General features: G+C 42.2%; 63 protein-coding genes, 2 tRNA genes, 1 pseudogene and 1 other annotated feature (1 of these 67 running past the window's edge). Of the genes and pseudogenes, 50 read left to right on the top strand and 16 right to left on the bottom strand.

Annotated features, from left to right (window positions below; translation table 11 throughout):
* Window positions 1-104 precede the first annotated feature (104 nt).
* A complete protein-coding gene (locus tag ABF487_RS02365; RefSeq protein WP_415634375.1) occupies window positions 105-1,418 on the top strand; it encodes a D-serine ammonia-lyase in 1,314 nt (437 codons plus the stop codon).
* Here ABF487_RS02365 and ABF487_RS02370 read toward each other — a convergent pair.
* Window positions 1,390-2,256 carry an NAD(P)H-hydrate dehydratase gene (locus ABF487_RS02370; RefSeq protein ID WP_415634376.1) on the bottom strand — a complete coding sequence of 289 codons (867 nt, stop codon included), beginning with the start codon at window positions 2,254-2,256 and terminating at the stop codon, window positions 1,390-1,392. The genes ABF487_RS02365 and ABF487_RS02370 overlap by 29 nt on opposite strands.
* Window positions 2,257-2,385: 129 nt before the next feature.
* Here ABF487_RS02370 and atpB point away from each other — a divergent pair, with 129 nt between their 5' ends.
* The 20 genes from atpB to zapE all read left to right on the top strand — a co-directional run bounded on the left by atpB (window position 2,386) and on the right by zapE (window position 20,786).
* Window positions 2,386-3,111: a F0F1 ATP synthase subunit A gene (gene atpB, locus ABF487_RS02375; RefSeq protein ID WP_415624979.1), complete on the top strand. Its 726-nt coding sequence runs from the start codon at window positions 2,386-2,388 to the stop codon at window positions 3,109-3,111.
* 30 nt (window positions 3,112-3,141) lie between these two features.
* Entirely contained in the window at window positions 3,142-3,354 is a 213-nt protein-coding gene (gene atpE / locus ABF487_RS02380) for a F0F1 ATP synthase subunit C (RefSeq protein ID WP_007747092.1), read from the top strand.
* Window positions 3,355-3,377: 23 nt separating this feature from the next.
* Window positions 3,378-3,908, top strand: coding sequence for a F0F1 ATP synthase subunit B (atpF, locus tag ABF487_RS02385; RefSeq protein WP_263780100.1), 531 nt, complete (start codon window positions 3,378-3,380; stop codon window positions 3,906-3,908).
* Window positions 3,908-4,462 (top strand): ATP synthase F1 subunit delta, encoded by a 555-nt coding sequence (gene atpH, locus ABF487_RS02390; RefSeq protein ID WP_263780101.1) that lies wholly within the window; start codon window positions 3,908-3,910, stop codon window positions 4,460-4,462. The genes atpF and atpH overlap by 1 nt, the downstream gene beginning before the upstream one ends.
* The gene (gene atpA / locus ABF487_RS02395; protein ID WP_263780102.1) at window positions 4,463-6,025 is read left to right on the top strand and encodes a F0F1 ATP synthase subunit alpha; all 1,563 of its coding nucleotides are present in this window, start codon (window positions 4,463-4,465) and stop codon (window positions 6,023-6,025) included. It abuts the gene before it with no gap.
* Window positions 6,025-6,936, top strand: coding sequence for an ATP synthase F1 subunit gamma (gene atpG, locus ABF487_RS02400; RefSeq protein WP_415624981.1), 912 nt, complete (start codon window positions 6,025-6,027; stop codon window positions 6,934-6,936). The genes atpA and atpG overlap by 1 nt, the downstream gene beginning before the upstream one ends.
* 18 nt (window positions 6,937-6,954) lie before the next feature.
* Window positions 6,955-8,487 (top strand): F0F1 ATP synthase subunit beta, encoded by a 1,533-nt coding sequence (atpD, locus tag ABF487_RS02405; RefSeq protein WP_412178731.1) that lies wholly within the window; start codon window positions 6,955-6,957, stop codon window positions 8,485-8,487.
* Window positions 8,488-8,491: 4 nt separating this feature from the next.
* On the top strand, window positions 8,492-8,920 hold the full coding sequence (locus tag ABF487_RS02410; RefSeq protein ID WP_263780104.1) for a F0F1 ATP synthase subunit epsilon: 429 nt from the start codon (window positions 8,492-8,494) through the stop codon (window positions 8,918-8,920).
* A gap of 73 nt (window positions 8,921-8,993) precedes the next feature.
* Window positions 8,994-9,194 (top strand): DUF1146 domain-containing protein, encoded by a 201-nt coding sequence (locus ABF487_RS02415; protein ID WP_263780131.1) that lies wholly within the window; start codon window positions 8,994-8,996, stop codon window positions 9,192-9,194.
* 36 nt (window positions 9,195-9,230) lie between these two features.
* Window positions 9,231-10,355 carry a rod shape-determining protein gene (locus ABF487_RS02420; RefSeq protein WP_007747077.1) on the top strand — a complete coding sequence of 375 codons (1,125 nt, stop codon included), beginning with the start codon at window positions 9,231-9,233 and terminating at the stop codon, window positions 10,353-10,355.
* Window positions 10,352-10,576 carry a DUF2969 domain-containing protein gene (locus tag ABF487_RS02425; RefSeq protein ID WP_263780105.1) on the top strand — a complete coding sequence of 75 codons (225 nt, stop codon included), beginning with the start codon at window positions 10,352-10,354 and terminating at the stop codon, window positions 10,574-10,576. Before ABF487_RS02420 ends, ABF487_RS02425 begins: the two co-directional genes overlap by 4 nt.
* 7 nt (window positions 10,577-10,583) lie before the next feature.
* Complete coding sequence (locus tag ABF487_RS02430; protein WP_263780106.1) at window positions 10,584-11,807, top strand: FtsW/RodA/SpoVE family cell cycle protein; 1,224 nt, start codon at window positions 10,584-10,586, stop codon at window positions 11,805-11,807.
* The gene (locus ABF487_RS02435) at window positions 11,804-12,781 is read left to right on the top strand and encodes a DUF2785 domain-containing protein (protein ID WP_415634377.1); all 978 of its coding nucleotides are present in this window, start codon (window positions 11,804-11,806) and stop codon (window positions 12,779-12,781) included. The genes ABF487_RS02430 and ABF487_RS02435 overlap by 4 nt, the downstream gene beginning before the upstream one ends.
* Before the next feature lie 81 nt (window positions 12,782-12,862).
* Window positions 12,863-13,996, top strand: a complete 1,134-nt coding sequence (locus ABF487_RS02440; RefSeq protein ID WP_415634378.1) for a D-alanine--D-alanine ligase family protein — start codon at window positions 12,863-12,865, stop codon at window positions 13,994-13,996.
* Between the two features lie 107 nt (window positions 13,997-14,103).
* On the top strand, window positions 14,104-16,785 hold the full coding sequence (gene polA, locus ABF487_RS02445) for a DNA polymerase I (protein ID WP_415634379.1): 2,682 nt from the start codon (window positions 14,104-14,106) through the stop codon (window positions 16,783-16,785).
* Window positions 16,772-17,305 carry an NUDIX hydrolase gene (locus tag ABF487_RS02450; RefSeq protein WP_415634380.1) on the top strand — a complete coding sequence of 178 codons (534 nt, stop codon included), beginning with the start codon at window positions 16,772-16,774 and terminating at the stop codon, window positions 17,303-17,305. The genes polA and ABF487_RS02450 overlap by 14 nt, the downstream gene beginning before the upstream one ends.
* Window positions 17,298-18,122, top strand: a complete 825-nt coding sequence (gene mutM, locus ABF487_RS02455; protein ID WP_415634381.1) for a bifunctional DNA-formamidopyrimidine glycosylase/DNA-(apurinic or apyrimidinic site) lyase — start codon at window positions 17,298-17,300, stop codon at window positions 18,120-18,122. Before ABF487_RS02450 ends, mutM begins: the two co-directional genes overlap by 8 nt.
* Complete coding sequence (gene coaE, locus ABF487_RS02460; RefSeq protein WP_415634382.1) at window positions 18,119-18,724, top strand: dephospho-CoA kinase; 606 nt, start codon at window positions 18,119-18,121, stop codon at window positions 18,722-18,724. The genes mutM and coaE overlap by 4 nt, the downstream gene beginning before the upstream one ends.
* The gene (locus ABF487_RS02465; RefSeq protein ID WP_415634383.1) at window positions 18,721-19,986 is read left to right on the top strand and encodes a DnaD domain protein; all 1,266 of its coding nucleotides are present in this window, start codon (window positions 18,721-18,723) and stop codon (window positions 19,984-19,986) included. Before coaE ends, ABF487_RS02465 begins: the two co-directional genes overlap by 4 nt.
* The gene (gene zapE / locus ABF487_RS02470; protein WP_415634384.1) at window positions 19,983-20,786 is read left to right on the top strand and encodes an AFG1/ZapE family ATPase; all 804 of its coding nucleotides are present in this window, start codon (window positions 19,983-19,985) and stop codon (window positions 20,784-20,786) included. Before ABF487_RS02465 ends, zapE begins: the two co-directional genes overlap by 4 nt.
* 9 nt (window positions 20,787-20,795) lie before the next feature.
* Here the strand turns inward: zapE and ABF487_RS02475 are convergent, their stop codons facing one another.
* Window positions 20,796-21,221: a YslB family protein gene (locus tag ABF487_RS02475; RefSeq protein ID WP_263780115.1), complete on the bottom strand. Its 426-nt coding sequence runs from the start codon at window positions 21,219-21,221 to the stop codon at window positions 20,796-20,798.
* 63 nt (window positions 21,222-21,284) lie between these two features.
* Here ABF487_RS02475 and murI point away from each other — a divergent pair, with 63 nt between their 5' ends.
* The 12 genes from murI (at window position 21,285) to ABF487_RS02535 (ending at window position 29,713) form a co-directional block, all read left to right on the top strand.
* Entirely contained in the window at window positions 21,285-22,130 is an 846-nt protein-coding gene (gene murI, locus ABF487_RS02480) for a glutamate racemase (RefSeq protein WP_415624989.1), read from the top strand.
* Window positions 22,127-22,657 (top strand): YfcE family phosphodiesterase, encoded by a 531-nt coding sequence (locus ABF487_RS02485; protein ID WP_415634385.1) that lies wholly within the window; start codon window positions 22,127-22,129, stop codon window positions 22,655-22,657. The genes murI and ABF487_RS02485 overlap by 4 nt, the downstream gene beginning before the upstream one ends.
* 45 nt (window positions 22,658-22,702) lie before the next feature.
* Window positions 22,703-23,122, top strand: coding sequence for a DUF948 domain-containing protein (locus ABF487_RS02490; RefSeq protein ID WP_263780118.1), 420 nt, complete (start codon window positions 22,703-22,705; stop codon window positions 23,120-23,122).
* Window positions 23,123-23,125: 3 nt separating this feature from the next.
* On the top strand, window positions 23,126-23,662 hold the full coding sequence (locus ABF487_RS02495) for a YtxH domain-containing protein (RefSeq protein ID WP_263780119.1): 537 nt from the start codon (window positions 23,126-23,128) through the stop codon (window positions 23,660-23,662).
* A gap of 117 nt (window positions 23,663-23,779) precedes the next feature.
* On the top strand, window positions 23,780-24,763 hold the full coding sequence (locus tag ABF487_RS02500) for a LacI family DNA-binding transcriptional regulator (RefSeq protein WP_263780120.1): 984 nt from the start codon (window positions 23,780-23,782) through the stop codon (window positions 24,761-24,763).
* A gap of 59 nt (window positions 24,764-24,822) precedes the next feature.
* Window positions 24,823-24,896: transfer RNA gene (locus tag ABF487_RS02505), tRNA-Lys, on the top strand.
* Window positions 24,897-25,129: 233 nt separating this feature from the next.
* Entirely contained in the window at window positions 25,130-26,176 is a 1,047-nt protein-coding gene (locus ABF487_RS02510; RefSeq protein WP_415634386.1) for an Atu2307/SP_0267 family LLM class monooxygenase, read from the top strand.
* The gene (locus tag ABF487_RS02515) at window positions 26,176-26,856 is read left to right on the top strand and encodes an NADPH-dependent F420 reductase (protein WP_415634387.1); all 681 of its coding nucleotides are present in this window, start codon (window positions 26,176-26,178) and stop codon (window positions 26,854-26,856) included. Before ABF487_RS02510 ends, ABF487_RS02515 begins: the two co-directional genes overlap by 1 nt.
* 199 nt (window positions 26,857-27,055) lie before the next feature.
* Window positions 27,056-27,949 carry an ABC transporter ATP-binding protein gene (locus ABF487_RS02520; RefSeq protein WP_415634388.1) on the top strand — a complete coding sequence of 298 codons (894 nt, stop codon included), beginning with the start codon at window positions 27,056-27,058 and terminating at the stop codon, window positions 27,947-27,949.
* Window positions 27,949-28,809 carry an ABC transporter permease gene (locus tag ABF487_RS02525; protein ID WP_415634389.1) on the top strand — a complete coding sequence of 287 codons (861 nt, stop codon included), beginning with the start codon at window positions 27,949-27,951 and terminating at the stop codon, window positions 28,807-28,809. The genes ABF487_RS02520 and ABF487_RS02525 overlap by 1 nt, the downstream gene beginning before the upstream one ends.
* Window positions 28,810-28,856: 47 nt before the next feature.
* A complete protein-coding gene (locus ABF487_RS02530) occupies window positions 28,857-29,306 on the top strand; it encodes a LytTR family DNA-binding domain-containing protein (protein WP_415634390.1) in 450 nt (149 codons plus the stop codon).
* 11 nt (window positions 29,307-29,317) lie between these two features.
* A complete protein-coding gene (locus ABF487_RS02535; protein ID WP_263778584.1) occupies window positions 29,318-29,713 on the top strand; it encodes a DUF3021 domain-containing protein in 396 nt (131 codons plus the stop codon).
* Between the two features lie 179 nt (window positions 29,714-29,892).
* Here the strand turns inward: ABF487_RS02535 and ABF487_RS02540 are convergent, their stop codons facing one another.
* The 5 genes from ABF487_RS02540 to ABF487_RS02560 form a co-directional block, all read right to left on the bottom strand.
* Window positions 29,893-30,207, bottom strand: a complete 315-nt coding sequence (locus ABF487_RS02540; protein ID WP_263778585.1) for a hypothetical protein — start codon at window positions 30,205-30,207, stop codon at window positions 29,893-29,895.
* 127 nt (window positions 30,208-30,334) lie between these two features.
* A complete protein-coding gene (locus ABF487_RS02545) occupies window positions 30,335-30,556 on the bottom strand; it encodes a hypothetical protein (RefSeq protein WP_263778586.1) in 222 nt (73 codons plus the stop codon).
* A gap of 361 nt (window positions 30,557-30,917) precedes the next feature.
* On the bottom strand, window positions 30,918-31,409 hold the full coding sequence (locus ABF487_RS02550; protein ID WP_415634391.1) for a GNAT family N-acetyltransferase: 492 nt from the start codon (window positions 31,407-31,409) through the stop codon (window positions 30,918-30,920).
* Window positions 31,410-31,509: 100 nt separating this feature from the next.
* Window positions 31,510-32,289: a (S)-acetoin forming diacetyl reductase gene (locus tag ABF487_RS02555; RefSeq protein WP_415634392.1), complete on the bottom strand. Its 780-nt coding sequence runs from the start codon at window positions 32,287-32,289 to the stop codon at window positions 31,510-31,512.
* A 108-nt stretch (window positions 32,290-32,397) separates the two neighbouring features.
* Window positions 32,398-32,838 carry an Rrf2 family transcriptional regulator gene (locus ABF487_RS02560; RefSeq protein ID WP_415627902.1) on the bottom strand — a complete coding sequence of 147 codons (441 nt, stop codon included), beginning with the start codon at window positions 32,836-32,838 and terminating at the stop codon, window positions 32,398-32,400.
* 162 nt (window positions 32,839-33,000) lie between these two features.
* Between ABF487_RS02560 and ABF487_RS02565 the strand changes: the two genes are divergently transcribed.
* On the top strand, window positions 33,001-33,609 hold the full coding sequence (locus ABF487_RS02565; RefSeq protein ID WP_415634393.1) for a nitroreductase family protein: 609 nt from the start codon (window positions 33,001-33,003) through the stop codon (window positions 33,607-33,609).
* Window positions 33,610-33,689: 80 nt separating this feature from the next.
* A pseudogene (locus ABF487_RS02570) lies at window positions 33,690-34,519 on the top strand (aldo/keto reductase).
* A 30-nt stretch (window positions 34,520-34,549) separates the two neighbouring features.
* Here the strand turns inward: ABF487_RS02570 and ABF487_RS02575 are convergent.
* Window positions 34,550-35,530, bottom strand: coding sequence for a diacylglycerol/lipid kinase family protein (locus tag ABF487_RS02575; protein ID WP_263778592.1), 981 nt, complete (start codon window positions 35,528-35,530; stop codon window positions 34,550-34,552).
* Window positions 35,531-35,882: 352 nt separating this feature from the next.
* Here ABF487_RS02575 and ABF487_RS02580 point away from each other — a divergent pair, with 352 nt between their 5' ends.
* The 4 genes from ABF487_RS02580 (at window position 35,883) to ABF487_RS02595 (ending at window position 39,264) form a co-directional block, all read left to right on the top strand.
* Complete coding sequence (locus ABF487_RS02580) at window positions 35,883-36,506, top strand: cell surface protein (RefSeq protein WP_263778593.1); 624 nt, start codon at window positions 35,883-35,885, stop codon at window positions 36,504-36,506.
* Between the two features lie 59 nt (window positions 36,507-36,565).
* Window positions 36,566-37,870 carry an alkaline phosphatase family protein gene (locus tag ABF487_RS02585; RefSeq protein WP_415634394.1) on the top strand — a complete coding sequence of 435 codons (1,305 nt, stop codon included), beginning with the start codon at window positions 36,566-36,568 and terminating at the stop codon, window positions 37,868-37,870.
* Entirely contained in the window at window positions 37,839-39,134 is a 1,296-nt protein-coding gene (locus ABF487_RS02590) for an MFS transporter (RefSeq protein WP_415634395.1), read from the top strand. The genes ABF487_RS02585 and ABF487_RS02590 overlap by 32 nt, the downstream gene beginning before the upstream one ends.
* Window positions 39,135-39,192: 58 nt before the next feature.
* Window positions 39,193-39,264 (top strand) — tRNA-Glu (locus ABF487_RS02595).
* Between the two features lie 42 nt (window positions 39,265-39,306).
* On the opposite strand, the gene ABF487_RS02600 is transcribed toward ABF487_RS02595, so the two are convergent.
* Window positions 39,307-39,633, bottom strand: coding sequence for a nuclear transport factor 2 family protein (locus ABF487_RS02600; protein ID WP_415634396.1), 327 nt, complete (start codon window positions 39,631-39,633; stop codon window positions 39,307-39,309).
* Window positions 39,630-40,415 (bottom strand): SDR family oxidoreductase, encoded by a 786-nt coding sequence (locus ABF487_RS02605; RefSeq protein WP_415634397.1) that lies wholly within the window; start codon window positions 40,413-40,415, stop codon window positions 39,630-39,632. Before ABF487_RS02605 ends, ABF487_RS02600 begins: the two co-directional genes overlap by 4 nt.
* Window positions 40,416-40,543: 128 nt before the next feature.
* Here ABF487_RS02605 and ABF487_RS02610 point away from each other — a divergent pair, with 128 nt between their 5' ends.
* The 7 genes from ABF487_RS02610 to ABF487_RS02640 all read left to right on the top strand — a co-directional run bounded on the left by ABF487_RS02610 (window position 40,544) and on the right by ABF487_RS02640 (window position 47,918).
* Window positions 40,544-41,095, top strand: coding sequence for a TetR family transcriptional regulator (locus tag ABF487_RS02610; protein WP_415634398.1), 552 nt, complete (start codon window positions 40,544-40,546; stop codon window positions 41,093-41,095).
* Window positions 41,096-41,131: 36 nt separating this feature from the next.
* Window positions 41,132-42,793, top strand: coding sequence for a hypothetical protein (locus tag ABF487_RS02615; protein WP_415634399.1), 1,662 nt, complete (start codon window positions 41,132-41,134; stop codon window positions 42,791-42,793).
* A gap of 115 nt (window positions 42,794-42,908) precedes the next feature.
* Window positions 42,909-43,667 (top strand): ABC transporter ATP-binding protein, encoded by a 759-nt coding sequence (locus ABF487_RS02620; protein ID WP_415634400.1) that lies wholly within the window; start codon window positions 42,909-42,911, stop codon window positions 43,665-43,667.
* Window positions 43,668-45,671 (top strand): FtsX-like permease family protein, encoded by a 2,004-nt coding sequence (locus ABF487_RS02625; protein WP_415634401.1) that lies wholly within the window; start codon window positions 43,668-43,670, stop codon window positions 45,669-45,671. It begins immediately after the preceding gene.
* Between the two features lie 98 nt (window positions 45,672-45,769).
* Window positions 45,770-46,420 (top strand): response regulator transcription factor, encoded by a 651-nt coding sequence (locus ABF487_RS02630; protein ID WP_263778602.1) that lies wholly within the window; start codon window positions 45,770-45,772, stop codon window positions 46,418-46,420.
* Window positions 46,407-47,345 carry a sensor histidine kinase gene (locus ABF487_RS02635; protein WP_415634402.1) on the top strand — a complete coding sequence of 313 codons (939 nt, stop codon included), beginning with the start codon at window positions 46,407-46,409 and terminating at the stop codon, window positions 47,343-47,345. Before ABF487_RS02630 ends, ABF487_RS02635 begins: the two co-directional genes overlap by 14 nt.
* A 69-nt stretch (window positions 47,346-47,414) precedes the next feature.
* A complete protein-coding gene (locus ABF487_RS02640; protein ID WP_007746949.1) occupies window positions 47,415-47,918 on the top strand; it encodes a GNAT family N-acetyltransferase in 504 nt (167 codons plus the stop codon).
* 53 nt (window positions 47,919-47,971) lie between these two features.
* On the opposite strand, the gene ABF487_RS02645 is transcribed toward ABF487_RS02640, so the two are convergent.
* Complete coding sequence (locus ABF487_RS02645) at window positions 47,972-48,370, bottom strand: pyridoxamine 5'-phosphate oxidase family protein (protein ID WP_415633161.1); 399 nt, start codon at window positions 48,368-48,370, stop codon at window positions 47,972-47,974.
* A gap of 97 nt (window positions 48,371-48,467) precedes the next feature.
* Window positions 48,468-49,028, bottom strand: coding sequence for a hypothetical protein (locus tag ABF487_RS02650; RefSeq protein WP_263778606.1), 561 nt, complete (start codon window positions 49,026-49,028; stop codon window positions 48,468-48,470).
* A gap of 116 nt (window positions 49,029-49,144) precedes the next feature.
* Between ABF487_RS02650 and ABF487_RS02655 the strand changes: the two genes are divergently transcribed.
* A complete protein-coding gene (locus tag ABF487_RS02655) occupies window positions 49,145-49,594 on the top strand; it encodes a GNAT family N-acetyltransferase (RefSeq protein WP_415633160.1) in 450 nt (149 codons plus the stop codon).
* Window positions 49,595-49,630: 36 nt separating this feature from the next.
* Window positions 49,631-50,128, top strand: a complete 498-nt coding sequence (locus tag ABF487_RS02660) for a GNAT family N-acetyltransferase (protein ID WP_415634403.1) — start codon at window positions 49,631-49,633, stop codon at window positions 50,126-50,128.
* 18 nt (window positions 50,129-50,146) lie between these two features.
* On the opposite strand, the gene ABF487_RS02665 is transcribed toward ABF487_RS02660, so the two are convergent.
* Together ABF487_RS02665 and ABF487_RS02670 are read right to left on the bottom strand one after the other, a co-directional pair.
* The gene (locus ABF487_RS02665) at window positions 50,147-50,995 is read right to left on the bottom strand and encodes a glycosyltransferase family 8 protein (protein ID WP_415633158.1); all 849 of its coding nucleotides are present in this window, start codon (window positions 50,993-50,995) and stop codon (window positions 50,147-50,149) included.
* A 114-nt stretch (window positions 50,996-51,109) separates the two neighbouring features.
* A complete protein-coding gene (locus tag ABF487_RS02670; RefSeq protein WP_415633157.1) occupies window positions 51,110-51,376 on the bottom strand; it encodes a CsbD family protein in 267 nt (88 codons plus the stop codon).
* A 183-nt stretch (window positions 51,377-51,559) separates the two neighbouring features.
* On the opposite strand from ABF487_RS02670, the gene ABF487_RS02675 reads away from it, so the two are divergent.
* A complete protein-coding gene (locus ABF487_RS02675; RefSeq protein ID WP_415634404.1) occupies window positions 51,560-52,327 on the top strand; it encodes an NrtR DNA-binding winged helix domain-containing protein in 768 nt (255 codons plus the stop codon).
* A 4-nt stretch (window positions 52,328-52,331) separates the two neighbouring features.
* On the opposite strand, the gene ABF487_RS02680 is transcribed toward ABF487_RS02675, so the two are convergent.
* Window positions 52,332-52,742, bottom strand: a complete 411-nt coding sequence (locus ABF487_RS02680) for a hypothetical protein (RefSeq protein ID WP_263778612.1) — start codon at window positions 52,740-52,742, stop codon at window positions 52,332-52,334.
* A gap of 274 nt (window positions 52,743-53,016) precedes the next feature.
* On the opposite strand from ABF487_RS02680, the gene ABF487_RS02685 reads away from it, so the two are divergent.
* Entirely contained in the window at window positions 53,017-54,312 is a 1,296-nt protein-coding gene (locus tag ABF487_RS02685; protein WP_415634605.1) for a threonine/serine ThrE exporter family protein, read from the top strand.
* On the opposite strand, the gene ABF487_RS02690 is transcribed toward ABF487_RS02685, so the two are convergent.
* Window positions 54,309-55,049, bottom strand: coding sequence for a M15 family metallopeptidase (locus ABF487_RS02690; RefSeq protein WP_415634405.1), 741 nt, complete (start codon window positions 55,047-55,049; stop codon window positions 54,309-54,311). The two genes, ABF487_RS02685 and ABF487_RS02690, sit on opposite strands and share 4 nt — an antisense overlap.
* Window positions 55,050-55,355: 306 nt before the next feature.
* Window positions 55,356-55,583, top strand: a binding site (T-box leader) (it continues 17 nt past the right edge of the window).

The raw sequence follows: 55,583 nt of genomic DNA on the forward strand, positions 1-55,583 counted from the left end.
CTGCTTTTATTTTTCCGCGGCTCCTTGTCAGCAAGGCTGACAAAAGAGGGGAAATAAACATGCGAAATGGGTATACTTTCTGGGAGTGAACAAGGAGTGACAGGATGGCTGAAATATTATCGCATATTAAATTAAACATGGATGAGAGTTTACTGAAGAGATTGTGTGATTATCAGGAAACTCTTTGGCTCAATCCGGATTATGGTACAAGTTTAGCATCTGCGAGTGACGTCAGCAGTGGCGTCAGCCAGGAAACAGTTTTTCGTGCCAACCGCTTGTTAGAACGCTTTGCCCCTTATTTGGAGACTGTGTTTCCTGAGACACAAGTTAGCAATGGCATTATTGAGTCCCCTATACAAGAAATGCCAAATATTAAAGAGTATTTGTCCATTCCTGGGCACGTTCTGATTAAGAGAGACGATTTAATGCCTGTTAGCGGATCTATTAAGAGCCGTGGGGGCATCTACGAAGTACTGGTATTCGCGGAAAAATTAGCTGCAAAAAATGGCTTTAATCCTAACACAGATGATTACCGGGATTTAGCCCAGGAGCGGTTTAAAAAAATTTTTGGACAATGGAAAATTGAGGTAGCAAGTACTGGCAACCTAGGTCTTAGCGTAGGTTTGATGGCGAGCACGCTCGGATTTCAGGCACGCGTACATATGTCGCATGATGCCACTGAATGGAAGATCAATAAGCTTCGGCAAAACGGTGTTCAAGTTGTTATTTATAACGACAATTTTTCAAACGCAGTGACCATGGCTAGAGCTGCTTCTAAAAAAGATGATCATAGTTATTTTGTCGACGATGAAGCATCTAAAATCCTATTTGCCGGTTATGCAACAGCAGGAGAGCGCGTTAAACAGCAAATCGCTGATTTAGGTATCGAAGTATCCAAAGAGAAACCCTTGGTTGTATACTTGCCTGCTGGTGTTGGTGGATCACCAAGCGGCGTTGCTTTCGGGCTCAAGATACAATTTGGCGATAGTGTTATGCCTATCTTCGTAGAACCAACACATATGCCTTCGGTACTTTTGGGCATGGCTAGTGGCCTTAATCATGATATTTCTGTCTACGATATAGGTATTGATGGTAAAACTGCGGCTGATGGATTGGCGGTTGGCCGTCCATCTCTGATTGCTGGTAAGTATATGCAGAATAAACTGTTTTGTATTGCAACTGTCTCTGATGAGCACATGTTTGCCTTTCAAGGAATGCTGAAAAAACTAGAAAATATTGAAGCCGAGCCTTCTGCGGTTGTCGGTATCCAAGGTTTGCTAGCGTCCCAAAAGATTAAAGCTATTCCATCGGAGGCAACACATATGATCTGGTCTACCGGCGGTTCAATGGTTCCGCGAGAAACGATGGATCAATATGAAAAAAATGCACTCAAATATTTTGCTCATTGGCGAGTATGACTTGCTTCATAGCGGATGGAATCTGATCAGAAATGCGTGTGGGCAGAGCAATATAGTTTTGTTTGCTTAATTGCCTTGCGATCCAACTATGTAAATAGACAGCTGCTTGAATGGCTAAAAAGGGGTCATGCGGGAACTGCCCAAGAAATCCGGCAACAATACCAGCTAATGTATCTCCCATTCCTCCAACGGCTTGAAAAGGGCCACCAATTGTTAATTGACTGTATTCGCCAGGATTTTTTTGAGCATAAATCTCACTTGCATTGCTCTTTAAAATAAGATAGTCCGCTCCGATTTTTTGCAGTTTTGAAAAATTGGCATCGGCAGTCTGTTTTGAAACCTCTAATCCCGATATACGCTCCCATTCGCCTTGATGCGGTGTGAGAACGCTTGTCGGCTCTTGTGGCATGCGAAGATGCCGTTTGCCAATCATTGAAAGGGCAGTTCCATCTATAACTAGAAACTGATTCATCGTTAAAATACTGAAAGTTTCTTTGATTAGCTTCTCTGAAAAATCTGAATCTTCTAGGCCTGAGCCAATCAAAATAACATCGGCTTGTTTGATAACATTTGATAATTTTTTTGTATCATAATAATCAACGAACATGGCCTCCGGAATAGTTGATAACATGGCAGTACGGTTAAGCGGGTCAGAAGCCAAAGTGACCAAGCCGGCACCGGTGTTCACCGTCGATTTAGTGGCCATAATCGCGGCACCACCGAATGATTTGCTTCCGCAGATCAGAATGATACGACCATAATTAGTTTTATTGGACTGAGAAGGACGGCTTTTGATAACTTCTTGCAGTATGTGATTTTCTAGGATTTTTTTTAGCATTTCGATCAAAGAGTAACATAAAGAGAAAAACATAACAATTTTGGCGTTAAGCGTTTACATATATCAATTTGTATCGTTTTTAAAATCAAAAGCGTTACAATGTGATTTATGGAAAAGAGGTGATGGGGTATGCCCAGTGGTACACTGAAGACCTTCCAATTCCTAGGCTTGACATTTGATTGGACGACGATTATTTCAACTTCGACAGCTTTTGTCATAGTTCTGGCACTTGGAATTTTTCTTTCTAGAAGGTTGAGTATTCGGCCTGGTAAAAGGCAAAATTTACTGGAATGGATCATTGATTTCACTAACGGCATCGTTAAAAATCAACTACCGGATCGAAGCGGATCAACATATAGGCTCTACATTTTTGCATTGTTTCTATTTGTATTTGTATCAAATCAATTAGGCCTATTTCTTGAATTTGGCAATGATTCAATGCAGGTCAGGAGCCCGACTTCGATTCCTTTGATCACGTTGACGTTGGCTTTAATGAGTTTAATGGTCGCTCATTTTGCTGGAGTTGCAAAGTTTGGTTTTGTCGGATATCTGAAAAATACTTTTTTAGCACCGACTGCAGCTTTGTTTCCGGTTAAAATTATTGATCAGATTACGAATTTATTGACGTTAGGTTTGCGAATTTACGGTAATATATTTGCTGGGGAAATTCTGCTCAATTTAATTGCAGGCTTCGCCTTACCAAATAACACTTTGAGTTCGCCGGTTGACTTTATTTTGTCCATTCCACTCGAGTTGGTTTGGCAGGCATTCAGTCTTTTGATTGGTGCAATTCAGGCCTTTGTTTTCGCGACTTTGACAAGTGTTTATATCTCGCAGATGATTACAAAAGAATGATAGTTTAATTTAAGAAAGAGGAGAAAATTAATGAATTATATTGCTGCAGGTATTGCATTATTGGGATCAGCCATTGGTGGTGGTATTGGAAACGGCCTATTAATGGCTAAACTGATTGAATCTATCGCACGCCAGCCTGAACTAGAAGGTACTTTACGTACGAACATGTTTATTTCAATGGCTTTGGTTGAAGCCATGCCAATCATCGTTATTGCGATGTCATTCCTATTGATTAATGCATAAAAAAGTAAGAAAGGATGGGTAGTATGCTCACAACGATTGCAATTCAAATACCAGGTGGTTCAGCAGTTTATGTGTTGCTCACATTCATCTTGCTCTTGTATGGTTTGAAGAAGCTGGCCTGGGGACCGGTGACAAAGATTATGGACGAAAGAGCGAATCGGATCAGTGATGACTTGGATTCCGCTGCCAAGTCTAGAAGCGAAGCGGAGAAACTTCAAAAGATTGCAGACCAAAATTTGAAGGAAAGTCAAGCACAGGCAACCGAATTGATGGAGAGCACCCGCAAATCTGCTGAAACGCAAGGAAAGAAAGTTGCTGATCTGGCACAAGCACATGCTGATTCAATTAATCGCCAAGCACAAGTCGATGCTCGGCAGATTAAGACAGCCGCTCTAGAGTCAGCTAAGGATCAGATTGCTGATTTGTCTGTTTCAATTGCTTCTAAGATTATTGGTAAAGAAATTTCAGCTAAGGATCATAAAGCGCTTATCGATGATTTTATTTCAGATTTGGAGAAGCAAGATAATCCGACATCAGTCAAGGAGAAGGTCTAATGGCTTTCAACGAAAACAGGATTGTCAGTAATTATGCACAAGCTTTGTACGAGGTTTCCAAAGATCAGACAGCGAAGGTTCTTTCTGAATTACAGACAATTGAATTAGTGTTTGAACAGAATAAGAAGTTAGCACCAACTCTCGATGATGTTTCTGTTCCCAGTGTTCAGCAGGAAGTCTTTATCCAAACCCTTAGCAAGGGTACTTCCCATGTCACTCAGAATTTATTGGAAACACTGGCCGATAATCGTCACTTTTCGTTGTTAGAAGAAATTGTTAATCAGCTCGAAAGGCTGGTCAACGTTTCTGAAAATCAATCTTTGGTCTTGGCTACGACAGCCGTTGCTCTGACGAAGTCTCAGGTCGACAAACTGAGCAGGATCGCACAAGCTAAGTTTAATTATGAACACGTCGAAATTAAGAATATCATCGATCCTGCTATTATTGGTGGCGTTATCCTAACGGCTGGATCAAAAACAATTGATGGATCAATAAAAAATAAGTTAACGCAGTTAAATAATCAAATTAAAGCAGCTGCTGGAAAGGAGCAATAAATGGCAATTAAATCAGATCAAATTAGTTCTTTAATTAAGCAGCAGTTGGAAAAATACGATGCTACTTTAAAAATTGATGAAGTCGGAACCGTTACCTACGTTGGTGATGGTGTTGCGCGTGCTAGTGGTTTAGCTAACGCAATGTCCGGCGAGTTGGTTCAATTTGAAAACGGTGTCTATGGCATGGCTCAAAACCTTGAAGAATCTGAAGTTGGTATTATTGTGCTTGGAGATTTTGATGGTATTAGCCAAGGAGACACGGTTAAACGTACCGGCAGAGTTATGGAAGTGCCTGTCGGCGATGAACTAATTGGCCGAGTTGTTAATGCCCTGGGAGAGTCAATTGATGGCAATGGTGCGATTAAGACAACACATACACGCCCGGTTGAGTTTAAAGCACCAGGAGTTATGCAAAGAAAGTCCGTTTCTGAACCTCTCCAGACCGGTATTAAAGTTATCGATGCCTTGGTACCGATTGGCCGTGGTCAACGAGAATTGATTATCGGGGATCGTAAAACTGGTAAGACATCCCTTGCTATTGATACGATTTTAAATCAAAAGGGTCAGGACATGATTGTTGTCTATGTCGCGATTGGACAAAAAGACTCCACTGTTCGAACCCAGGTTGAAACATTACGTGCCATGGGCGCGTTAGATTATACAATTGTTGTCTCGGCTGGCCCTTCGGAGCCTGCACCTATGCTTTATCTGGCACCTTATGTTGGTGCGGCTATCGGCGAATACTTCATGTATAACGGTAAGAATGTTTTGATTGTATATGATGACTTATCTAAACAAGCGACAGCCTATCGTGAGCTTTCTCTGATCTTGAGAAGGCCGCCAGGACGTGAAGCTTATCCTGGAGATGTGTTCTATCTTCACAGTCGTCTGCTGGAACGTGCGGCCAAATTGAGTGATGAATTAGGTGGCGGATCGATGACTGCTTTACCAATTATTGAAACGCAAGCTGGGGATGTCTCGGCTTATATCCCGACGAATGTTATTTCAATTACCGATGGCCAGATTTTCTTGGATGCGGATCAGTTTTATGCGGGCAATCGTCCAGCGATTGATGCTGGAACCTCAGTATCTCGTGTTGGTGGTGATGCTCAGATTAAGGCGATGAAAAAAGTTTCTGGTACTTTGCGTTTGGACTTAGCATCGTACCACGAACTAGAGGCCTTCGCGCAATTCGGTTCTGATCTTGATGCACCAACGCAGGCCAAACTTGCCCGTGGCCGTCGTACAGTGGAGGTACTGAATCAGCCTTTGCACCAGCCAATGCCGGTTGAACAACAGGTCTTGGTATTGTATGCGCTGACTCATGGGTATTTGGACGATATTGATGTTACTGATATTCAAAGATTTCAAAAAGAATTCGTGGAATTCGTCGGTAACAATAAAACTTACTCTAAATTATTCGAAGCCATTAAAAAAACCGGTAATCTACCAGATGAAAAGGATATTAATGCTGCTATCGAAGATTTTAAGAAGCATTTTGCTAAATCTGTGGAACCAAATGACTACAATGCTCCCGCTGCAAAACAAGGAGCTGCTGAATAATGGCCGGCCTTCAAGATATCCGCAGACGTATTGACTCGACTAAAAAAACCAGCCAAATTACGAGCGCGATGCAAATGGTCAGTTCAAGTAAGCTGAGCCAAATCCAAAAGCACACTTCTGGCTATCTTGATTATGCGAACCATGTTGAGGCAATTGTTGCACATTTAGCCGCAACTCATTTGCTGGATTCGCAGGCTGAAGGCACGATTCCGTTTATTACACAACGACCCGTTAAGAATACAGCTTTGCTAGTCATCACGTCAGATCGTGGATTAGTTGGTGGCTATAATAATCAGGTCTTAAAGCAGGCAGATCAAATTATGGCTGATCAGAAATTGACTACACAGAATACAGTTATCTTTGCCGTCGGTGGTAAGGGGTCTGATTATTATGCCAAAAAAGGTTTCACCATTGCTTTTGAGGATCGTGAAATTACCGATGTTCCAAAGTTCTGGGAAGTCTCACCTTTGGTAAAAGAGATTACAAAGCAATATTCAGCTCATAAGTTTGATGCGCTCGAGATTGTGTATAATCACTTTATAAACCGGCTTCGGAATCAAGTTGTAGACCAATTCGTGCTGCCAATCAGAGCGGAAAATTTTAAACGGGACTCCGAAGGCAATTTATCGGCAGATAAATATAAAAGCAGGGCTCGTGATTATGATTTTGAACCAGCACCGGAGACATTATTGAAAGCAGTGCTGCCTCAATTTGCCCAGTCATTATTATATGGTGCCGTACTTGACTCTAAAACAGCTGAGCATGCTGCATCAGCTAATGCGATGCAAACCGCAACCGATAATGCAAAAGATTTGATTTCTACCCTTGGATTGAAATATAATCGAGCACGACAAGCGGCGATTACCACTGAGATCACTGAGATCACTGGTGGCATGGCTGCTCTACAATAGTACAGAAAGGAGAAATAGATGGCAGAAAAGAAAACAACCGCGAAAGCTAAAACTGACAAAACTGCTAGTACTGTTAAGAAAACTGTGTCTGTGAGTGATCCAGTTTCCAAAGCAACTAACAGTACCGCGTCTGTTTCGAATGAGAAAAATTTGGCTGTGGGTACGATTATTCAGATTATCGGTCCGATTGTTGATGTGCAGTTTCCAGATGATGCGAAACTGCCTGATATCAATAACGCCTTAAAAGTACAAAAAGCTGATGGCACAGAGCTGACCATTGAAGTATCTATCGATCTTGGCGATAATGTTGTTCGGACGATTGCCATGGATTCGACCGACGGGTTAACACGTGGTATGAAAGTATTAGATACCGGTGCGCCTATTGAAGTACCTGTTGGCGACAAAACTTTGGGACGTGTTTTTAACGTTCTTGGCGAGCCAGTTGATGAGGGTGATCCAATTGATGCTAGCGTACCGCGCCATCCGATTCATCGTTCAGCGCCAAAATTTGATGAGTTGACAACTTCAGCAGAAGTTCTTGAAACAGGAATTAAGGTTATTGATTTATTGGAGCCTTATCTTCGTGGAGGGAAGACTGGCCTCTTTGGCGGCGCTGGTGTTGGTAAAACAGTGCTGATTCAGGAATTGATTCACAATATCGCTCAAGGCCATAATGGTATTTCTGTTTTCACAGGTGTCGGTGAACGTACACGTGAAGGAAATGACATGTATTACGAAATGAAGGCAAGCGGTGTTTTGAAAAATACCGCCATGGTCTATGGACAAATGAATGAGCCGCCTGGAGCACGTATGCGTGTGGCTTTGACTGGTTTGACTATGGCTGAAGATTTCCGTGACCAAGAGGGTAAGGATGTTTTATTGTTTATTGATAACATCTTCCGCTTTACTCAAGCGGGTTCTGAAGTTTCAGCTTTACTGGGACGTATCCCTTCAGCTGTTGGTTATCAACCAACCTTAGCAACGGAAATGGGTCAGTTGCAAGAAAGAATCACTTCTACTAAGAAGGGTTCCGTTACTTCCATCCAGGCTGTTTATGTGCCGGCGGATGATTATACTGATCCTGCACCGGCTACGACTTTCGCTCATTTGGATGCAACGACTAACCTAGAGAGATCTTTGACGCAGCAGGGCATTTATCCAGCTGTTGATCCCTTGGAATCGACTTCAAGTGCCTTGACTCCTGAAATTGTCGGAGACGAACATTATGAAGTTGCCATGCAGGTGCAGCATGTCTTGCAGCGATACAAGGAGTTGCAGGATATCATTTCTATTTTAGGAATGGATGAGTTATCAGATGAAGAAAAGACGATCGTTAATCGTGCTCGTCGTATCCAATTCTTTTTGAGCCAACCTTTCTCAGTTGCTGAACAATTTACTGGTGTTCCTGGCCAATATGTGCCTGTAGCTGAGACAGTTCGCGGCTTTAAGGAGATTCTGGAAGGCAAACATGATGATTTGCCAGAAGAAGCCTTCAGAAATGTGGGCACAATTGATCAAGCGATTGAAAAAGCAAAGTCGATGAAGAGCTAAAACTATGGCAGAGAATCTTTCTACAAATGACAATCAACTGACGGCGAATATCGTAACTCCTGATGGAACAGTTTATAATCAATCCGATGTGAGTTTAGCGGTACTCGATACACTTGAGGGCGAGATAGGAATCATGGCAAACCATATTCCAATTGTTGTTGCACTTAAGATTTCGCAGATGCGCATTCATCGTGGGAAAGACGAAGATCTATATACCGTTAATGGTGGTTTTGCCGAATTTTCTAATAATACGTTAACCGTGGTGGCGGATTCAGCGGAAAATGCAAAAGATATTGATGTCAGTCGAGCTCAAGCAGCTGAGGAACGAGCTAAAATTCGTGCCAGAAATGCGCAGACAACGGATGAAAGTGCGCGTGCGCGTGTTGCACTGGCAAGAGCAATTAATCGTATCAATGCTTCTAAAGTTCGATAATAATTTCTTAAAAGACACAGTTTATGTGTCTTTTTTGTATACAATCAAAAGCATGCAGAGTTTATTCCAATTTATGTTTACCTTGGTTTGCGTCTATGTTGCTTTTTGGAGCTTACAAAATATTGAATTCGAAAAAATTGTGTTAAGTAGTGCTAAGAGACAAATACTTATTTTGAGGGCTTTTTTGGCAATTGTGATTGGCTATTTTGTTGCCAATTTTTTCTTAACGATGGGAAATTTAATAATTAGTTTTAGCCAAAGTTTTCAACGGTAGAAAAAATTGCCGTGTTATAATTGACTGCGAGGTTTTATGGCAAAAGATATTGGTATTGATTTAGGAACAGCGAATGTCCTGATCTACGTTGAAGGTCAAGGGATTGCGCTAAATGAACCATCAGTTGTCGCAATCGACGCAAAGACTGATCAGGTTTTGGCGATTGGCTCAGATGCTTATAAGTGGATTGATCGAGGCAATCAGGATATTCGTGTTGTTCGTCCGTTAAAAGATGGCGTGATTTCTGATTTTGATGCAACTGAGGCAATGCTGACTACTTTTGTCAATCAATTGCGTGTCAAAGGCTGGATGAGTCGGCCGAATATTATGATCTGTGCGCCGACAAATATTACTGAGATTGAGCGTAAAGCGATTATTCAGGCGGCTCAATCCGCTGGTGGTGCAAACGTCTATCTTGAGTATGAGCCGAAAGTTGCTGCTGTTGGTGCTGGACTTGATATTTTTGACTTTGTCGGAAGCATGGTGATTGATATCGGCGGTGGTACTTCGGATATTGCCGTCTTGTCGGGTGGGGATATCGTGGCTAGCCAGTCTTTACGGATGGCTGGCGATCAATTAACGCAGGACATTATTCGTTATTTACGTCAGCAGTTTGGTATTTTGATCGGAACACCTATGGCCGAACGCATTAAGCAGGATGTCGGATCTGCCTTGCAAGTAACCAACCCGATTGAGATGACTATTCGTGGACAGGATCTCAATGATGCTAATTCTGTGAAGGGTTTGCCTAAGCAGGTAACCATTGATTCAAACGACATTGAAGAAGCGATGCATGCTACTTTGACGACGATTGTTCGCTCAGCCAAGGAAATTTTGGGACAAATTCAGCCTGGTTTGGCAGGAGACATTATCGATCGCGGCATTATGCTGACTGGTGGTGGTGCTTTATTGGGTTCTAAAGTCAAGGGCGGCGGTATTGACACGCTGCTGCAGCAGGAATTGCATGTTCCGGTTAATATTTCGGACGCGCCTTTGGATAATGTTGCTAAGGGAGCCGGTACCCTACTTGAATACGCAAAACGCGAGCGGCACAATGCACATCAAATCCTGGGCATCGGGAATCCAGCTTACAAGAAAAAACTCGATAAAGAGACACAGATCGAGTCCAATAATATTCACATTAATAAAATAGAAAAGTGATTGATCAAATGTCTAATCGAGAGAAAAATTATCAGGTGGAATTAGTTGAAGAAGGTACTATCTTGCATGTACAAATTGCCGGTGAGACCATTGGTGATGTGACTCAAAAAGATGGTCTGTATTTGGCAAAGAATGTTTGGGATAATTTTTTGGGAGATTTTAAAAAACAAGATCAGGCAGTAATGGCTGTTATTTCCAACTTTAATTTACGTCAAGCTTAACTTAAAAATGCAAAATCCGAATTTAAAAAATAGAGCCGCGACTTTTCGTCGTAAAGATGATTCGCAAATTGATTGGCGAATCATTTTTGTTGTACTCGCGTTGATGGCAGTTGGCTTTGGTGCGTTATTTTTAGCATTGAGAGCTGATTCATCGGTCTCAATTACTCATTCAATGCTGATTCAGTGCTTATGGTGGCTGTTTGGCTGGGGGATAGCTATTTTGCTGATGCACTTGGATGCTGATCAGCTTTTTCGTTTTGCCCCTCTAGCCTACGCCTTAGGTATTGCTTTATTAGTTTTTGTTCTTTTTGCCTATAGCCGGTCCTTAGCGGCATCAACAAATGCAAAGTCTTGGTTAGCTATCGGCAGTTTGACTTTTCAGCCGTCCGAGGTAATGAAACCAGCTTTGATCCTGATGTTATCACGGATTGTATATACCCATAACCAGAGTTATGCCGTTCATACGGTATCTTCGGACTTCCTGTTGATAGCAAAAATGATTGCTTTAACTCTGCCGGTTATCATTTTGATGCAGCTGCAGCATGATTTTGGTTCCACGTTGGTATTTGTTGCCATTTTCGGTGGTATTTTCTTAGTTTCCGGTATCTTAAATCGTATCTTGGTACCCATTACTGCAACTGTTAGTACCATTGCCGCTTTAGCTATATTTGCCGTTACTACGACAACCGGTCGAACTATTCTGACTAATTTAGGATTTCAGGCTTATCAATTTGCTCGTGTTGATGATTGGCTGAATCCCGGAGGTGCGGCAAGTTCTCAAAGCGGTTTCCAGTTGTTTCAATCAATTAAAGCGATTGGATCCGGTCGTATCTTTGGCAACGGTGTCAATAACATTTCTGTCTATGTACCGGTTCGTGAATCTGATATGATTTTTTCCGTTATCGGTGAAGGTTTGGGTTTTGTTGGTGGCTTCGTCGTTATTCTGCTTTATTTTCTGCTCATTTACAGTCTGATCCGCCGTGTTTTTGATACGAAAAATTCTTTCTATGCATATGTTGTCTCCGGCGTTGTCTTAATGGTGCTCTTTCATGTGTTCGAAAATATTGGTATGAGCATCGGCTTGGTTCCGTTAACGGGTATTCCACTACCTTTTATCAGTCAGGGCGGGTCGGCGTTATTGGCTAACATGATTGGAATTGGTTTGACTTTGAGTATGCAGTATCATAACTTTACCAGCGAGTTTGCCAAAAAGGAGACTAGTTTTAAATGATTGATGACCAGATTGCATTAATTAAAGATACGGTTATTCAAGCTCGGAAGAAATTGGCGAACGGCCAGATTTATCAGTCTCTAAATGGCCAGCTGGAAAATCTGGTTGGCAGTCTGTCCAAAAGATCGAAGACGATTGTTAAACCCGTCGATGGCGGTGATTCTGCTTTGGCTTTAATGCAGAAAACGTCAGAGAAGTTTATTCAGGTTAAAAAAGTATTGCTGACCGATGACCAGTTGTTTGAAATTTTGAGGCAATTGGCTTCGACCAATCCTGCTTATCGTGACCGCGGTGCTTTTTATTTTCTTTCTGATCTTATTTCCAACAAAGCGTTGAGTCCCGAACAGATGCGTTGGATTGCAAATTATCTAGTAGCCGATGAGCGTTTGTTCGGGCATATTTTAGAGCCATTGAATGATGGGGTTTTTCAGAGGTCTTTCTCACTGCTCATCTTGGGCCAGCTATTAAGTGCGGATATTCAGCAGAATTTCATTGATACGCAATTGCGCGACCGGATCATTAATCAAGTTGCTGCCTATGCTTTGTTGGAACAGGATGGCCGTGGTTTTGTTGGTGAAAAAGGATGGGCTCATGCCTTCACTCATTTGGGAAATGTTTGCAGCAACCTTTGCAGCAGTCCGAAAGTTCGCCGCACCGACAAAATTTTGCTGCTGGCAACACTGTTGGTGGGCTATCATAATGCACCGGTACCATTCGTGGCCGGCGAAGATGCGCGTATCGCAGCTTATTTGGCAGAGATCACAAATCTCAATGAAATATACGAAGATTATTTTCTGCGAGTCTTAAAATTCTGGCATCAAGGATTAACTGCCCAGATGGCTGTTACGACTGAAGCCGGATGGAATAAAATTTATAATCGTAACCGTTTGCTGCAGCAGCTTTTACTGCAAAAAGACGCTTTTCCAGGTTCAATTGTTGATTATATTGAAAGCACCCGCGACTATTTAAACTAATTGACAAGTGAATCAAGATGTGAGATTCTTAAGATTCTAGGAATTCGTTTTTTAATTTTTAAATAATCATTAGGAGCAGTTATGACTGAAAAGGTACGAGTTGGTCTTTTTTTTGGCGGGAATTCTTCGGAACACGATGTCAGCAAGAGGTCAGCGAAAAATTATTACGATGCGCTGGATCCTGAAAAATATCAGGTTTTTCCTGTCCTAATTTCTAAAGACGGCGACATGGTTGATACCGAAACTTCCAAAAGAGTATTGTTTGGCGAAGATGAGGACCAGCTGCTTAAAACAAAGCCGCAAATGGATTCAGGTATTCTATCCTCAATCAATGCGATTAAAGATTTAAAACTGGATGTGTTATTTCCCTCGGTACACGGCAATTTAGGTGAAGATGGCACTTTGGCTGGGCTTTTTCGATTACTGAAAATACCCTATGTGGGTGCAAATTTAAAGGCACATGCAATCAGTTTTGACAAGGTTATTACAAAAGAGCTGATGACGGTTAATCACGTCCGAAACACGGCTTATGTTGTTCTATTTAAGTCAGATAGTGATCATCCAAGCTGGGAAGAATTGGCTGCAAAATTAGGTGAAACGGTTTTTGTTAAAGCTGCCAACCAAGGCTCTTCTGTGGGCATTTCGCGTGTGACCAATGCTGCAGAGTATCGGCGTGCTTTGGCAGATTCATTCCAATATGATGAAAAGGTAATTGTTGAGGCAGCGGTTAAGAATCCAACTGAGCTGGAAATTGGTTTAATTGGCAATGATAAAGTGGTGGCTAGTCCCATTGGTGCACATTGGGCACCGGGACAGAATGATGGTAATGGCTGGTTTGATTATGATAATAAGTTTATCGATAACTCAAAGATGAAGTATCAGATCCCAGCTCAGATCGGGGATGAAAAGAGCCGAGAATTAACAGATATGGCCATTAAAGCCTATCGGATTTTAGGTATTAAAGGCTTTGCCCGCATTGATTTTTTGATGAGTGAGGATGGAGAAATCTTCCTTGGCGAGCCCAATACTCTCCCTGGTAACACAAACATGAGTCTTTTCCCGATTTTGTTTGAATCAGCTGGTATGAGCAGAAAAGCGCAAGCTGAAAAACTGATTGAGCTGGCTTTTGAAGAATTCGACCGTCAAAAACAGATTAGTTATTCATTTACAGAGCTAGGTTCGGAGAAACTCGGCGAATTCGATATTAAGAAGTAAACATATTAGTCTCTTTAGACTCTGAAAACACAGGTTTTGCCGCGGCTTCAGAGTTTTTTATTAGACCGATGATTCTTAGCAGGAACACGACTGTTAGAATGAAATTAATGGCAAAAACACTTTTATTAATCGATGGTAATTCACTAGCTTTTCGCGCTTTCTATGCAATGTACAATCAAGTGGATCGCATGATTGCCCACGGCGGGCTTCATACGAATGCGCTGGTAGCTTTTAACAATTTTTTTGATCAGATTGTCGAAAAAATGGAACCTGATTATGCACTAGTTGCTTGGGATGCCGGTAAAGGTTCCACGACTTTTCGCGGGAAAATTTTTCAGGATTATAAAGGCGACCGGCAGACAACACCGCCGGAGTTGTCGGAGCAGTTTCCCTATCTCAGAAAAATGGTTGATTTGCATGGTATTCATTCTTATGAATTGCCAGGATATGAAGCTGATGATATTATCGGTACTTATGCTAAATTAGCTGAGCAGGCAGGCCTGAAAACAACGATTATAACGGGTGATCGTGACTTGACGCAATTGACAACGGATAATGTTTCTGTCAATGTCACTAAAAAAGGTGTCACGGATTTAGATGTTTACACACCGAAATTTTTAGCAGAAAAATGGGGCGGGATCACACCGGCCCAAGTTATCGAAATGAAAGCTCTGACTGGCGATACGTCCGACCATTATCCTGGTGTCACGAAAGTGGGAGAAAAAACCGCTATCAAGCTGATTAACGAATATGGCAGTCTTGACGGTATTTATGCCAATATTGACAGCATGAAGGCTTCCAAGTTAAAAGAAAATCTTCTGAACGATAAAGCGACTGCTTATCAGGCACACGAGTTAGCGACGATTAAAACAGATGTACCGGTCGAATTCGATTTAACTGATTTGAAGAATCAGGAAATTAATTACAAGGAATTGGTCCCTTTTTATGAAGAACTGGATTTTAAAGTTCAACTAGCCAAAATTCATTCTATGCAAAAGGCCGGCATGATTGAAGAAAAACAGCAGTCAGACGAATCACCGGACAAGATGGTTGAACTCACTGCAGCTAATCTTGATCATTTGGCTTCAATCAAGGATTATTTGACGATTTATTTTGAAACTGATTCGGATAATTATCATGTAGCCAATATCGTTGGCTTTGTGATTGGCAATCAGCAGGAAGGCTATTTCGCCTCCCGAGATTTGACCTTGCTCCAAGAGCCAGCGGTCAAAGACTTGTTCAATAGCAAACTGCCGAAATATGTTTTTAATGCAAAAGAGCTGACGATATTATTGGAACGTCTTGGCTTAACTGCTAACAATATCGATTTTGACTTTCTCTTAGTTGCTTATTTATTGGATACGACTGATAACGATAATCAGCTATCCACTCTGGCCAGCCGCTTTAATTTATTTCTTGAATCGGATGACGATGTTTATGGCACTGGTGCTAAATTTCAGATTCCAGCTGATGATGAGACTTTGTTTAATCATTTAGCTGAGAAGGCAGCTACGATCAGCAAGTTGCATGAACCGGCAATGAAAAAGTTGACTGAAAATCAGCAAGTAGATCTCTATCGGCAAATCGAGCTGCCGCTTTCAGATGTGCTCGCGAAAATGGAGTTTACTGGTATCAAGCTGGACCAACCAGAGCTGGCAGCACTGGGCCGAGAATTCAAACAGCGTATTGCTGAGCTGGAAAAACAGATTTATGAGGAAGCTGATGAAGAGTTTAATATTAATTCTCCTAAACAGCTAGCTGATCTGCTATTTGTGAAAATGGGCGTGCCGCCGATCAAAAAAACGAAGACGGGTTATTCAACGGCAGCCGGTGTTTTGGATGAATTAGCTGAACACTATCCTTTTGTACAATTAATCTTGCAATACCGCCAATTAGCTAAATTGAATTCGACTTATGTCAAAGGGCTCTTAGAAGTTGTTAATCCAAAAGACAGCAAAATTCACACACGATATCTCCAAACGCTGACTCAGACAGGACGGCTTTCATCGGTTGACCCGAATATGCAGAATATTCCTGATCGTGACGAAGAAGGTAAACGGATTCGCAAGGCTTTTGTACCAAGCCAGCCTGGTTGGAAAATTTTTGGTGCTGATTATTCCCAGATCGAGTTGCGTGTTTTGGCACATGTGACAGGGGATGCTAATTTAAAAAAAGCTTTTGAGACAGGTGAGGATATTCACGCGGCTACTGCTAGATCAATTTTTGGCCTTGACTCGAAGACTGAAATTAGTTTTGATCAGAGGCGGATGGCCAAAGCGGTTAATTTCGGAATTGTCTATGGCATATCGGATTTTGGCCTTGCTCAGCGCTTGGGTATCTCGCGGCAAGCCGGAAAAGAAATTATTGAAACCTATTTTCGCGAATTTCCCAGTGTGAAAATCTGGATTGACGCCATCATCGCGCTGGCGCATAAGCAGGGGTTTGTTGAGACGATCGCACATCGCCGCCGTTACCTGCCGGATATCCACAGTAAAAATTTCAATTTGCGTTCTTTTGCCGAAAGAACCGCGACAAATACGCCGATTCAGGGTTCAGCAGCCGACATTATTAAAATTGCCATGATCAAGATGCAAGAGGCGTTGACCTCAAAAGATCTGCAGGCTCGCATGCTGCTGCAAGTTCACGATGAATTGATTTTTGAGGCGCCTGAAAGCGAGATCAAAATTTTAGAGAAATTAGTACCTGCTGTGATGGACTCAGCTGTCAAACTGAATGTTCCTTTACGAGTCGAGGCGCATTATGGAGCGAATTGGTATGACGAAAAATGAATTGGATCAGCGTGCCGACAAATTAGGCGAACACTGGGATCTGCTAAACAAACGTCGAGAAATAATTGGCCAAAAAAAGCGTGGTCAAGCTTTTTCTGCAGGTGAATGGCACTTGGTTGTTAACGCAACTATTTTCAATTTTAAACATGAAATACTTTTGCAGCAGCGCTCATTTAATAAAATTGGTCGGCCTGGTGAGTGGGATTTGGAAACTGGCGGATCTGCTTTAGCTGGGGAAACATCCTTGGATGCAATTCGGCGTGAGGTCAAAGAAGAAATTAATTTGCAATATGACTTCAAAACAGAAAATTTTGTTGAAAGTTTTCGTAATTGGCCGGTTTTCGATGATTGGTATGCGATAAAAGTTGACTTGCCATTAGCATCCTTTCAAATTCAAAAATCTGAAATCGAGCAGATTCGATACGTTCCGATTGGCGAACTGACACAGTACATTTCTGATGACAATCTGCCCTATGTCAAAAAAGCAGAGTCAGTAATATTTGGAGGAAACAATGCCTGAATTGCCTGAAGTGGAAACAGTCCGCCGTGGCCTGAGCAATTATTTTGCTAACGAGAAAATCGTTTCTGTAAAAATTCTTTATCGCAAATTATTGCTGGGCGACCCGGAAAAATTTATCCAGCAAGTGACTGGCAGCCTTGTCCGGCAAGTAGACCGGCGCGGCAAATTTCTTCTTTTACGGTTAGATAATCAGCAGACGATTATTTCCCACATGCGCATGGAAGGCCGCTACGCAATTGAAGACGATAGTGCTCAACCTAGAAAGCACACCGAAGCCATTTTTAAGCTAGCCAACGGCTCACAGATATTTTATGATGATACGAGAAAATTCGGTAAAATGCAGCTGGTGGCCACTGGCCAAGAGACCAAAGAAGTCAGATCTTTAGCTACGATGGGGCCGGAACCGACCGAAACTACTTTGACCTTGAATTACTTATTTGCTCGTTTGCAAAAATCCAAAAAGGCCATCAAAGGCTGGCTTTTGGATCAGAATAATCTGGCTGGTTTAGGTAATATTTATGCTGACGAGGTCCTTTGGATGAGCAAAATCAGCCCATTGCGGCCTGCTTGTGAAATCAGCCGACAAGAGGCAGAAGTATTGCGTGAGAATATCATTCATGAGCTGACTTTTGCAATTGATCAGGGCGGTTCAACTGTCCACTCCTTTATTGATGCGTCCGGACATGCCGGACATATGCAGGATAAACTGCACGCATATGGCCGTGTTGGTCAGCCATGCCAGCGGGATGGGTATGAGCTTATTAAAATAAAAGTTGCACAAAGAGGAACGACATATTGTCCACATTGTCAGAAATGAAAATTAAAAAAATTGGTTTAACCGGCGGCATCGGCAGTGGTAAAACAACTGTCGCTAAAATTTTTGCTGAATTAGGTTATACGATTATCGATGCTGATCAAGTAGCACACGAGGTTGTAATGCCTGGCCGTTTTGAATTAGAAGAAATTAAGAATGCGTTCGGGATTTCTGTCATGAAAGGCGCCTCTTTGGACAGGAAAAAATTAGGCCAAATGGTTTTTGCCGATCCACGTGCTTTGAAGAAATTGAATGCTATCTTGCAGCCGTCAATTAAGCAGCTGATGCAGATGCGCATGGAATTCTTGGAAAACGAGGGACGCGTCCATACGCTGATCGTTGATATTCCTTTGTTGTACGAGCGTCATTGGGAAAGGGATTTGGATACAGTTATCGTTGTGGACGCTGATAAAAAAACACGTATTGACCGTATTATGCAGCGGGATCATCTTTCTCAACAGGATGCTGTTAACCGTATCGCTGCTCAAATGCCTTTGGCTCAAAAAGCTGCCATGGCAGATTTTGTGATCGAAAACACTGGCGACAAAGATGCCTTGAAACAATGCGTGCTACAATTTATTTCTGAAAATAGTTTACAAGCATGATCGAAAATACGACACAATTGAAGGCTTATTGGGATTTTAGCAGCCGGTCTGTATCATTAAGCCAACAATCTTTGCAGCGCTTGACGATGCTATATCTGCCTTTAATCGGCAGTGATGCCTTGGCTTTGTACCTGCAGCTGGCAGTAAATGGTCAGCAAAAAGGCCAACTAAACGATCTGCTCGACTGCCAGAATATTTCGCTGACCGATTTTGACAGAGCGAAAAAAAAATTAGAAGCCTGCGGACTGCTAGACAGTTATCTTCAAGATGCTTCGCTCACTTTTGATGTCAAATTGCCGCTATCGGAACAGGCATTTTTAAGTGACGACTTGCTGGCCAGTTTTTTTTATAGTCTTGTCGGACAGGACACTTTTTCTCAATTATTGGAAAAAACAAAACAGGACAATTTATCTCCTAGCGGTTTGAAGAGCAATGCTAATTTTTATGAAGCGTTTGGCAGCCTGCACTTACAAAATGTACCAGATCAGGATCGATTGAGTCGGGCTAAACAAGCTGAAAAGGCGCCATTGCAGGCGGTTGATTTCAATTTTTCTTTGGTTGAACAGAACCTTAAGAAATATGGTGTTTCCGAACAGGAAGTTACCAAAGAACATAATTTTATCCTGGCTCAGCATTTGATCTATGGCTTTAACGAAGAACAACTGTTGGGATTGTTAGCCAAGTCGCTGTTAATTGATGATAAGACCATTGATCACGGCCTTTTTTTCCAGCAGCTTAATCAGTACAGACAGGCCGGCAAAACGCAGCCAGTGTTTGTTTTGCCACCATCGCCTCAAACAGAGCCTAGGACCAAGTTATCCGCCGATGAGCAGGCTTTAATTCAAGCAGCTAAAGAACTGCGGCCCTACGTTTTTTTGGGACAGCTCAAGGCCGACAAGGGCGGTATCATCACCAGCTCAGAGCAAAAAATTCTGCAGCAGCTTTTGGATCTGGGCCTTGCACCGGAAGTGATCAATATTTTGATTCACCAGGTTCTGATCGGGTTGGAATCCAGCAATCTGCCCGGTCCGCTTTCACAAGCTATCGCGGATTCATTTCTACAAAGCAAGGTGAAAACGGCTCAAGATGCCGTTTTATCAATTAAAAACCGTCAGCAAAAGCAGTTGCAAAAACGCAGCTATAATAAAAAATCACCTCTTCAGAAAGAAAAGAAGATGAATTACGGCAACACTCAAAAAACGGATAATCAATTGGCCTCAGAGGCTTTGGCCAAGTACCAGCAGGAAAAGAAGGATAAATGACACTCGAAGATCTTTTAAAAAACTCTCAAGTTGCGCAGTTTGTTGCAACGCAGCACTTATCGGCTGATCGTGGGTTATTGGAGACTAACAGCGGTGTTCTGTCTGATTTTGTGGATCAATTAGCACACCCTTTATTTCCTGATTACCGTCCGGAGCTTGTTTTGCTGGATGGCCGAATTGATATTTTTTATCAGAAAACCACTGCGAGTCCTCAGGGAAACAGTCTCCGTATCGGTCAAGCGGCCAGTCTGTTCAAGGTGTCTTTTTCGGATTTTGAAATTGATGAGCAGCGTAACCAAGCTTTGATTTCAGCGATAAATTTTGCAGAAACATATAGTAAGACAAAAAAATTCCATAAGGGCATCTACTTGTGGGGCAATTTTGGTGTAGGAAAAAGTTATTTGATGTCAGCGCTGCTTAATGAGCTTGCCATGAAAAATATTAAAACGGCTTTTGTGAATTTTTCGGCTTTGATTACACGGTTGAATGATTTGCAGATGCTGGAAAAACAGCGGTTGATTCGACGAATTTCACAGGCCGAGGTGCTGGTGATTGACGATATCGGTGCCGGTGATTTAACCACTTGGGTAAGAGATAATGTGCTGGCAGCTATTCTCGATAGCCGAATGAATGATTTGCGGCCAACTTTTTTCACCTCCAATTTTGATATGAAATCACTTGAAGAACAGTATTTGGCTGTTGCACGCGGTGTCTCTGAGCCAATTAAGGCAGCTCGCATTATTGAAAGAATCAAATTTTTGTCGGATCCGATTGAAATGGGTGGAAAGAGCCGCCGATAATCAATCTTATCAGTCAATATAAACTGTAAAAATCACGCGTGTCTTGTCGTCAACTTGGTATGAACATTCTGTCGAACGGTGTGTCTGCTGCTGGATTTCCTGTGCCAAAAAACCGGCTTCAAGAAAAAAAGAGGGTTCTTCAGTGGCTAAACGTCTGATTTTGATAATTTCACCACTTAAAAGCCAAGTCTCTTTGTCTTCCTTTTGAGACGAAATTTCAATGTCGCCCCAACCAGCGGCGTGAAAGAATTCCTGAATGCCGTTTAGGGTCTTAGTAAAGAATTGGCGGGCCACTTCCTTGCCGGCGTAATAAAGAATATCGTTGGCATCGTCGCTCAGGATGTCATTAAGGATACCGTCCCGGAGTAAAGCCAGTGAGAAGGCCGTTTGATTATTTGCAATTTCTGATAGATTTTTAAACGCGTCTTTTTTCACATCATTTAGTATAGCTTTTTGGTACTCAGCATAAAAGATTTTGAAACATTCTATACTGTAGGTATGGATAATCGTGGAATTGGATATATTGACTCAGGCTTGGGCGGATTAACTGTTGTCGCTGAAGCATTAAAACAAATACCGAATGAATCGGTCTATTTTGTCGGGGATGAAGCCCGCCTGCCGTATGGCCCGCGCCCACATGCCGAGATTGTAAAATTCAGTCTGCAAATGGCGGATTTTTTGGTTAAAAAACATGATATTAAAATCTTGGTGGTCGCCTGTAATACGGCTACTGCACAGGCTCTGCCGGATTTAAGGGCACATTTGTCGATTCCGGTCATTGGTGTGATTTATGCTGGCGCTATCAGCGGGATCAACGCAACGAGAAATCTGCATATTGATATTGTTGGGACTCAGTCCACTGTGGATTCAAAAGCCTATTACAATACCCTCAAATCCTTAAATGCCAATCTAATAGTTAGGCAAAAAGCACTGCCGGATTTCGTTCAGATGGTCGAACATGATTTAGCCGGCACCAAACAGGCTCAGGCGACTGTGTACGAACAGCTGCATGACTGGGTGAATGAAACGGTTGACGGCCAAAAAGCAGATGCCTTGGTTTTGGGCTGCACGCATTTTCCGATTTTGACCAAAGAAATCAGTGAAGCTTGTGGTTCGGATGTCACAATTGTGGATCCGGCCATTGCAGAAATTGGGCAGGCGGTCGAGATTTTAAAAGCCGATGATGCTTTGCACGATTCGAAAAAAATCAATCCGCACAGTGAGGATACCTTTTATACTACGGGCAGTATTGACCGTTTTGCTAAATTTGCAAAACGCTGGCTAGGTAATGCTAACTTAACTGTCAAAGAGTTGAAAATTAATCAGCAAGGCCTTTTTGAATGAATTATTTAATTTTCAGCGATAGCCATGGCGATCGGGATACCTTTCAGTCGATTTTAGATTATGGCCGCCAAGATCCTCAGCTGGCAGCCGTTTTTTATAATGGGGATTCAGAATTTGACGCATCAGATCCTGTTTGGCAAGGTATTCACGCCGTCTTAGGCAACATGGATTATGATTCACGATATCCAGTGGAACAGGTTTACAAAAATCCTCAAGACCATCTTACAATTTATCAGACACATGGGCATTTGCAGCGGGTTGCATACGGTTTGACAGCTTTGAACCGGGACGCTGAGAAAGTTCATGCGGAGATTGTTCTTTTTGGGCACACGCACATTCCTTTTGCACAGATGCATGATAATAAGCTGTTTATCAATCCGGGTTCGCCGAGTTTTCCAAGAGGTCCGCAGCGCAAAATAGGCGGCACTTTTGCCATATTAAAGGTCAACCCAGCGTTTTTCCAACTTGATTTTTACACGCGGGATTTTCAGAAAATTACCGCTTGGGCACGCAGATTTTCAAGATAATCAGTCAAAAAACTAGGTATAATAAAGGCAACAAGAGGAGGAAACATGGAACTTGGTCAAATAGCCGCACTGATTGCCGCAATTGCGTTTGCCATTCTGGTCATTGCGATCGTCGTTGTTTTAATTTCAATTAATCGGACTGTGTTAATTTTAAAAAAGCACATCGAACCAATCGCAAGCGACGTCGACCAGATGACCTCAACCACAAAGTCGCTGCTTAAGGATATGACCAGCAAAGTTGCTCGTTTGGATCCAGTTGTGCAGGCAACAGCAGATTTAGGTTCAACTGTTAGTCATTTTACAGACAAGATTAATAAAAAGAAAACCGAAGTTGTCGATAAGAAGACTAAAGTCAAGAAAATGGTAAGCGGACTTGCAGATTCGGCAATTAAATCAGGCGTGCTTTTCACGGTCGGCCAAGCAGCTCTGAATCGTTTCAAAAAAAGTCGTGCAAGGAAAGGATAAAAGATGGCAAAAGGATTAATAGCAGGAATATTGGCAGGTGCTGCGGCTTATGCCGCTTTTAAGGCATTGCCACAAGCAAAACAGGAAGAATTGACGCGCAAAGCTAAGGAAGCTGGCAGCAAATTGAAAGATTTGGGTTATGATGCCGCTTATGCCGGTGCTGATTTAGCTGGTGATTTGACAGAAAAGGCCAAAAATAAGGTCGGCGAATTAGATGAGCAGTTGAAGAACTCTAAATATGCCGATAGTTATCAAGACCTGAAAGATAAGGCTGGCGACTTTGCTGAAAAGGCCTCCCCATATTTAGAAAGAGCTAAAGATACAGCAGGTGATTTGTTAGACAAAGCTGCGCCCTATACAGAAAAAGCCAGAGAAGCCATGACGCCTTATGTGGAAAAAGCTAAGGAAACCGTTGATGATCTGCGCCAGCACTTTTCTAAAGAAGATATCGATTTAGAAGAAGACGATGCCCTAAAAGACGATCTAACCAAAGATACGCCGGCACCAGACAAAAGCGACGACGATACAAAAGACAAATAATAATTTAGCAGCTAGGACTTGATCCTAGTTTTTTTTGTAACGAAAATTAAATAAGAATTGTAAGCGTTTGTAATCTCTTTTAATTATCGTTATGATTATTTATACTAGGTAGAAGTGATGTCAGAAAATAAGCAACCAACAATTTACGATGTATCCGAAAGAGCCGGTGTCAGCTTAGCTACGGTCAGTCGTGTCGTTAATAATAACGGCAAAGTTAAAGAAGAAACAAGAAGGAAAGTCCTTAAAGCAATCAAAGAGTTGAATTACCGTCCTAATGCCATGGCAAAGGGATTGGCTAGTTCTAAAACAACGATGGTGGGCATGATGGTACCTGATTTGACAGATTTGTATTTTGCTGAATTGGCACAAGGTATTGATGCTGTTGCTAAAATTTACAACTATTCGGTCTCTTTGTCTGTTTCGGATAATAATCCCACTGCTGGGAAAGAGGCTTTTGAGACTTTGATGTCTCAGCATGTAGACGGGATAGTCTATATTGGCAATCAGACTTCTCAAGAAATGTTCGACTTATTGAAGAGCTCGCCAGTACCAGTCGTGTTCGCCGGTTCGGTCGCACAAGATGGTAAACTGCCATCGGTTAATATCGATTACGTTCAGGCTTTTCAGCAGGCTGGCAATATTTTGAAACAGCATTTGTCAGACACACAAATTGCGCTTGTCGATAATCCTGGAGAAAGCGGCTTGTCTGCGTTGAGGCAGCAGGGTTTTCTGAAGGCTGTCAGCAAGGGCAAAATATACGAGTCAGAGGACGATTACCGTTCTGGCTATAATCTCGCCCATCATTTGTTGGAAGACGGCATAAAGGGCGTTATCGTCGGCGAGGATGAACCTGCGATTGGTATTTTGAATTATATGCTGGATAATCATGTGCAAGTACCAAATGATTTTCAGATTATTTCGTCAAACGACACCAAACTTGTCAAAATGACACGACCGGCCGTTTCATCGGTTACACAGCCGAAATTTGATATCGGTGCTGTGTCGATGCGCCTGTTGACCAAGCTCATGTCTGGCGATCCTGTTGATGATCCGACTGTTATTCTGCCTCATGAATTTGTTCTTAAAGATACAACTCTTTAAAAAATGCTTGCAAATTTATTTAGATTCCTATAAAATATTTCTTGTTGCTGTTAAGCAATGCCCCTTTAACTCAGCTGGTTAGAGTAGGGGATTTTTAATCCCAAGGTCCCCGGTTCGAATCCGGGAGGGGGCACTAGATGCAAATCTGGTGTCCTTGGGAATAACCGCCGTCATGGCGGTTTTTTTGTGCCTAAATGCCGGTGTGATGGGGGCTGCTGCTATTGTGTTCTAACTGTTCAAACGGTGCTTGACGGGGAACCTGGGCTGGTAAATGCACAATCATTGCAAACAAAAGTCCTGTATCCATTGAAAAAAGAATCGGTATATGGTTTACTTACTAAAAGTAAGATAAAAGGAGCATTAGTGATGGATACAATCAGTTTCGGTTTGGATATCTTTGGTGATTTAGCTTTTGATGACAAGGGCCAATTAACAACTTATGCGCAAGCAATCAGGCAAGTCCAAAGGGAAGGCATTTTAGCGGACCAGCTTGGTGTTGATATTTTTGCCTTGGGCGAACACCATCGGCCGGATTATGCGATTTCCAGTCCTGAAATGGTTTTGGCTGCGATTGCCAGTCAGACCAAACGCATCAAATTGTCTTCTGGCGTGACTGTATTGAGTTCCGATGATCCGGTCAGAGTGTTTGAGCGTTTTGCAACGCTCGATGCCGTCTCTAATGGACGGGCCGAAATTATTTTGGGCCGTGGTTCTTTTACAGAATCGTTCCCGCTTTTCGGCTACGATTTGACCGATTATAATGAGCTATTTGAAGAAAAGACAGCTCTTTTTAAACAGCTTTTATCAGAAAAACCAGTGACTTGGCAAGGAAAAATGCGTGCACCATTAAAAAATGCTGACGTTTTCCCAAAGACGGCCGGAGGTAATATCAAAACCTGGGTTGGGGTCGGTGGTTCTCCGGAATCAATCATTCGAGCTGCCAGATACAGTTTTCCGGTGGTTTTAGCTGTGATTGGTGGAGCACCTGAAAGATTCAAGCCTTACATTGATTTATACCACCGAGCTGCTGAAAAATTGGGTACGACAATCGGTCCTGTTGGCATCCACTCGCACGGATTTATTTCTGATAATAACGAAGAGGCTGTTAATGGCGCTTGGCGGACGATTCGTGCCATGTTAGACAAAATAGGAAGCGAAAGAGGCTGGGCCGCGATGTCAGAAGAACAGTTTCAGCAAGAAATTTTAAATGGCTCCTTGTATGTCGGAACGCCTGAAATTGTTGCTGGAAAAATTGCTCGTGTGATTAAAAATCTGCAGCTGCAGCGTTTTGACTTGGTATATGGTGCCGGGAAGCAGACAATTGCAGAGCGTTTGCAAACGATTACTTTATACGCCAATGAAGTTATTCCAAGAGTGAAATTCTTGTTAAAGGACGAAAAGGAAGTTTATTAATGGCAGACAAATTGGGGATTTTAGGTTTTGGCAAACTGGGTACGGTGCTTGGCCAATTAGCTGTTAGGGCCGGTTATGATGTCTACATTGCTGGCTCCGGTACAACAGATAAAATTGCGCTGACTGCTGACATATTGCTGCCCCAAGCTCACTTGATGCTAGCAAAAGAACTGCTTGGACAAGTTGATGTTGTGATTCTGGCATTTCCTTTGGGCAAGTATCGAACACTGGACCCGCTACTTTTCAAAAATAAAATTGTGATCGACGCCATGAATTATTGGTGGGAGACTGATGGCCGGCATCCTGAATTTCAAGACCCCGTCTTGTCGACGAGCGAAATGGTGCAAGCTCATTTAAATCAAAGCCGTGTCGTGAAAGCTTTTAATCATATGGGTTATCATGACCTGCTTGATTATGCTGACCAGTCAGATCCGAAAAAAGCCATCGCTGTAGCCGCTGATGATATACTAAGCCGCGCAGTTGTGGCAGAGATTGTGAAACGGCTAGGTTTTCAGCCAGCGATTTTGGATTCGCTCGCTGAAGGGATTAAATTAGAACCTGGAACGAACGTGTTTGGTGCCGATTTTAATCGAGCAGAATTGCTAAACGCGATTGATCACTATTTTGAAACGGATTTTGGCAAAAAAATCCTTCAAAGCAGCAAAAAACATTCTCTTTAAACTAAAACTTAGACATTTTGTTTGAGTTTTTTTGTTGCTCAAAAAGATATAAAGGCTAAGATTGCTGCTAGCGAGATTCAATCGATCCTTTATTTTAACCGCTTGTTGGCCTTTTTCGACCACTCATCGGCAGCGAACCTTTTCAGCATTGCTAGTTGTTTACACTTTTTCTTGTCGCAAAGAGACGGAGGATGTGTGGATGATAGACGTGTTAAAAGTACAAGGATTAAAGAAAAACTACAGTCATCGTCAAGCGGTCAAAGGCATAGATTTGACTATTAAAAAAGGCGGTTCCTTAATTGCTTTTTTGGGCCCAAACGGAGCCGGAAAATCGACAACGATTAAGATGCTGACAACTCTTTTAAAGCCGACGGCTGGCAGTATTGAAATCAATGGCCAACAGCTGCCAGAAAAAATTCGTGAGCAGATTGCTGTCGTTTTTCAAGAAAGTGTCATGGATGCAGATTTGACGGTCCGGGAAAATTTACTGGTTCGTTGGAAATTATATCGAGGCCAATCCAAAAACGGCGTGTCTGAACTGATCAATCAAGTTCATGCACAAGACTTTCAGAATCAAAAATACGGATCGCTTTCTGGCGGGCAAAAACGGCGTGTTGATATTGCTCGAGCTCTGATTAATCAGCCTAAAATTCTCTTTTTGGACGAACCGACGACTGGCTTGGACATTCAAACGCGCAGCTTAATTTGGCAGATGCTGTCATTAATGCGTAAAAAAGAGGGGATGACGATCTTTTTGACAACTCATTACTTAGAAGAGGCTGAACAGGCTGATCAAGTCGATATCATTGATCATGGTCAGATCATCGCGCAGGGTACAGCTGCAGATTTAAAAAAACGTTTTGCAAAAAGCCAATTAACACTTTTTTCTGATGAACTGCCGCAACTCAATCAGCAGCTTCCCAAACAGTTTAGCCGCCAGCTGACTGATTGGAAAATTGTTGTGCGAGTGGATAACGCTGCAGACGCAATTCATTTATTATCGGATTTTGCCGATAAAATTAAAAATTTTGAATTCCGTCCAGGCATGATTGACGATATGTTTATGGCTTTGACAGGGAAGGAGATCCGTTAATGTTAGCTATTACCGAAAGAAATCTTAAATTGTATTTTAGAAATCGTGCGAGTGTCCTTTTTTCGCTGATGAGCGCTTTGATCGTGCTGGGACTCTATCTTGTTTTTTTGAAAAACGGCATGCAAAAAAATTGGTCGAATCTGCCTGATGCGATTCAATTACTTGATCCTTGGCTCATAGGCGGCATGATGTCTGTCACAGCGACGACGGCAAGTCTCAATGCCATTGAACAGTTAGTCCGTGATCGGCAAGGGCATCAGTTGCAGGATTTTCTTGTCACGCCAACCAAATCAGCTTGGATTCAATTGGGTTATTTTTTAAGCGCAGTCTTGATTGCGGTGATTATGCAACTGGCTGTGTTGTTGGTCGCTGCCGGTTATTTCGGTTTTGCCGACAAAATTCAAATAAGACTAAGGACACTGCCAGCTTTGATAGCGATTATTTTTTTGAACGGATTGTGTGCAACAGCCTTGAATCTTGCGATTATTTCTTGTGTCAAAAAAGTAACAACTTTGTCGATTATTGGATCCATTGTCGGAACAGCCTCAGGATTTTTAGCGGGTATTTATATTCCCATCGGTACACTGCCAGCTTTTGCTCAAAACTTGATTAAGCTTTACCCTGGCGCTTATTCAGCGTCTCTCTTTCGACGAATTTTAATGCAGCCCCAGATTGTCGTTTCTTTTCGCCATGTCAAAGAAGGGCAATTGGCCTTGTTTAAAAAAATGCTGGGCATTGGTTATCAATGGGAATCTATGACCACCTTTACTCAAGAATTTATTGTCTTAGCGGCTGTGACGGTCATTGCCTTAGTGCTAGTGCTTGCCAAGAACCGTTGGGTCAACAGCAGACAGGCGTGAGCGCCGCAAGTGTTTTATAATGACTTTATTTTATAAGGGAGGCCGATTTGCATATTTCTTTTTTACCCAATAAAACCTTGCCGGCCAATCAAGTTAATATCGTCATCGAAGCAGTGGCATATACGGCCGAGATTCAAAAAATCAACGATTATTTGGACAAGTACGACAAAATTAGCGACATTTTGTCTTTTAATGACGGCGAGTCCGTTAGAGTGGTTCATCAGAAAAATATTATGTTGATTGAGGTGTTTCATGATGAATTGAGGGTGACGAGCGACGCAAGCGTTCTGACGGCTCGTGGTAGGTTCTATAAAATTTTAGAGCACTTAGATAGTGATTTTATTCAAATCGGTCGTGCCACAGTCATCAATCTTAATTTTCTGCAATCCTTGGAAACTGTTTTTATCGGCAATCCGGTCGCAGTTATGACTAATGGTCAGAAATTGCCGATCAGCAGAAGATATCTTGTTAATTTGAAACATAAATTAGGGATTTGACCAGGAGCCTCATGTTGAAAAAAGTTATCAGATATATTTTAATCGGGATTGGTTTTGCATCATCAATTTATTTGATTGGCAAACTTTTCTCCGGATCGGTGAATTTTTCAAAACTGGAAATCGTCAGCACCTTGCTTATGGGTGCTTCGATCGGTCTTGTTTCGATGATTTTCGAATTAGACGATTATTTAAATTTTGCCAGTCAGTTGGTGATTCATTTTGTTCTAACGGCTGCCCTTGTTTTCGTCTACAGCCTAGTCAATCACTTTTTAATCAATTCCTGGGAAATGTGGTGGCTGACATTTGTGATTATTTATATCGGCGTATGGGTTGTTGTGACCACGCAAATCAATCAAGATGTGCTGGCTATTAACCGAAAATTACAAAGTAGGCATCATACAAAATAATGCGAGTTCATCGCGATTATTGGCACGTAGAAAAGTTTGAACATGACTTTAGATAAAATTGATCTGTTTTCATTTTTTAGGAATAATGTCCATAAAGTGGGTGGATAATACAATATTTTGATGATAATTTTCTAAAAATATCTCAAAAAATAACTTTTTTAACCACCTAACAGGAACCGTTAATGCACGTAAACCGTTACAAAAGTGACTAATCCGAAAAGGATGCCGGGTGCGTTTGAAATGATGACCGGCCAATCTTTGTAAGTTTTTAACCAGCCGTAGGCCACCCAAAGAGTTGCGTTAATCGTGGCCACAGCAGGCTGAATGGGTGAAACCGGATTCCCGGAGAAATTGGACATAATTTGTGGGATATAGGAAATATACATAAGCGAACAAGCCAGAATGGCGAATTTGCTCATCATTTTAAGGCTTTTAATTCGTTTGGCTGTTGTTTGTTTCTTTTCATTTTCTGCGACGTAATTATCAATTTTCATAAAACCTCCACGCTTTAAAAAAATACTCGGTTTTTAACATACAAAATGAAAATTAACTGTTTATAAACACGTCACAAAATGGCAAAGACAGACGACTAAATAAAAAAGCCCTTCCAAATTTGGCTTTTTAGATTAATGGATCGATTTGAGTGGGCTTGGCTTCAGGTACAATTGTCACGATGCTTGCTTCACGAAAATAAACTTTGTAATCTGCCGTATCGGTGCTTTTGAAAATATTTGTGTTATCAGGCAACTGATCGATTTTCTTTATTTCACGAGATTGGCCATTTGTAAAAGTGACAAGCACATGATCATTGTCCTTTAATAAATCCTTGATGAGATTAAACATATTGCACTCCTCTGTGTTTGATTAGATTAATAACCGGCTTCATTTTATCAAAGGCAGCCTAAAGGAATATTAAAGGAAGAGAAGAGGAAGATTTTTTAGAAAGCGCTTTCATTAAGCGACGAAAGCTGTTATAATTAAATCAGGGTCAAGGAGATCACAAGCGGTGATTGGATTCACTGTTAAAGATTTCGCGAATGAGCAAAGTTGGATCTCAAAGGACCCGGGAGCAATCTCATCAGCATTTAGCGACGTGATCAATGGAGCGTCATTGCTTTAGAATCAGTTGTTCGTTAAATGTTCACAGTCTTGAAGAGTTGGGTAAAACCATATGATTCGTCACTGCTGGTGGGGTTGTTTTTTATTATGCAAAGGTTGTCAAATCTTTCATGTAAAACAGATCCATGCTGTTGTGCAAAGAACCCGACAAGGCAGCGGACAATTTTTTAAAGGCGAGCTTTTCATAGATATGTACGGCGGCTTTTAAACGATGATGCGTCTCCAAATAGACGGACAAATAGCCGGCATGCTTGGCAAAAACCAAGGCCTGATGCAGCAGATCGTAACTATAATGTTGGCCTTTTACCTGATCGGATAAATACAATTTTTGAAGTTCGGCGATATGATGCGTGCTATCGAATTCGGCGATCCCGCAGCCGCCAAGCGCGTTGTCTTGTTCATCCGTTAATACGAAGTAGGCACGATTTTTGGCCGCAGCGTAAAAACGGCTTAAATGAGCCAACTCTGGATCAAAGTATGCGGTTCCTGGGATGTCCAGTGCGAAGTGTTTTAAATTATTTTGGATGATGGCTTCTAAAGGCGCATCATCTCTAGCCTGAATGTCTCTTATCTGCATGCTCTACTCGTTTTTGATTATCTCGTTTATAAAATCTTACCGCATCTAAAAAAGAACGTAACAAAAAAGCCCGCGCATGCAGGCTTTTTCAATCAGAAAATTAGTTAAATACCATACCACCATCGACAATGATTGTCTGACCGGTGATGTAATTTGAATCAGGCCCAGCCAAAAATGAAGCAACACTGGCAACGTCTTCTGGCTCGGATAGTTTGCCTAAAGCGATTCCCTTGGCAAATTGTGCCATACCCCATTCGTCGTCTTTGCCAGCATTTTGGCCAACTTCGTGGGCAATGTCTTCCATCATAGGTGTCTTAACGATACCGGGCGCATAGGCATTAACCGTAATATTGGAAGCTGCAAGTTCTTTGGCAGTTGTCTGCGTGATACCGCGAATCGCGAATTTGGTTGAACCATAGACAGTCAAGCTAGGGTTACCCTGAACACCAGCTTGTGAAGTGGCATTGATAATTTTACCACCATGGTTAAACTTCTTGAAAGCTGTCACTGCGGCTTGTGTGCCCCAAATAACACCGTCAACGTTGATTTTCCATGTCCATTCCATGTCATCTTCAGTGACTTCCATAATCGGTGTCGTTGGTGCAACGCCGGCATTATTTACGATCACATTCAAATCACCGAATTTGTCGCTGATTTTCTCGACAGCAGCGAAAACTTCATCGCGCTTGGAAACATCGCCCTTGACTGCAAAGGCTGTGTCGGCCCCAAATTCATCATTGATGTTCTTGGCGACTGCATCGACTTTTTCAACGTGACGGCCGACCAAACCAACTTTAAAACCATCTTTTGCCAAACGCTTAGCGATGGCTTCGCCGATACCTTGACCGGCGCCCGTAACAACTGCAACTTTATCCGACATTTTTCCTTTAGCTCTCCTTAAATCCTTAATGTACAATAAATCACAAGTGCAATTATAGCAAAAAAGGCAAAATTTCACAATGTATTAAATGAAAATTTCCAAAGTCTGTTATTTAGTCTCTGCAATTGATTGTTTTCTAGACAATTTGATGTCGGAAACAATATCTTGCAAGGAAATCACAGCCATTTTGGCCTGTGCAGCGTTTTGTATTTCGTCATAATAGTGGTGAACAATAGTCGGAATTTGTTTGCCGATCGGGCAATCCGGCGAGGTATGCTGGTCAATTTTAAGAAGCTCAGGGTGTTCATCCAAGGCCAAATAGATATCCAGCAGCGAAATTTTATTTGCCGGCCTGGACAACATAGGCTGAGTCGCGCCTTGTACGGTATTGATCAGGCCCGCTTTGGACAAACGGCTCATAATACGTCTTACCAGACTAGGGGCAGTCTGGAGGCTTTCTGCAATTTGAGCACTTTTAACTTGGGATTTGTTGTTGATTGCGATATAAGCCAGCACATGAGTGGCATCACAAAGCTGTGTATTAGCCATAATCCTTTCTTTCACCTTAATAGTTGTCACTTATTATATAACACATTCTTTGTCAACAAGGCTCTTTGAAGCTCATTGACAAGTGATATTGGCAGGCATAGAATCTAACATGTTATAAAAAAAGTAACATCTTAATCTAAAAATATGGGAGATTCTATCAGTATGATTGATCACAGTTACCTTGAATTATTGAAAAGCCGGCGTTCCATTCGGACTATCGGAAAGAACGTCAATTACAGCAAAGAAGAAATTACGGATTTGGTTGAGCAAGTCATTAAAGAATCGCCAACGGCTTTTAATAACCAGACTGTGCGGTCCATCATTTTATTTGGCAAGTCATCTGATCTGGTCTGGAAAATTATCGCAGAACGCTTGAAAGCAGAAGTACCCAACCAAGAGGCATATGAGCAGACAAAGGCTAAGATTGACGCTTTTAAGGCTGGTTTTGGTACAATTCTTTATTTCTCGGATCAGCCGACGATTGAAAAAGATATGGCACAATTTACCCTTTATAAAGATAATTTCCGAGATTGGTCTGAACAGGGGCTAGGCGGAGCTGAAATCAATGTCTGGACAGCCTTGGCTAATGTTGGGCTAGGAGCCAGTCTGCAGCACTACAATCCTTTAATTGATGATCAGATCAAACAAGCCTTTCAAGTTCCCGATGGCTGGATTTTAAGAGCACAAATGCCTTTTGGGTCTATTGAAGCACCGGCTGACGATAAAGATTATCTGGCAGATGATCTGCGTTTTAAAGTACGCTATAACTAAAATTTAGACCAATTATTTGTGATTTTTGTCTATTGACATGCTCCTTCAACTAAAATATGGGTCATGGAGGCATTAAATTCATGGAAAATTATGTATTAAGCGACGGATTGCGTTTGCCTAAAGTTGGTTTGGTACTTACCTGCTGAACGGTACACAAGGGGTGAATACGATTGTTTCCGGCATTCAGGCTGGTTATCGTTTGCTGGATTCTGCTTTTAATTATGAAAATGAAGGCGCATTAGGTCAAGCTGTTAAACGGGCTGGCATCAATCGTGCCGACTTGATTATTACTTCTAAATTACCAGGCAGGCACTATGGCTTTCAAGATGCGATCAGCACGATTCAGGAATCACTTTATCGAGCAGGATTGGATTATTACGATCTGTATCTGCTGCACTGGCCTAATCCTAAGCGCGGCCAATATGTCGAAGCTTGGCAGGCACTGATTCAAGCTCAGAAATTTGGCTTGATTCGCTCGATTGGGGTCTGCAATTTTCTGCCTGAACACTTAGACAAGTTGGAAAAAGAGACAGGCGTTATGCCTGTAATTAACCAAATTGAGCTCCACCCATACTTCAATCAGCAATCACAGCGCGATTATGACACAAAGCACAATATTTTGACTGAAGACTGGAGCCCGTTAGGACGTGCCAGTCAAATGCTGAAAAACGATACGTTAATTAAATTAGCAGCTAAATACAATAAAAATGTCGGCCAACTGATTCTCCGTTGGGAAGTGCAATTGGGAACATTGCCGATTCCTAAAGCATCGTCTCCGGCACGTCAGTTCGGCAACATGGACCTGTTCGACTTTGTGATTTCAGATGGTGATATGTCGATAATTAATAGTCTGACAAAACCCGATGGCCGAAGCGATAATCAGGATCCAGCCGAGTATGAAGAGTTTTAAAAATTTATTAAAAACGTTGGCAGAAAACTGTCAGCGTTTTTTATTGATTGTCTCCGGCAGCCAAAAAGGGTAGCTGCTTCTGGAAAAATGAACCTGATAATTTTCTTGATCGATTGATTTGCCGTCTACTTGTGCAGTTTGCCTGCTGTTGACTTCAATCGTAAAATCGTGTGTTAACAAAGCATTATCAACAGCTTTCATATGATATTGAAAACCGCCGAAAATAATTGCCAGCATGTCGATAATGATTTGGAACAGATGGTGTCTTTGAAACAGCACGAATTTCAGATTATTTTCATGCAGTTTTGCATCCGGCGCTACTTTAATACCACCACCAAAGTAGGGATGATTGGTGACGATCATCAGATAGGCTTTGGCATAGCTTTTAGTCAGATCCAGTCCTTGGATTTTGGCTGAGAAACCCTTGGTTTGAAAAATGGTAAACACAGCTGCAATCAAATAACTAATTGCGCCCAAGCCAATGTGATTCAATAGATTTTTGTAGGAGGATTGATTAGCCCTTTTTAAAACAGAACCGTCAAAACCAATGCCAAAACTGTTCATAAAGAAACGCTTAGGCTGATTGTCTTGTAGCTGATAACTACCGATATTGATCGGTTGGGAATGTGTCGTCCGTAAGAGGTCAGAAAGGCCTTGTTTCCAGTGACTCGCTGATTTCAGTCCAGCGCCGCGAGCAAAGTCATTGCCAGAGCCTGCAGGGATATAGGCTAACGGCAACGGATATTGGCGCTTAGCTTCAATCAGGCCATTAAGGACTTCATGCAGCGTGCCATCGCCGCCAAAAGCCAAGACAACGACATCTGACTCTTTGTCTGGGAGACTGCTGGCTAAATCATAAGCCAGATCTTCCGGTGCGCCAGGGTAGGCAGAAAGCAGGACGGATAGACGAACATTCATCCCGATCATGTGTTCTTGAATCTGCTGCCAGATTTTATAACCTCGATAATTACCGGCATGCTGATTCACGATTGCATAAAAATGTGCACGCATAATTCTTAATTGTATGCTTTTAACTGCTGAAAGTGCTATTTTGACACAGTCCTATCGGATGGAAAACGCAAATGAGTACTTAATCTGAGTTAAAAAAATTGATTTTTTTTGAACAAAAAAGCAATTTTGACCATTTTTTTATAAATTTGTATATTACAAGTGGGGGATAATTCGCTGTTTGTTTTAACTTATTACAAAAGTTTAAAGTGAAAAATAGTCCTAAGTTCAAATATTACAAAAGTTTGCCCTTTTTTTAAGGCTTATTGCTATATACAATTAAAAATCTGTGTTACAAAAAGACAATCTAAATGATATTTTGCAGTAATTTTCGGGCGGGAACATTGTTCTTGCAATGAAACATATTACCGTCAATACTGTTGCCAGATCTATGATCTTGGCCGCAGTCGTCATGTCCGGACATTTCCAGGCCTCGACTATCACCACTGCGCAGGGAGTTTTAAATGGTCAGGGCAAATTCCAAAAACAAATAAATAGTTTATCTTCGGCTCATGTTGTTGAACAAAATTCGATTAACGATCAATTTGCAATCAGAGCTGAAGCTGATAAAAAAATTGCTGCACAAGAAGCAGCAAAGAAAGAGGCTGAACAAAAAAAAGCCCAAGAAGCCAAACAAGCAGCTGAGGCAAAGGCACAAGCACAACGCGCAGCCGAACAGAGAGCAGCAGCTCAACGGGCTGCCCAAGTTCGTCCAACCAGTTATCAAGTCAATTCTGCTGCATCAAGCGGCAGTTACGGCGTTACGGGAAATGCATCCAAAGAATGGATTAAATCAATCGAGTCCGGTGGCAATCCTAATGCAGCTAACGGCCAATATCAGGGCTTGTTCCAAATGGGTTCACAGGCTGCAGCTAGTTACGGCGGCTATTCGGGTTCGGCAGCAGATCGTTATGTTGCGGCACGCTATGGATCGTGGGAAGCCGCAGCTGAGCACCATCGTATTTACGGCTGGTATTAAATGAGTGAAATGCTTCTTGAATTGAAGCATTTTTTTTCGTCCTGTTTTAGAATATGACTATGCTAAATGATCAGAAACACTTACTGGTAGTTTCTTTTGACGCTTTGGGAGAACTGGATACAAAGAACCATTTGGATTTAATGCCGAATTTAAAAGCCTTGATTGATAGTGGCACGCATGTCGAAAAAGTATTTGGTATCTATCCGACCCTGACTTATCCGAGCCATACGACAATTGTGACAGGAGACTATCCCAGTCGGCACGGTATTGTGAATAATACGCTGACGCAATTATCCCGCGGGCTATCGCCTGATTGGTATTGGTGGGCTAAGTATATTAAAAAACCGACGCTTTACCAATTAGCTCATGAAAATAAGATGACTGTGGCAGCGTTTTTGTGGCCTGTTACGGCAGGCAGCCCGGCCATTAAATATAATATCGCTGAAATTTTTCCTAATCGAATTTGGCAGAATCAATATACGCAGTCTTTTCGCGCTAGCTCGCCTTTTTTTACGATTCACATGAATTCGTTGTTTGGCAAAATGCGTCATGGTATTTCACAGCCGCAATTGGATGACTTTGTTACAGCATCGGCTGTCTGGACACTGAGACACAAATTTCCGAATCTGACCCTGATTCATTTGGTAGATTTGGATTCAATGCGTCACCATTATGGCGTCGAATCACCGGAAGCATTGGCAGCCTTGTCGCGCTTGGACACACATCTTGGTTTGATGATTGAGGCACTCAAAGAAGACGGCCGCTTTAACGAGACGAATATTGTCGTTTTAGGTGATCACTATCAAATTAATGTCAGTAGCATGATCCATTTGAATTATCTGTTCAAACAAAATTCTTGGCTGGACTATGATGCCGATAAAGGCATCATTACAGACTGGCAGGTGCTGGCTAAGACAACAGACGGGTCGACCTATATCTATCTGAAAGATCCAAAAAAGGCCGCCGGAATCGCACATTTGATTAAAGATCATGCCGGTGCGGGTGTTGAAAAAGTCTACACGCATGAGGAACTGGTCAAAATGGGCGCTGATGCCAATGCCGATTTAATGGTTGAGGCCAAGCCGGGTTATTATTTCACCGATGAAGCGGCTGTTAACAACTTAATCGAAGAAGTTGATCCAAGGACGATTGGCCAGACGGATCGTTATCACGCTGTCCACGGTTTTTTGCCAGCAAAAAAAGATTATCAGACAACACTGATTTTGTCCGGACCCGGCATTAAAGAAGGGCACACCGTCAAACAGGCCCGTCTGATTGACGAGGCGCCGACTTTTGCACGCATACTCGGGCTTCAATTCAAGGAGGCAATTGATGGCAGCACAATCGATGATGTCTTCAAATAAGCAGGATAAAACAGTCGAAAACAGGCGGTTAAATAAAAGTGAATGGTCCTGGATTTTATATGATTGGGCTAATTCCAGTTTCGGCATTATCGTTGTCACGGCCGTCCTACCGATATTTTTAATGTCGGTCGGCAAAAATAGCGGTTACTCGCAAGCGTCTTCGGCAGCCTTTTGGTCATATGCAAATTCCTTCTCAACATTATTGGTTGCTTTTTCGGCACCTTTTTTAGGCGCACTGGCAGATTTTGCAGGCATGAAACGCAAATTATTCAGCAGTTTTACAATCATTGGAATTACAGCCACAGCTGCTCTGGTTTTGGCAGGGGATCAGCATTTCTGGCTGCTTCTTGGAATTTTTGCGATTGCTAATATCGGTTATTCAGCCGGCAATATTTTTTACGATTCATACTTAATCGATGTCACGACTGATGATCGCATGGATAAGGTGAGTTCGGCTGGTTACGGTTGGGGATATATGGGCGGTCTCCTGCCTTTTTCGGTTTTTTACGGTATGGTAGCTAGTGGACTTTTAAAAGGCAACACAGCTTATTATGCGGCTTTTTTGATTGCCGCGATTTGGTGGTTGCTCTGGACGCTGCCATTTTGGCAGAATGTCAGGCAAAAAAGCAGCCTGCCCCTGCCTGAGCATGCTTTCCGCTCGGCCGTTCAGGAAATTGCAGGGACCGTTAAACATTTTAAAGAAAAAGAGTATCGGCAACTGGCTGTGTTTTTGCTAGCTTATTTTTTCTACATTGATGGTGTTAACACGATTTTTACGGTTGCTTCGCCATTTGGTCTAGCAGTCGGGATTCAGCCGTCGCAGTTATTGATTGTCTTGCTGGTTGTTCAGCTGCTGGCCTTTCCATTTTCGATTTTATACGGTTATTTGGGTAGGCGAGTAGGGACTAAACGCATGCTGATCGTTGGCGTTTGCATCTACTTATTGATTGTCTGCTATGCTTTGTTTATTAATTCTGTCTTGGAATTTTGGATTTTAGCGGTACTGGTGGGAACTTCTCAAGGCGGCATTCAAGCTTTGAGCCGTTCTTATTTTGGCAAACTGCTGCCAAAGGAGCGTGCCTCGGAATTCTTTGGTTTTTTCAATATTTTTGGAAAATTTTCCGCGATTATTGGTCCGTTTCTCTTTGGTGTGACGGCTCAATTTTCTGGACATGTACAAATTGGTGCCTTTAGTATGGTCGTTTTATTCCTGTTAGGACTGATTCTTTTAGTCAGCGTCAAAGAAAATTCAGAAAAGGCTTGACCTTCGGCTCGTTTTCCCGTACTATATTTACGTTGCTTCATTGCGACACTGACCATTTGGCTCGATGGTCAAGCGGCTAAGACGTCGCCCTTTCACGGCGAAATCTCGGGTTCGATTCCCGATCGAGCTACTAAAAAAGCGTTACAAGAAATCTTGTAACGCTTTTTTGTTTTTAAGCACTAATAATTAAACGGCTGATCTTGTCGCCGGCAATCGTCATTACCATGTCGCTGGTGCCGTTATAGCCGCCTCCGGTTACTTTTAAGGTAACAATATATTCATCGCTTTTGGAACCGTCTTTGATCGAGACGAAATCGAAATGGCTCTGCTTACCGATATTGTCACTGCGATTCCAAGAAGCGACACCATTGTGCCCGCTAAAAACGCGCCCCCAATCTTCAAGATAAGCGTCTGGTGTAAAGGCGTTAACGAATGCTGTATCGTTGGCCTCATTGGTTGCTGTGATAAATGATTGAATTGCCTGAGGAATTGCTGTCATGCTTTTTGCCCTGCTTTCTGATTTGCTTTCGTCATTGACTTTGCGATGCGATTCTCAAAGAACATTGGAAAACTGCGTCCCATCAATTGCATTGCTTTGGATTGAGCGACGTTGATGCGTTTTTTGTTCTTGGCCATTCCGGCGATACCGGCTGTGACCAGCTGATTAGTTGTGATGCCTTGATTTTGAATATTTTTATTGGCTTCAAGACTGGTTCCACGCACCAAAGGCGGTACAAGTTCGACAATATGCAGCCCGGGCGCCTGTCTGCTTGCCTGGAAACGCAGGGCGTTTGTAAACATACGCAAACCGGCTTTTGTTGCCGAATAAGTTGGCGTGGCGTGCATGGAAAGATTTGCCAGTCCGGATGTAATGTTGACGATCATGGATTTTGTTTGTGCACTCAATAGGGGCAGCAATAACTGATCCATCCAAATTGTACCTTTTAGATTAATATCAATCTCCTCAGTGAGCTCTTCCGGTGCAAGCTTTGGATCAAATAGGTCTTCGGGACGCATAATTCCTGCCGAATTAATGACTATGTTCAGCTTTGGATAATCTTTTGTCATTGTCTGCACCAGTGATTTAACCGAATCCAGATCTGAAACGTCCGCTGTCAAAGCAACTAAGCCAGGATTTTCAGATAAGACCCGATCAATCTTCTTTTGAGAACGGCCGGTCACGATGACAGTATTGCCTAATTCAATCAATTTTTTGGCAAAGGCCAAGCCGATGCCGGATGTTCCGCCTGTGATTAAGATGATATTATTTGATAATTGCATTTTTTCTCCGATAAGGTTACAACTTTTATTTTTTGTAACTAAAAACAGCTTAATATTTGAAGTTACAAAAGTCAATAGTTGTCACTGACATTTTTTTGTTTTTGTAACTCCTATGCTAAAATAGGGACATGCAAAAGTTATCCGAAACATTGATTTTAACCACTGCCGAGCAGATGATTGAAGCCTCGGGGATGGAAAAAGTCTCATTATCGAATGTCGCTGAGCGGCTAGGTACTTCTCATGCGGCCTTATATAAATATTTTCAAAACAAAAAAGATTTGTGGGGTGCTCTATCGATTAAATGGTTGGACACGATTTTATCAGAGACTTTCTCGTTTGATGCTGGCCAATATTCAGACAAAGTACCATTGATTCATGATTGGCTTTGGTCTTTGAGCCGTGCCAAGTATGAAAGCTTTGTCAATGATCCGAAAATGTTTGCCTTATATACGACTTACGTCGATAACGATGAAGCATTGTTAGCTCACCATATGCAGGATTTAAATACTAAATTAGTCACTTTGACCGGTCTACCGGAGCAGGCGGCAAGTAATATTATCATGACTTTTTCCTGGTTCACTGCGCCGGCATTCTCAAAAAGTTGGGGGCAAGTGGATTTTAAGGGGCAATTTGAAAACATGTGGCAGTTTGTTTTGCCGGCGATTAGGGCTTTGCTTTAAGATATGAGCAATGTTTGCGATTTATAGTATTGAGTAATGGCAAAAATCAGAGCTTTCATCTTCCGTCGGCATGATATTTTGATTTTGACAGTTGTGGCCATCTCAGTCCTGCTGCCTTATTTGTTTGTTCATAAAATCTATAACCAGGATGATTTTCTTTTTCATAAGAATCGTCTGCTCATGTTTTATCAGGCGGTTGCGACTCATTTTGATTTTCATCCGATGGTCTTTGGTACGATGGCGAGAGGATACGGCTATGCGGCTGATCTGTTCTATCCATCTTTGTGGACACTGCCCTTTGTTATTTTTTACTATTTTGGCTTTGGCTTCATTGCCTCTTACTATGGCCTGCTTCTCGTCTATGTGATGGCGACGGCATTGATTAGTTATTATTGTGCGCTCAGTTTTTTTAAAAAACGGCAGCAGGCACTATTTGCGGCAGTATTATATACGACCAGCAGCTATTATGCGATTGATTTATTTGTTCGAGGCGCTCTGGGCGAGGCGATGGTCTATTCCTTTGTGCCGCTGTTCTTTTTAGGCTTTTATCGACTTGTCACGGATCAAAAATATGGTGTTTTTATCACGGGAATCGCGCTTGGTATTATTGCAAACATTCATTTTTTATCCGTCTACATGATTGTAGGTATTGTGATTATTTTTAATTTGCTGCTGCTTGTGCAAAAGAAATATTCACTGCGTTTTTTGTATCGGCAAACAGCCGCCTACATGCTGGCGGTTGCGTTGTCAGCATCTGTCATTCTGCCAATTATGGAGCAGATGATGGACAGCGGTTATCAGTTCATGGGCGAGGATAGGATGGCTCCTCAGGGTTTGTCTTATTCATTGGGCTCGCTAATAAGCAATTCTTTTTCAAACAGTGCTGGCGTCTGGCAGAATTTGGCTCCCAATGTTGGGCCGATTCTGGTCATAACGCTAATTTATGCTGGGCTGCATTTTGGAAGAATGGCCGCCAGAACTCGTCAATTATTCCTCATTGCATCGTCTTTTTTCGTCTTATCTAGTAACTTGTTATTTTGGTCATTTGCCGATAAGACGCTGCTTGCCAAGATCCAATTCGAATGGCGTCTCTTAACTTTTGCAACTTTATTTACTGTATTGCTGCTGACAGCGCTGGTCGGAAAAACAAAGTATCAAGTCGGATTAATGGTTTTATCAGTTTTGCTGACAGTGACATTTAATTTTAAGACTTTAGCAAATTTTCAGAATATGAGCATACACGCGACAACTGATCAGCAATTCTCAAGTTATGGCAATGAAATTATCGGTGGTGGCGAAGAGTTCGTCCCAAATGGGATTAATTATGATAAACCGCCAAAACATTTTCAGACCAGACAAGTAGCGGCTGGTAAAACCACCATCATTCCCACAGAGATAGGGGATACCATCTATCAGGCATATCATTTTCCGCAAACAACGACTGTTATTTTCCCTAAATATTATTATGACGGTTATCGTGTGACGCTTAGCAGTGGGCAAAGGGCTAAGGTGTTTTCGCATCAGGGCTATGTGGCGGCTAGAATTCCCAAAGGCCAGGGTACTTACCTTCTCACCTATAAAAAGACAGCTCTGCAAAGATTTTCTATTCTGCTTGCTAGTTTTGCCTGGCTGCTTGCTGCCGTTGCTGCCATCTTGTTGATCGCAAGGCATCGCATTTTTAAGAGCTCTCGCAACTAGTCAACCGGTTAGCTGACAAAATTGTCAGCTTTTTCCGCACCAATGTCAGAGTGGCGACTGGCGAGCCCTGTATACTCGGTTTATTGGCAACTAAGCGATAAGGGGAATTAAAAATATGCTGCTGCAAGTCAATCATTTACAGAAAATTTTTCAGACGCGTTTTAGCAAAGAGAAGACGACTGCTTTACAAGACGTGGCCTTTGGCGTCGACAAGGGCGAATATATTGCGATCATGGGTGAAAGCGGATCCGGAAAGACGACGCTGCTCAATATACTAGCAACTTTGGAAAAACCAACTTCAGGCTCCGTGATTTTAAACGATCAGGACATCACAAAAATCAAAGAAAACCAGTTAGCTGTCTATCGGCGTGAACACCTCGGTTTTATTTTCCAGGATTTCAATCTGCTGGATACACTGTCCGTGCGTGATAATATTTTTCTGCCGCTGGTTTTAGGCAGACAAAAAGCTGACGTCATGGAACAGCGTTTAGCACGGCTGGCACCAAAATTAAATATCGCAGGCCTATTAAATAAACAGCCCTTTGAACTATCCGGCGGTCAAAAGCAGCGTGTGGCAATTGCACGTGCCTTAATCACACAACCGGAATTGGTTCTCGCAGACGAACCGACAGCGGCGCTGGACTTTAAAAATAGCGAGGCTTTATTGTCTTTGCTGGAATCAATTAATCAGGCTGGCCAGACCATTTTGATGGTGACACACTCGGCGATGGCAGCCGCACATGCTAAACGCGTCCTGTTTATTAAAGATGGCCGTATTTTCCATCAACTCTACCGTGCTGATCGAGAAACAGCCCCATTCATGCAGGAAATTAGTCTCACGATGACCAATATTCTCGGAACCGAGGTGCAGTAAATGTTTTATTTAAAACTTGCTAGCCGCAATATTCGTCAGTCGCTGAGTACTTTTTTACCTTTCGGCCTTTCGAGTATAGTCATGTTTGTCATGAATCTGACAATTGCCAGTATTTTGTTCAGCCCTAGCTTGAGAAAGGTTCGGAGTGCGTCAAACGCTGCAATGATGCTGGCCTTAGGCTTAATTGTGCTGCTGATTTTCGCGACGGTTTTTATGATTTACAGTTATCGTTTCTTATTGAAAAGGCGCACGAAGGAATTCGGTCTTTACAATATTTTGGGTCTGAAAAAACAGCAGATCATCCGTATTGCTGTTTTGGAACTCTTCATGATGCTGATCGTAACTGTTGTTATTGGCAGTGCTCTTGGCGTGATCCTAGCTAAATTCCTTTACTTGATTTTGGCTAATATTCTGGGTACGAATTACTTTAATTTACAGTGGAGCCCGACAGCAATCGTGACTATCACAATCGCTTTTCTCTTTATTTATCTGCTGCTCATGATAATCAGTGCCGTCACGATTAAAAGTCAGTCCAGCTTGGAACTGCTAAAGAATGAAAGCCGCGGTGAAAAAGAACCGAAAGCACGTGTCGTCTTGGCTTTTTTGGGCATTATCTTTCTCGCTATCGGCTATTATATGGCTGTCACAGTTGCTTCGCCGCTGGATGCTTTGGTCAAATTTTTTATCGCAGTTCTATTTGTGATTGCTGGTACTTTCTTGTTCTATGTGAGCTTTACGATTTGGCTATTAAAACGCCGCAAGAAAAACAAGAAGTATTATTATCAGCCGAAACATTTTATTACCGTTTCCAGCATGCTTTATCGCATGAAGCAAAACGCCGTCGGACTAGCTAATATCACGATTTTAGTCACAATGACTTTTGTGACTCTGGCGACGACGATTGGCTTATATACGAGTATTAACGGTTTTCTGCGCGGCAGTTTCGTTCGCAATACAATGATTAATTTTAATACGACCTTACCTAAGAGCCAATCTTTAATCGGACAAGTTGCCAAGGAAAATAACATTCCGTTGAAAAACAGCATTGCTTATAGTATGTCGGATAGCCTTTATGGGTCAATCAAACAAGGCAAATTTAAGACCATCCAGCGTTTTTCGACTTTGACTGCGATTAATTTCATGACAGCTGATATGTATACGCAGCTAACTGGCAAAAAAGTCCAGTTATCCGATAATCAGGCAATCGCTTTTCCCTTAATCGGTAATTTTGACGCCAAACAGATTACTTTTGGGCAGCATCGCTTTCATATCAAAGAAAAAATCAGCAGTATGCGCAACTTTCCGACTCGCAGCCTGACGGCTTCTAATTGGCTGCTTTTAATTGTTAATTCTGAAAAACAAGTTCAGCCTATCTTAGACCAATCCGGAAAAAGAGGAAACAGCCTTAATTCAGATTTGCATTTCCAAAGCACAATCAGCATGGATTTATCTGCCAAAAATGCAGTCAAACTGGATAAAGCACTATCGGACTATCGTCTGAATGGCAGCAACCAGCCGATTCGTAAGATTTCTGATAAATCGCAGCTGGAAAGCGGCATGGGAACACCACCAAACGTGATGCGTTATGATCAGACACGTCAGGTGCTTATGTCTTTTGCTGGTGCTTTCCTCTTTATTGGTTTAATTCTGTGTTTCACCTTTGTCCTGGGCACAGCTCTGATTATTTACTACAAGCAGATTTCTGAGGGAGAACAAGACAAGCGCAGTTTCGAGATTCTCCAAGAAGTCGGTTTGAGCAAACGGGAGGTACGCCAGACAATTCGTTCACAAGTCCTGTTGGTCTTCTTCATGCCAATTGTTGTCGCGGTTTGCCACTTTGCTTTTGCTTTTGTGATGATCCAAAAATTGCTTGGTCTCTTTGTACCAACTCGATTGAGCTTATTATTACTTACCAGTGCTGCCACAATTGCGGTCGTCGCCCTTGTTTATTATCTGATTTTCAAACAGACCAGCAGAGTCTATTACCGGCTTGTTGAAAGATGATCTTAAAAGCTATCCCGAATTCGGCCTAGCTTTTTTATTTGTCCGATCAGCTGAAAATCATTAGAATAAATGTATCCAAAGCACAGGGGAGAAAAAATATGGCAATCGTATTTATTGTTGAAGATGATCCAGCAATCGTCAAACAGATCAAGACTGCCTTTAACGATTATCAGCTGCTTTCCGTGCAGGATTTTCGCAGCGTTGCCCAGGAAATTGCTGCCGCAAGGCCAGACTTGATTTTGATGGATATCAAGCTGCCGTATTTTAACGGTTTTTATTGGACCGCGGAAATCCGCAAACAGGCAACGACGCCGATTTTGTTTCTCAGCTCGGCAGATGATGACATGAACCAAGTCATGGCAATGAATATGGGTGCCGATGGTTATGTGACAAAGCCTTTTTCGATTGACTTACTGCAGGCAAAAATCAATGCCTTGCTGCGGCGGACTTACCAATTTTCCCAAACACAATTGGCTTTTCAAGAGTTCGTGCTGGCGGGCTCGGAACTAAAAAAGGGCAGTGACCGTATTGAGTTGACACCGACTGAAAGCAAACTGCTGCGTACTTTATTTGAGCATCCCAATCAAACTGTCACCAAGGAAATCTTGCTGGAAAAGCTGTGGGAATCTGATGAATACGTTGATGCCAACACTTTGCAGGTCAATATTGCCCGTATGCGCAAGAAGCTGCTGACAATTGGTTTTGATTATATCGGGACAGTTCGCGGAGTTGGTTATGTTTTGGCGTGAAAATCGTTTAGCGTTTTTCAGTGTGCTGGCTTTTATCGCTGTTATGTGTGCGACATTTTATTTGCGTCATGTGCCGCTTGAGATACTTTGGTCGGCCTTACTGTTTGGCACGACGATTTTAATTTTGTTTGTCCTTTATCGTTACTACCAATTTCGCCGCCGGCATGCAGAAAGAGTGCGTCAACTGGTGCCGGAAGTTGACTTGAAAGCTGAATCGTTGGCTGAAGCTGATATGCTGCGGCTGTTGGCTGAACAAAAAGATTTTTACGAAGCAAAGCTTGCGCGTATCACACAATTTGACGAGGAGTTGACCGATGTTGTCAGCATCTGGAGCCATCAAATGAAAGTGCCGCTGTCCGTGCTGGATTTGATGGGGCAGACTGGCGATTTCACGACTGATGATATCAAGGAACAGACTTTTCAATTAGAAAATTATTTGGATTTATTGTTAAACCATCTGCGTTTGAATCATCAGCAGACGGATTACCGTTTTACTAAGGTTCCATTAAAAGCTTTGCTACAGAGGGTGGTGCGTAAATTTGCACCTGTATTCATTAGAAAGAATCTGCGTGTTCAAATTGATGGGGATGCTGTGTGGACGACTGATGAAAAATGGCTGGCTTTGGTGCTGGAACAAATTATCAGTAATAGCGTTAAATATACGAAAAGCGGTGGTGTTGTGATTACGATTAGGCCGGATGCGATCCAAATTCAAGATACAGGGATCGGTATTTTAAAAGAGGACCTGCCGCGTTTGTTCGACCATGGTTTTACGGGCTATAACGGCCGTCGCTTTCAAAAAGCAACTGGTCTAGGCTTCTTTTTGGTAAAAGAAGTGGCCGATCACTTATCACTGACTGTGCATGTCGATTCCCAGATTAATCAGGGGACGGTGGTTACTATCGGACAAAAGAAAGCCAGTTAAAGGCAATTGACCCGTTTCGTCATGCTGATTACGCTTAAAATATGTTTATAAACGATAAGAGGAGATAGTATGGTCACCAAATTACGGCCGCTGGAACGAAAAGACTTAGGCTTTATTCATCAGTTGGATAATGAGAGGGCCACGATGGCTTTTTGGTTCGAAGAGCCTTATGAATCTTTGGATGAATTAACCACTTTGTATGACAAACATATTCATGATGAACGCGAAAGGCGTTTTGTCGTTGATGTCGATGACGAGTTTGCCGGCATTCTTGAATTAGTCGACATTGATTTTCTGCATCGCACGACTGAAATTCAGATTATCATTGATCGCTCTTTTCGCGGCAGAGGGTTGGCAACGGTCGCAATGAGAAAAGGCTTGGATTATGCCTTCAATATGATCAATATGTTCAAAGTCTATTTATTTGTTGATGTTGATAATGCTCGCGGCTTGCACGTTTACAAAAAGCTCGGTTTTGTTGAAGAGGGCAGGCTGCGCAAACATTTTTTTGCTAACGGACAGTACCATGACAGTTTTATCATGGGTATTTTCAAACAGGAAATAAAAGATTGATTTCGGTCATTAGAAAAACCGCCATTTGGCGGTTTTTCTTTCATTATTATGAATCAGGCGATCTGCACGCCAGCCTCCAAATTGTTATCTAATTTATAGATGCGTTCAACATCAATGACCACGACAGCCGCACGTGGAAAGCGATCGAATATTTTTGTCTTCGATAGAATGCTGTTGGCATAGTCATCACCTTCATGAATATGAGCTGTCCCTTCGAAACGAAAACCTTTCTGTGCTTGACGGTCAGCGACAGCGACAGCCGCCCGGCCGTTTAGGGTCAGATTGTTAAAGGCCTGCCGGAAGGTATGCTCAAAATAAATCAGATGAGTCTCATCCAAGACGTGCATAGACCCTTTTGGCCCAACCTGTGGATTCCCCTCTGCATCAGCTGTTGCTAAAAAGCAAAACTGATTTTTGACCATATCTTTCATTGCTTCAGTTAAAATTGCCATATTCATGATCTCCTAACATTTAATAAGTAACTAAGCTTATTATAGCGATTGAAATCTATTCAGCAAAATTGGCGAAATAAGAAGCACAATTTCCTGTCTATTTACCGAACAAAGTCAAAATATAATAAATCAATCCAGCGTAGAGAAACAAATCAATCAGCAGGCAAATTGGGGTGATAATGGCCACGCGTTTCATGCGTTTGCGATTATTAAGGATTAAATCTTTCAACCCAAAAGAGTTTTCTTTTGATTGCTGGGTCCAGATTTCCGTTGTGTGCAGAAAATTGAGATTTATCCAGGAAGAGACGCAGCTCATAATAAAAGCGAAGTTGAAAAAGCCTAAGGGCCAAACAAGAAATGTTGGCGAAGTTTTATCGGGGGATGTTAACATGACCCACAGGAACATGACGCCTCCAGCTATCGTGATAAGCTGGGTGATTTTCAATTTTCGTTGGCGGCTTAAGACAATCCTACCGACAATCGGACTGTTGGCAGCGTTGGGCATTTCTTTGCCTGCTTCTTTGAATTCGGAACGGATTTTTTTGAATCGGGCACTAATTTTGAATATCCAGATGATATTCAATGCGCCTAGGAACAAGAAAAAAATTTGTAGCAAGCCAAATAGCTGGAGATAGACAGTTATGGATGAAGAATTCATTGAGCCTCCCTTTGCCTAGATAATGCAGATTATATCCTTAATGAGATTTGTTTGCCGGGTGGATTAATGGGTTTTGTTACAATATTGGGCAACAATCCAAAAGAAAAGCAGGAACAATGGTGGATAATTTTAAACAAATTAAATTTCACAGCAGCGACAAGCAGTATTATGAGCAGAATTTAGTTTTGCGAAATGATGTTTTACGCAAGCCGATTGGAAAAGCACTTAAGCGAGCGGAGCTGGCGATCGAGAAAGATAATCAATTTTACGGTCTTTTGCTTGAAGATGAATTATTGGCAACGCTGAGTGTTTACGCGCTTTCGCCAACGACAGCTTGTCTTGTTGCCTTTGCAGTCCGTACGGATTTTCAAAGACAAGGATTGGGTAGCAAGCTGCTGAAATTTGTTTTAGCAGATTTAAAAACAACCGGCTATACAAACGTCACGCTGACGGCACGCGCCAGTGCACATGGTTTCTATTTAAAAAACGCATTTAAAGATATCGGGCCGCGTTATCACGATTCGCGCTTGGGTATTGATGATTATAAGATGGCCTTGACACTATAATAAGCAAGAACAGGATGAAGAAATTCGAGGTGCAAAATGCTGATTAGACCTTTAAATGTAGACGATGTTGATAATTGGTATGCGTATTTGCTTAAGGTTGCGGGACAGACATCCAACATTAGTTTTAGTACGGCGGATGTGAAGCAGCGTTTTCGCCCTGACAAAATGCGAGGCCATTTGGGCAACAACGACAGCAATATTTCTTTTGTGGCCATTACCGATGAGAAAATTGTTGGTTTAGCATCTATCAGTCGAAGATTGCTGCCCAGGTATTTAAAAAGAGGCGAATTAGCCATCAGTGTTGATGAAGATTACTGGGGGCAGGGGATTGGCAGTTCGTTGATGGCAAAAGTGATTAACTATGTCCAGCAAAGCTGGCAGCTGTCTGTGATTTATTTGGATGTTTTAACCAGTAATACACGAGCGATACGCTTGTATGAAAAATTTGGATTTAAAATATCCGGTGACTATCCACTGTTGTTAAGGATTGATGGCCATAATCAGCCCGGGAAACTCATGTATAAGCAATTATAAAGAGCTGACTCGGGCACATTAATCTGTCACAGGATCGGGATAGGCGAGAACATCTCTTTGCGCCAGCCATTGATAATATTTGTAAAGAGCCGCGAATTTGCCGGAATAAGATTTGTGCCAGGGTTTTCCCTGACCGCAAAAGTGCAGAAAAACCGTGTTTTGCACGACCCAGTCCAGATCCGTCGTGCCGCCGTTTAATAATTTATAGGCACTGAAATAACGTGTGTCGTAATTGTAAAGCACGTCAGCTACGGATTTGATTTTATCGCCGTATAGGGCATTCAAGACATCTTGATCCGGTAAAAACAGCTGCAGGCTGTTGCTGTCGATGTAATGATAAATATCGGCCATGTTGACTTGCTGACGGATTAATTTCAAATTCATCAGCAGGACACCGGAATTAAAGTAATTGTCGACATCATAGTTGCCAAGGCGGATTTTGTTGAAAGTGCGGCCGATTTTAATGCTTTCTGTGTGGCTAGCCGCGATATACAAGTTATCTTGGAAATCAGATTTGTAAAAATCTTTGAAGGGATTCAGGCATAGAAGATCACAATCCAGATAAAGAATGCGGTCCATTTGCTGGGGCAGAAAATTTTGTGCGATCAAACGATAGTAAATTGTCTGTGGATAGCGCTGGCTTTTGGGTGCTTTAGAAAAAGTGTCGTTCGGTATTTGAATCAGATGCAGAATCATGTCGAGTTTTTGACAAAAGGATTTCAGGTCAGCCAGATTATCGGAATTTTCAGTGTCAGCCAGCAGGACATAAACGTCAAACTGTTGTTTTACATTATTGCACTTGATTGAAAAGAGTGTCGTTTCCAACTGATGGACATAGTTATCTGTAATCGAAAAGAGCAGATTCATGATTTGTTTCGGGCCTCTTTATTAAGTTTATAACTAAAGCATATCTATCGCGCCCTGTTGCTGACAGTCTATTAATGGACAAAATAAAAAGGCCCGAAGACCTTTTCTCTTAATTTAATCTTGTTTTTTCTGTTGCCTTTCGGCCTCATCGACTTTTTTTATTGACTGATCTTTTTTCTTGGACCAGCCATCCCTGACATCGTCGACTTTGTCTTTGACGGCATCTTTAGCATCAGACAGCTTGCTTTTCAGATCGCCGACTGTGCTTTGAGCTTTTCCTTGAGCCTCTCTGGCCTTGTCGCCGGTGATTCTGCCTTCAGCCTCTTTAGCTTTTCCGGCGATTTGTTCCTTGAGTGAATTTGCTTTATCTTTCAATGACATTGCTTCTCCTCCTGGAAAATAGTAGTTTATCGGTTAATTGCCGATGACTTAATCCTATCAAAGGCGCGTTAAATCAAGATTAAGCGCTTACCCTGATGAGGCAGACCAGCATTTTGATCGGCCTTGCCACTTTTTTCGGTCAGCTGGCTGTGTTTGTATTAAATTAGTTATAAGAGGTGTTTTGTGCTGGAAACAACGGTTCTCGAACGACCATATATCACGATTACGAATGTAATTTGGAGTTACGATCAAATAAATGATCAGCTGCAGCTATTGTTAGTCAAACGAGCAGACGAACCCTATGAAAATTATTGGGCCTTGCCAGAGACTTTTATGCGGACTCAGGAAAGCGGCGAGACAGCTGTGCTGCGTTTGATCAAAGAGAAAATCGGTTTAAATTTATCCAGTGTCCATACGGAACAGTTAGGCACTTTTACGAATAAACTGCGTGCGCCGGATCGGCGTGTTTTATCTTTGGCCTATATGACTTTTCTGCCGGAAATGCCTGAGCTAAAGGCTGGTTATGGTGCCTTGGATGCCCACTGGTTCTCATTCTCATCACATAAAGGCCGTTTTTGCCTGACACATGGCCAATCGCGTTTTTATACAGCCGCAGAGGATGATGAAGCTGTCTACTACGAACATCTAAATGCCTTGTCGCCTCAGACGGACTTAGCTTTTGACCATGAATGGATTGTCAAATCTGCTTGTCAGAGAATTAAAAACAAACTGGATTACCAGCCAAACATTCTGCTGGTTTTAGGTGATACTTTTACGCTCAAAAAAGCACGATCAGTGTTTGCCGCCTTTTTGCAGCTGCCGATTGTTAAGATTGATAATTCTAATTTCAAAAAAACACATCAGCATTTATTCCAAGAAGTTGGCACCAGCAATAGCAGATATAAAGGCCGGCCGGCTAAGCTCTACCATTTATCTTATTTGATCGAGTAGCAATTTAATCAGTTTCATCGAACATGGCAGACTTCTTTGTATAAAATTCATAAGACAGTAGGGACAAACCGATCGCGCCGGCAACGATGCCAGCGTACATGAAATTTGATATCTGAAGATTAACAAGGCAGACGGTGACAATTAAGGCGTTGCTCAGATAACAGCTGACCACATAAATAATTCTGAAAAGGCGGTTAACATCGACGAAGACACAGATGCCTTGGAAAGTGTTTAGCAGCGCGATGAAAATGGCTGTGTAAATCGAAATAGTCGAAATGAGATTACGGTTATCACTGATAGGGAATTCTTGAATATTCGTGACGATCAGCGAAAAAACCAGTTGTAGGGCAACTGTGGCGATTAAAAATTTTTTTAAGAAAATAAAAATCTGCAGAAACGGTCTGCCATTATACATGAATGTGCTCCTTTGGGTCTTAGTGTTCATTATATTTATTTTTGCCATTTTGTGCTTTTTTAATATTTCGACCATCTAATGATGCGAAAACGGACGTTTTTTCTTGTTTTTGCGTCATTATTCGTCGAAATTGGCATTAGAATGAGTCCCTGTGAGTAGTCCATTTTTTAATGGGCAAGCAGTTTTTTATTTTTAGTACGTCTAGCGGAGAGAGATGTTTAATAAAAGAAATAAAATCATACGTAAAAATACTGGCAATCTGCCCAATCACCACATGACGATTCATTGGGGGCGTTTTGTTGCAAACCGAGATAGTTTATCAGCCTCGGCTGCCCTAGAAGATAGATCATCGGTCGTTGGGCGTGTTGGTATTTTAATGCTGGCATGTGGGACCGGTGCCTGGCGCGTACGCGAGGCCATGAATACGATTGCACGCAGCCTGGGGCTGACATGTTCGGCAGATATCGGGCTTATTTCGATCGAATACACCTGTTTCAGCGATAATCTCAGCTATACGCAGGTACTGTCTTTGCCGGCGACTGGTGTGAATACAGACAAACTGGATCAGATGGAACGTTTTGTCGACCATTTTGAAGAAAAAAGTCTGCCCCTATCTGTCCGTGAAATTCATGAACAACTGGATGCGATTCAAAGAAAACCTGGCAACTATTCATATTGGCAGGCTGCTTTTGCTGCAGCATTAGCCTGCAGCGGCTTCGTTTTCCTACTTGGGGGCGGGATTGTCGAGATGATCTGCTCTTTTATTGGGGCTGGCATGGGAAACTTGCTGCGCCGAAAACTCATCGACCATCACATTACAACATTGGCCTGCACGGCTGCAGGTGTCGCTTTGGCCAGCTTGTCATATCTGGGTATTTTTAAATTACTTGGTATCTTTTTTATGATTGCACCTCAGCATGAAGTCGGCTATATTGGCGCCATGCTCTTTGTGGTTCCGGGATTCCCATTCATCACAAGCATGCTGGATATGTCCAAGTCCGATATGCGTTCGGGCCTGGAGCGATTGACTTATGCCTTAATGATTACTCTAGTGGCTACTTTGGTTGGCTGGCTGGTTGCTTTGCTGGTCCATTTTGCGCCGGGCAACTTTCTGCCTTTGGGCCTCAATGATTGGCAGCTGATGCTGCTGCGGATTCCGGCTAGTTTTTGTGGTGTCTATGGCTTTTCGATGATGTTCAACAGTCCTTGGAGAATGGCCTTTTTAGCTGGTTGCATTGGTGCTGTCGCAAATACGCTGCGGTTGGAATTGGTTGATTTAACGAATATTCCAGCAGCGGCTGCGGCGTTTGCCGGTGCTTTAACCGCTGGCATGCTGGCTTCCTTTATTAATCGTAAGACCGGATTCCCTCGAATCAGTCTGACTGTGCCAGCGATTGTGATCATGGTGCCAGGCCTGTATATTTATCGGGCCATGTATTATATCGGGCTGAATCATATTTCGGCCGGCGCCACCTGGCTAACCCAGGCAATTTTAATTATTATGTTTCTGCCGATGGGTCTTTTTGTCGCACGGCTGATCATGGATAAGAGATGGCGCTACTCGGATTAGATCCAAGGGAATTTTGGCGAGGCTGCACCAAATAAAGCATGATCTTGGCCTAGAGCATAAGCCCAGTTTTGATTGCCATAATCAAAATGCCACCATTCTTCGATATAATTGCTAAAACCAGCCGTGATCATCAACTGATAGAGCAGCCGGCGGTTTTCTTGTGCCTGCTGGTCTTGTGGCGTATCCGTGTGATCTTCGTAAAAATCCGTTCTGCTGTAAGCACCGGCATCATCAAAATTGCCGCCCATGTCTAAAAGCCGGCCGGAGGCATCTGCAATACTTAAATCTAATGAGGCACCAGTATTATGCGGAGATGGTTTTTCGATATCTGTTGCTGGCAAAGCTACAATCCGTCTAGCTGCTGTTGTCACTTGTTTGTCATCGAAATCAGGATGGTCTCTGAGGACAAAGCCCTTCATTTTTTCAAAGAGAGCCATTTGAGTCGCGATACTGCGCCAAGCATCAAAAATGACAAATTTATAGCCGGCAGGCAATAGAGCCGCAGCTTTTAATAACTGCTGATAAACACGCTCGCGTGCATAAAGGTCGGGCAGGGCACCGTCTAATCCTTGAATAAAATATTGGGGGCTGATGATGATTTTTTCGGGAAAATAATTCAGTGATACAAGGGGGTCATTTTCTGGGATAATTCTAATTTGTCTGACTTGCTCATTGTCCCAAAGGTCAACGAGTTTTTTAATTGGTGTCATTTGCGCTTCTTGAGCATTAAGTACCATTTTTGGTCCTTCTTTTCTTCTTAAAATCGTCAATTATGTTTTGTATTTTTACTTTGCTGTCGTTTTTTGGGTTTCTTCTTAATTCTGTTTTTGACTTTTTCAATTATTTCGGCCGAAGCTGTTTTAATTCCTTTTTTTGTCATTGACAAACCTCATTAAAAATTCATCTAACAAGTCTATTTTATCAATTGCTGGAATTTTTGAAATTGGGACGGTTTCTTGTGATTATGTGAAATATTGATTTTTTTAAATTTTCTTGTTGACATGATCAAATTCCCTGTGTAAGCTAATGTCAATCGTTAAATAGTTAAAGCGTTGAAGAGAACTTTTGGGTTTGACTCTGGTTTTAGAAAACTGCTGGTTGATGAAAAGCAGTACCGAATCATTTCTGATTATCATCTCTGAGCTATGTGCCGAATCGCTATCGCGTAGTAGGTGTCATTGGGTGCACCCATTATCGTGCCAGCGTATCGCATTTTGCCGTACGCGTGAGGCAATTCTGGTGACAGGATTGTGATAATAAGGTGGTATCGC

Source organism: Oenococcus sp., assembly GCF_047725585.1.
GTDB lineage: Bacteria > Bacillota > Bacilli > Lactobacillales > Lactobacillaceae > Oenococcus > Oenococcus kitaharae_A.

Excerpts from the sequence above, each read along its gene's own strand:
- ABF487_RS02365 (WP_415634375.1), top strand. The coding sequence starts at position 105 with ATGGCTGAAATATTATCGCATATTAAATTAAACATGGATGAGAGTTTA.
- ABF487_RS02370 (WP_415634376.1), bottom strand. The coding sequence starts at position 2,256 with ATGCTAAAAAAAATCCTAGAAAATCACATACTGCAAGAAGTTATCAAA.
- atpB (WP_415624979.1), top strand. The coding sequence starts at position 2,386 with ATGCCCAGTGGTACACTGAAGACCTTCCAATTCCTAGGCTTGACATTT.
- atpE (WP_007747092.1), top strand. The coding sequence starts at position 3,142 with ATGAATTATATTGCTGCAGGTATTGCATTATTGGGATCAGCCATTGGT.
- atpF (WP_263780100.1), top strand. The coding sequence starts at position 3,378 with ATGCTCACAACGATTGCAATTCAAATACCAGGTGGTTCAGCAGTTTAT.
- atpH (WP_263780101.1), top strand. The coding sequence starts at position 3,908 with ATGGCTTTCAACGAAAACAGGATTGTCAGTAATTATGCACAAGCTTTG.
- atpA (WP_263780102.1), top strand. The coding sequence starts at position 4,463 with ATGGCAATTAAATCAGATCAAATTAGTTCTTTAATTAAGCAGCAGTTG.
- atpG (WP_415624981.1), top strand. The coding sequence starts at position 6,025 with ATGGCCGGCCTTCAAGATATCCGCAGACGTATTGACTCGACTAAAAAA.
- atpD (WP_412178731.1), top strand. The coding sequence starts at position 6,955 with ATGGCAGAAAAGAAAACAACCGCGAAAGCTAAAACTGACAAAACTGCT.
- ABF487_RS02410 (WP_263780104.1), top strand. The coding sequence starts at position 8,492 with ATGGCAGAGAATCTTTCTACAAATGACAATCAACTGACGGCGAATATC.
- ABF487_RS02415 (WP_263780131.1), top strand. The coding sequence starts at position 8,994 with ATGTTTACCTTGGTTTGCGTCTATGTTGCTTTTTGGAGCTTACAAAAT.
- ABF487_RS02420 (WP_007747077.1), top strand. The coding sequence starts at position 9,231 with ATGGCAAAAGATATTGGTATTGATTTAGGAACAGCGAATGTCCTGATC.
- ABF487_RS02430 (WP_263780106.1), top strand. The coding sequence starts at position 10,584 with ATGCAAAATCCGAATTTAAAAAATAGAGCCGCGACTTTTCGTCGTAAA.
- ABF487_RS02435 (WP_415634377.1), top strand. The coding sequence starts at position 11,804 with ATGATTGATGACCAGATTGCATTAATTAAAGATACGGTTATTCAAGCT.
- ABF487_RS02440 (WP_415634378.1), top strand. The coding sequence starts at position 12,863 with ATGACTGAAAAGGTACGAGTTGGTCTTTTTTTTGGCGGGAATTCTTCG.
- polA (WP_415634379.1), top strand. The coding sequence starts at position 14,104 with ATGGCAAAAACACTTTTATTAATCGATGGTAATTCACTAGCTTTTCGC.
- ABF487_RS02450 (WP_415634380.1), top strand. The coding sequence starts at position 16,772 with ATGACGAAAAATGAATTGGATCAGCGTGCCGACAAATTAGGCGAACAC.
- mutM (WP_415634381.1), top strand. The coding sequence starts at position 17,298 with ATGCCTGAATTGCCTGAAGTGGAAACAGTCCGCCGTGGCCTGAGCAAT.
- coaE (WP_415634382.1), top strand. The coding sequence starts at position 18,119 with ATGAAAATTAAAAAAATTGGTTTAACCGGCGGCATCGGCAGTGGTAAA.
- ABF487_RS02465 (WP_415634383.1), top strand. The coding sequence starts at position 18,721 with ATGATCGAAAATACGACACAATTGAAGGCTTATTGGGATTTTAGCAGC.
- zapE (WP_415634384.1), top strand. The coding sequence starts at position 19,983 with ATGACACTCGAAGATCTTTTAAAAAACTCTCAAGTTGCGCAGTTTGTT.
- murI (WP_415624989.1), top strand. The coding sequence starts at position 21,285 with ATGGATAATCGTGGAATTGGATATATTGACTCAGGCTTGGGCGGATTA.
- ABF487_RS02485 (WP_415634385.1), top strand. The coding sequence starts at position 22,127 with ATGAATTATTTAATTTTCAGCGATAGCCATGGCGATCGGGATACCTTT.
- ABF487_RS02490 (WP_263780118.1), top strand. The coding sequence starts at position 22,703 with ATGGAACTTGGTCAAATAGCCGCACTGATTGCCGCAATTGCGTTTGCC.
- ABF487_RS02495 (WP_263780119.1), top strand. The coding sequence starts at position 23,126 with ATGGCAAAAGGATTAATAGCAGGAATATTGGCAGGTGCTGCGGCTTAT.
- ABF487_RS02500 (WP_263780120.1), top strand. The coding sequence starts at position 23,780 with ATGTCAGAAAATAAGCAACCAACAATTTACGATGTATCCGAAAGAGCC.
- ABF487_RS02510 (WP_415634386.1), top strand. The coding sequence starts at position 25,130 with ATGGATACAATCAGTTTCGGTTTGGATATCTTTGGTGATTTAGCTTTT.
- ABF487_RS02515 (WP_415634387.1), top strand. The coding sequence starts at position 26,176 with ATGGCAGACAAATTGGGGATTTTAGGTTTTGGCAAACTGGGTACGGTG.
- ABF487_RS02520 (WP_415634388.1), top strand. The coding sequence starts at position 27,056 with ATGATAGACGTGTTAAAAGTACAAGGATTAAAGAAAAACTACAGTCAT.
- ABF487_RS02525 (WP_415634389.1), top strand. The coding sequence starts at position 27,949 with ATGTTAGCTATTACCGAAAGAAATCTTAAATTGTATTTTAGAAATCGT.
- ABF487_RS02535 (WP_263778584.1), top strand. The coding sequence starts at position 29,318 with ATGTTGAAAAAAGTTATCAGATATATTTTAATCGGGATTGGTTTTGCA.
- ABF487_RS02540 (WP_263778585.1), bottom strand. The coding sequence starts at position 30,207 with ATGAAAATTGATAATTACGTCGCAGAAAATGAAAAGAAACAAACAACA.
- ABF487_RS02545 (WP_263778586.1), bottom strand. The coding sequence starts at position 30,556 with ATGTTTAATCTCATCAAGGATTTATTAAAGGACAATGATCATGTGCTT.
- ABF487_RS02550 (WP_415634391.1), bottom strand. The coding sequence starts at position 31,409 with ATGCAGATAAGAGACATTCAGGCTAGAGATGATGCGCCTTTAGAAGCC.
- ABF487_RS02555 (WP_415634392.1), bottom strand. The coding sequence starts at position 32,289 with ATGTCGGATAAAGTTGCAGTTGTTACGGGCGCCGGTCAAGGTATCGGC.
- ABF487_RS02560 (WP_415627902.1), bottom strand. The coding sequence starts at position 32,838 with ATGGCTAATACACAGCTTTGTGATGCCACTCATGTGCTGGCTTATATC.
- ABF487_RS02565 (WP_415634393.1), top strand. The coding sequence starts at position 33,001 with ATGATTGATCACAGTTACCTTGAATTATTGAAAAGCCGGCGTTCCATT.
- ABF487_RS02575 (WP_263778592.1), bottom strand. The coding sequence starts at position 35,530 with ATGCGTGCACATTTTTATGCAATCGTGAATCAGCATGCCGGTAATTAT.
- ABF487_RS02580 (WP_263778593.1), top strand. The coding sequence starts at position 35,883 with ATGAAACATATTACCGTCAATACTGTTGCCAGATCTATGATCTTGGCC.
- ABF487_RS02585 (WP_415634394.1), top strand. The coding sequence starts at position 36,566 with ATGCTAAATGATCAGAAACACTTACTGGTAGTTTCTTTTGACGCTTTG.
- ABF487_RS02590 (WP_415634395.1), top strand. The coding sequence starts at position 37,839 with ATGGCAGCACAATCGATGATGTCTTCAAATAAGCAGGATAAAACAGTC.
- ABF487_RS02600 (WP_415634396.1), bottom strand. The coding sequence starts at position 39,633 with ATGACAGCAATTCCTCAGGCAATTCAATCATTTATCACAGCAACCAAT.
- ABF487_RS02605 (WP_415634397.1), bottom strand. The coding sequence starts at position 40,415 with ATGCAATTATCAAATAATATCATCTTAATCACAGGCGGAACATCCGGC.
- ABF487_RS02610 (WP_415634398.1), top strand. The coding sequence starts at position 40,544 with ATGCAAAAGTTATCCGAAACATTGATTTTAACCACTGCCGAGCAGATG.
- ABF487_RS02615 (WP_415634399.1), top strand. The coding sequence starts at position 41,132 with ATGGCAAAAATCAGAGCTTTCATCTTCCGTCGGCATGATATTTTGATT.
- ABF487_RS02620 (WP_415634400.1), top strand. The coding sequence starts at position 42,909 with ATGCTGCTGCAAGTCAATCATTTACAGAAAATTTTTCAGACGCGTTTT.
- ABF487_RS02625 (WP_415634401.1), top strand. The coding sequence starts at position 43,668 with ATGTTTTATTTAAAACTTGCTAGCCGCAATATTCGTCAGTCGCTGAGT.
- ABF487_RS02630 (WP_263778602.1), top strand. The coding sequence starts at position 45,770 with ATGGCAATCGTATTTATTGTTGAAGATGATCCAGCAATCGTCAAACAG.
- ABF487_RS02635 (WP_415634402.1), top strand. The coding sequence starts at position 46,407 with ATGTTTTGGCGTGAAAATCGTTTAGCGTTTTTCAGTGTGCTGGCTTTT.
- ABF487_RS02640 (WP_007746949.1), top strand. The coding sequence starts at position 47,415 with ATGGTCACCAAATTACGGCCGCTGGAACGAAAAGACTTAGGCTTTATT.
- ABF487_RS02645 (WP_415633161.1), bottom strand. The coding sequence starts at position 48,370 with ATGGCAATTTTAACTGAAGCAATGAAAGATATGGTCAAAAATCAGTTT.
- ABF487_RS02650 (WP_263778606.1), bottom strand. The coding sequence starts at position 49,028 with ATGAATTCTTCATCCATAACTGTCTATCTCCAGCTATTTGGCTTGCTA.
- ABF487_RS02655 (WP_415633160.1), top strand. The coding sequence starts at position 49,145 with ATGGTGGATAATTTTAAACAAATTAAATTTCACAGCAGCGACAAGCAG.
- ABF487_RS02660 (WP_415634403.1), top strand. The coding sequence starts at position 49,631 with ATGCTGATTAGACCTTTAAATGTAGACGATGTTGATAATTGGTATGCG.
- ABF487_RS02665 (WP_415633158.1), bottom strand. The coding sequence starts at position 50,995 with ATGAATCTGCTCTTTTCGATTACAGATAACTATGTCCATCAGTTGGAA.
- ABF487_RS02670 (WP_415633157.1), bottom strand. The coding sequence starts at position 51,376 with ATGTCATTGAAAGATAAAGCAAATTCACTCAAGGAACAAATCGCCGGA.
- ABF487_RS02680 (WP_263778612.1), bottom strand. The coding sequence starts at position 52,742 with ATGTATAATGGCAGACCGTTTCTGCAGATTTTTATTTTCTTAAAAAAA.
- ABF487_RS02685 (WP_415634605.1), top strand. The coding sequence starts at position 53,017 with ATGACGATTCATTGGGGGCGTTTTGTTGCAAACCGAGATAGTTTATCA.
- ABF487_RS02690 (WP_415634405.1), bottom strand. The coding sequence starts at position 55,049 with ATGGTACTTAATGCTCAAGAAGCGCAAATGACACCAATTAAAAAACTC.